Origin of the sequence: Caulobacter sp. Root1472 (genome assembly GCF_001426985.1) — a bacterium.
Taxonomy (GTDB): Bacteria; Pseudomonadota; Alphaproteobacteria; order Caulobacterales; family Caulobacteraceae; genus Caulobacter; species Caulobacter rhizosphaerae.
Genome location: NZ_LMFX01000002.1, coordinates 1 through 57,671, shown reverse-complemented (window position 1 = coordinate 57,671; position 57,671 = coordinate 1). Strand labels below are relative to the sequence as shown.

Here is a 57,671-nt window from a genome sequence, read left to right as displayed (position 1 = left end):
CGCGACCTTCTTCACCACCACGGTGCTGCCCGGCGCGCTGGAGCGCCACGGCGCCGGGTTCAAGGCGGCGGCCATGGTGCGGCTGATGCACTCGATGGTGCGGTTCAATGCGCTGCGGTCGGGTCGCTGGGACGCGTCGGTCTACGGCGTGCCGATCCCCCAGGTCGATCAGATGCCGGCCGGCCTGATCCCGATCTACCTGATGGCGTTCAAGATGCTGCGCCAGGGCCGCCGCCGGTTCACCGCCCAGGAGCGGGCCAAGGTCGAGCTGGCGCGCTACCGCTGCTTTCTGCTGGGCCTGCCGCGCGACCTGCTGGCCGACACGCCCGAGGGGATCGTGCGGACCATGACCGCCCGCGACTCCACCCTGCGCCAAGGCTTCGACGACCAAACCTGCGGCGCGCTGATCCGCGCCACCCTGGCGGCCTACCTGCCGCCCGACCGCTCCCTGCCCAACCGCCTGCACGACCGTGTCGAACGGCGTTTCGCCAAGGCCTTCTTTCTGCGCCACTTCATGCGGGGCGACCGGGCGGCGGCGGCGCGAATGGGCGTCGAGGTCGGGTTGGCCGACCGGCTGGTCTTCACGGTGGTGGCCGTGGGCGTGACGATGCGGATGGCAGCCTTCGACGTCGCGCTCCAGGTTCCGGGTCTGCGCCGGGCGGCCGACGCCGTTCTGAAACGCCGGGTGCGCCGGCTGCTGGTCCGTTACGGCCATGCCGAATACGTGACCGACGCCACGCGGTACCGGCCGGCGCAGGCGGCGGCCTAGATGGTCGGCCCCGACATCCGAGGCGGGGCGGCGAACGGGTGTCAGCCCTCCACCCGCTCCACGCGGGCCGCGAAGATGTAGCCCAGGTGGCGGATGGTGCGGATCAGCCCGGCGCCGCCGTCGATGCGGTCGAGCTTGCTCCTCAACCGACTGATGGCGACATTGACCTGCTGCGGCGCCGGTCGGGCATGGGCGTCGGGCGGGCCCTGGCGCAGGGCGTCACGGGTCAGGACCTGGTTGGGCTTGTCGACCAGCGCCCACAGCACCAGGAACTCGGCGGTCGACAGCGGCACGGGCCGGTCGCGCGGATCGAACAGGTCCTGGGTGGCGACATTCAGCCGCCAGCCGTCGAACCGATAGACGGACGGGGTCGCGCGGGCCGACTCGTCATGGCGCGTGTCGTCGTGGCGGCGCAGCACCGCCCTGACCCGGGCCAGCAGCTCGCGTGGGCGGTAAGGCTTGACCACATAGTCGTCGGCCCCGAACTCCAGGCCCACCACGACGTCGCATTCCTCGCCCGAGTCCGAGACCACCATGATCGCCGGCGGGGAGGGCAGGCTGAGCAGGCGCGAACAGACCGACAGCCCAGAGGCGTCGGGCAGCATCATGTCCAGCATCACCAGGTTGACCTGGGTTTCGCGCAGGATCTGCTCCATCTCGCGGGCGCTGCCAGCCCCCAGCGTGGTCAGGCCGTAGCCGGCGAGCAGGCCCGTCATGTCGTGGCGGGCGACGGGGTCGCCGTCGAGGATCAGGATGCGCTTGTCCATAGTCAGAACATCGCCCTTCCGCTCAGCCGCAGGGTGTACTTGGTCTGCTTGCGCGAGGCCTCGGCCCCGCCTTCCAAGGCCAGGTAGGACAGGTTCGAACCGGCGCGGAGGGCGAAGCCCAGGGTGACCGCGCCGGTCTCGTCGCCAGAGGCGGCCAGGGTGAACGGCGTCCCGCCCGCGAAGCTGGCGATGGTGTCGCCCATGGCCCCGGCCAGGGTCTGGCGATAGCCGACCCGCAGTTCGGGTCGCACCCAGACGTCCTTGCCGTACTGCCTCCCCAGCACCAGGCCCAGGTCGCCGCTGAGGTTGTCGGCCTGCCGCGAAGCCACGGTCAGGTCGAAGCCCGAACCGCCGCCGTGCTCCTTGCGCTCGCCCTCCCACAGCCAGACATAGTCCAGCCGAGCCTCGGGTCGCAGATAGACCTCGCCGAGCCGGGCCTCGTAGGCCAAGCCCGCGAAGGCGTTGGCGACCATGCCGTTCCACGCCGCAGTGTTGGTCAGCTTGACGTCCGCCGCGCCGTCGCCGTCGACATCCTCGCTGAGGAAGGTCCGGTCGCCGTTGAAGCGGCTGTAGCCGACCCCGCCGCCCAGGTTGAAACGCCAGCCGCCGACCGACCGGCGCCAGTAGAGGCCGGCCTGCAGCATCGAGGCGGTGGTCTTCTCGCCGGCCTTGGCGACGGTGTCGTGCTCTTCCAGGCTGACCGCGGCCAGGGTGACCCCCAGCGCCCCGCCGGCGTCGCCCATGGCCTCGTAGCCGGCCACCATGCCCAGGGCCTGGGTGTCGGAGCCCTGGGTGTCCCCATCCTCGCGGCGGACCAAGGCGTTGATCTCCTGCACCCAGACGCTGTCGGGGCCGTAGCGGTCGCCGAGGTCTGGCCGGTTGGCCGTGGCCGCCGAGATCTGCTGCTGCACGGTTTGCAGGGCCGAGAACAGCCCCTCGCCCTGGCTGGGCAGCATCTGGTCATAGAGGTTGAAGAAGCCGTCGCGGGTGCTCTGGTTCAGAAAGGCGCCGGCGACGTCGGTGTTGTTCGACAGGGCCGCGAACACCGCGTCATAGGCGCTGGTCTGGCTGCGCGACATCGAAGCTTCCGAGGCCGTGCGCCGCCGCACGTCGATGTCGATGTCGTTGCCCGAGGCATAGGCGTTGGCGACATACAGGTAGGAGGTGTGGCCCAGCAGGTCCTGGTTGATCGTCCCGGCCGTCAGGCTGCCGGCCTGGATCACCGTATAGGTGGTCGGGGTGGTCAGCAGGCTCTTGAAGTTCAGGCCCAGGGTGGCGCCGGTCTCGATCGTGGCGGTGTCGACCACCAGCTTGGTCTGGGTCCCGGCGGTGGGGTCGATCGAGAACACCAGCGTGCTGTCGGCGCCCAGGGTCAGGCTGGTGGCCTTGATGGTCTCGGTGTTGGTCAGGCCCAGCGAGCCGTCGCCGATCCGGATATCCAACAGGCCGTCGCTGTCGGTCAGGGCGCCGATCATGTAGCCCGTGCCGTCGATGGTCAGGCGGTCGGCGCCCGCGCCGAACGACACGTCGCCGATCAGGCCGCCGTTCAGGATCGACAGGCTGTCGGCGCCGGAGCCAAACAGCACCCTGCCACGGATCAGAGGCTCGTCGGCGTCGTCCACACCGTCGCCGTCCGCATCGGCGTCGGCTACCCCATCATCGCCGTCGTCGCCGTCATTGACCCCGCTCTGGACGATGGTCACGCCGGTGGTGTTCTTCGAGACGTCGATGGCCGTCGCCGTGCCGTGGATGACCTCGTTGCTGGCGTCGGTGTCGGTGTCGTCGGTGTCGTATTCATCGTCGGTGGCGACGACATAGGCGGTGATCCTGCCGGTGTTGGTGACGGTCTTCAGCCCGCCGCTGTCGTCGATGATGGCGTAGGACGACCCGCCCTCGCCGGCGACGGTGGCGCTGATCGTCCCGGCGTTGGTCACGCTGGTCATGCCGGCCCCGGCCGCGATGCTCAGGGCCTTGGCGGTGACGGCGGTGTCGCCGGTGACCGAGGCGGCGAGCGAGCCGGTGTTCCACAGGGTGTCGGCCGTGGCGCCGGCGTTCAGCTTCAGCCCGACCGCGTCGCCCTCGTAGGCGCTGGCCGAGATCGAGCCGGTCAGCCTCACCCCGCCGGTGACGATCGTCGACAGCCCCGTGTCGCCGCCCAGCTGGACGCCGGTGGCGCTGATCCCGTCATGGACGCCGGCAGCCGTCACCGAGCCCCTAATGATCAGGCCGTAGGCGTCGTCGCCGGTCCCGACCGCGCCCAGGGTCACCGCGCGGGTGTCCGAACCGACCCGCAGGGCCGGGGCCGAGCCGTAGGCGGTGACCGAGGCCGTGCCCTCGCTGCTGTCGGTGACGCCGTCGCCGTCCTCGTCGTCGGAGGTGTCATCGTTGGTGTCGGTGGGCGGCGCGTCCAGCAGAACGCCGCCGGCCACGTCGGCCGTGACCTTCACGCCGCCGCCGCCCTGCAGCAGGTCGTCGGCGTCCAGCAGGGCCTCGTCGTCCGGGTCGGAATAGTGCGAGGTGACCCGGTAGCCCGTCGAATAGACCGAGCCCTGGATGACGACCGCGCCGCCGACGTCGCCGTCGACCGCCAGGCCGACGCCGCCGCCGCCCAGCACGCTGATCGAGCCGTTGCTGGTCAGGCCGCCGCTGATCGTCCCGGTGGTATGAATCCCGTAGCTGCGGTCGCCGGTGACGCTGATCGAGCCGCTATGGACCAGCGAGCCGGTCAGGGGCGCTTCCAGACTGACACCCGCCGAGTCGTTGCCCTCGATGGTGATCGCGCCCGTCGAATCGTTGGTGATGGTCCCGACGAAGGGGGTGGTGCCGGTCAGGCGGATCCCGTAGCGACCCGAGCCCTTGGCGAAGGCGCCGTCATAGTCGCCGTCGCTGTCGTCGTCGGTATAGGTGTAGTCCTCGGTCAGGCTGATCGTGGCGCTGTTCAGCAGGGTCCCGGCGTGACCGCCCAAGACCAGCACGCCGATGGAGTCCGAGACGCCGACGCTGGACAGTGCGCCGGCGTTGGTCAGGGTGTTGTCGCTGTCGAGCGTGGCGATGGGGCCCGAGGCGCTGAGCGTGATCGCGCCGTCGCTGGTGATCTTGACGTCGTCGGCGGCCCCGGACGCGGCCGTCGACGTGGCGATCGGCGTGGTGCGTGAACTGCTGGTCACCTGGGTCTCGGCCGCCGCGCCCCCTGCGCTGAGCAGCAGGGGGGCCAGGGCGGCCGAGGCGAGAAGTTTGCGGGACATGGACGGCCTTGATGTGAGCCGTCTGCCTAGAGCGCCGCCGTGGCTGGCGGATGACCCCCAGGTATCGACGCCGATAAGCTGAGGTGTTCGTAGCCGACGCTATGTTTCGGCAGTGTGTCGACCCTCCCCTGTGGGAAGAGGCGCCAATCTAGCCCCCGCTTGTCGGCAACGCCTCCGGAACCAGCGCCAGGTTCATGATCGCCGCCAGGCCCCACTGGGCCGTGCCGTTGGTGGTGACCCCGGCCGCCTCGTCGATGGGATTGAGCACGTCAGAGCCGGCGAAGTGTTTGGTGGCGGTCGACAGGTTCAGGTCCTCGACCACGCCGCGTCCGAAGAACTCGGTCCAGGCCCGTTCGCCCAGGGCTTTGTCGCCCAGCCGCCAGGCCGCGTAAGCCGTCAGGCGCGAATGGCCCTGGCGCAGGCCGTTGGCGCCCAGCGGCCGGCCGAACTGGGCGATCTGGTCGGCGCGTGGGGCGTTGTACCAGCGGCAATAGTCCAGCCAAGCCTTGTCGTAGGCGGGCTCGCGGATCAGGGCCAGCATCTCGACGTGGATCTCGGGGGCGCCGAACGCGGCGTTCAGGTGGCCGACCGACATCTTGTCGCCCGCCCCGGAGAACGTGCCGGTCTTGACGTCGTAGGTGGCGGCGCCGGCGAACCACTGCTTCTGCAGGGCGGCGATCGACTTCATCCCGGCTAGGATCCGGTCGCGCCAGCGCGGGTCGCCCGTGCGCTCCCATTCGGTGAACCAGGCGCCGCACAGCGAGCTCCAGTCGGTGCCGAACGAGGCGCGGATCTCGCCCTTGGGCCAGGCGCCGTCCTCCAGCTTGCGGCCGATATTGACCCGGGTCAGCGCCTCGTCGCCGTCGACCAGGTCGCGCATCAGGTCGCCGACCCGCTCGTCGGCGGTCAGGTAGTAGTAGATGCGGCGGTAGATGGCGTTGCTGACCCGGGGCTGCTTGGAGCTGTCGCCCCAGTGCTGCACCCCGTGCCGGGTGCCAAGGCCTCGGTAGGGCCCGACATGGTAGACGTCGACCTCGCCGGTGTGGCGGGTCATGGCCTCGGCCATGCGGAACACGTCGGCCCGGCCGCCGCGCAGATAGCTCAGCCACAGCCACAGGTCTGTCGACAGTTCGGAATTGTCCCAGGCGAAGCCGCCGATGTCGTAGCGCCAGACGTGGCGGTCGACATCGTAGCTGTGCATGACGTCGCCATAGTCCCAGAAGCCGTACCAGCGCCGCTGGGCGATCTGGCCCAGATAGAAGTTCAGCAGTTGATCCTGGCGATCCTCGATCCGGGCCTTCTGCGGCGTGCTGCGGTCCGGCAGGCTCCAGGCCCCCAGGACGTTAGCGGCGTGGATCCGCTCAGGCGTCGCCATCAGTCGCGGCGGCTTGTCGTTGAGTTGCGCCATGGCGGGGAAGGCGTCGCGGGCCGGGGTCGTGTCCAGGGCCCAGAGCCGCAGCTCGGTGGTGCGGGCGATGCCGGTGGGCGTGCCCCAGTCCTTCTCGTAGTCCTCGTAGGTGATGTTGAGGCCTTCGGTCTCCTGGGCGTGGGTCTCCATGCCCAGGCCGTCGTGATAGAAGCGGGTGTCCATCACCGGGGCGTCGGGCGACCACAGCCAGGCGGTCAGCCGGGCGACCTCGCCGGCCGCGCCCTGGATCTCCAGAGCCGTCGGCGGCGCGCGCCAGAAATTGCCCAGGCCGATCGCCGCCCCGCCGCTGGCCCCGCCCACATAGGCCACGCCGCTGGCCCGTCCGCCGCCGTCCGAATGGATCCAGGCGTGGCCCGGGGCGGTGCGCTTGCGGATGGTGAAGCCGTCGGCCGTCGGCTGCGACAGCAGGAAGTCGCCCCAGGCCGGGATCAGGTGCAGGCCGGCGCGGACCGGCGCGGCCATCTGGTCGGCGGGCGGGACCTTGCGGCCGGCGATCTGGGCGTCCCGAAACGCCGCGCCCGGATCGCGGCGCAGGCCGGTCAGCGGCTTGACCGCCTCGGCCCAAAGGCCACTGTCCTGGCCGGTGAAGCGGACGTGGCGGTCGTAGAGCTCGTCCGCCATCGGCACGTCGACGGTGACGCCGAGGCCGCAGACGAAGTCCTTGGCCGCGTCGCCGTCGAAGATGAAGGTGTGCATCATTCGCAGCGAGTCCGCGCCGGCATAGGCGTAGAACCGGACGATGAACGGGGCCCAGGCGCGGTCGCCACCCTTGTGCCGACCCTCGAGGCGAATCACCGCGCGGACCGGCCCGTTTTGCTCGACCGCCACCTTGTCGACCACGCTCTCGAAGGTCTTGCGGCCCACCGGGGCGCTGTCGATCTCGGGCGCGTCCTGGGTCTGCAGCACCAGGCGGACGTTGCGCAGCACCTCGCGGCCGCCCCGGGTGGCCGAGGCGATCAAGGCCGAGCCGTCGCGGGGGAAGCGCCAGGTCGCCGGGCCGGCCGAGACCTCGACGGCCGCCGGGCTCTCAGTCACGCGGACGCCAGGGGCGCCGGTGACGGCCTTGCCAAGCTCGATCGTCAGGCTCGCGCCCAGCGGGCCGGCCCCGACCGCGTGGGCGGTCCATTTCAGCGAACCGTCCGGCCAGTAGGCGATCGGCCAGGTCTGCAGGGCCACGGGCGAGCCGTCCGCCGCCTTGGCGCGGAACGCCTGCTTGCGGGGATAGGCGCCTTGCGGCCAGGGCACGCCCCAGGTCTGGCCGGCGTTCAGGGGCGGCGGCGCGCCGTCGATCCACACCGCCTGGGTCGGCGGCAGGGGCTTGGCGGAGGCGGCCGGGGCAGGGCTGGCGGCCAGCGCTGGGCCCGCCAGGCCGGCCACAGCGCCGGCCAACGCGGTCTGGGCCAGCACCTCACGTCGGGTGGGAGAGTTCATGGCGCGCTTCCTCCTGCGCGCCGCCTTCGGCGCCGCCGGCCGGATCAGCGCGATCTTGCCAGCGACGCTAATTCCATATTCTGTGACGTCAAACCATTTTGTGAGATCTTTAGGAGGGTGCGATGCGGCGGATCGGAACGCGGCTTTTGGGGCTGGCGCTGTGCGTGGGGCTGGCCTGGCCGGCGACGGCCGCCACGTCGCCGCCGACCTGGACCGGCTCGTGGGCGACGGCCCTGGTTCCCACTGACGCGGCCAACCTGCCCGCGCCGCAGGGCGAGGTCACGATCCGCCAGGTGGTGAGACTGGGCGCCGGCGGGCCGCGCCTGAGGCTGCGGCTGGCCAATACCTTCGGAACCGCGCCGCTGCGGATCGACGGCGCGCGGGTGGCGCTGGCGGCCGCGCCCGGCGGGTCGGGGATCGTGGCGGAGACCGACCGGGGGGTGACGTTCGACGGCCAGACCGGCGTGACCATACCGCCCGGAGCGACCTGGCTGTCCGACCCGGTGAACCTGCCGGTCGAGGGCCTGGCGCGGCTGGCCGTCAGCCTGCGCCTGCCCGAAGTCCCGCGCCAGGCCAGCGTGCACCGCTCGGCCCGCACAACGGCCTTTGTCGTCGCCGGCGACCAGTCGGCCGCGCCGGAACTGGCAGGCGCCACGACCTTCACCCAGTGGGCCCAGCTGGCCGGCGTCGACGTCGAGCGGCCCTCCGGCAAGGGCATGGCGGTCGTGACCCTGGGCGACTCGATCACCGACGGCTCCGGCGCGGGCGTCGACGTCTACGAGCGCTGGCCCGACGTGCTGGCCGCGCGGCTGCAGGCCGACCCGCGGACCAAGGGCGTCTCGGTGCTGAACGTCGGCATCGGCGGCAACAAGCTGCTCAAGGACGGCAGCGGCCAGGCGGCCCTCGCCCGGCTGGATCGCGACGTGCTGACCCAGCCGGGGGTGAAGGCCCTGATCGTGCTGATCGGCATAAACGACATCGGCGGCCTGTCGCGCGAGGGCGAGGTGACGCCGGAAAAGCGGACCCAGGTCGTGACCGGCCTGATCGCCGCCTATCGCCAGATCGCGATCCGGGCGCACGAACGGGGCATCCGGGTGGTCGGGGCGACGATCCTCCCGTGCGGCGGGACCAAGGTCTACCGTTCCGACGCGGACGCCGACGCCGACCGCCAAGCGGTCAACGCCTGGATCCGCGGCTCGGGCGTGTTCGACGCGGTGGTCGACTTCGACAGGGTGACCCGCGACCCGGCCCACCCGGAACGCCTGCTGCCGGCCTATGATTCCGGCGACCAGCTGCATCCCTCGCCGGCGGGTTACAAGGCGATGGGCGAGGCGGTGGCGATCGGGGCGTTGGTCAAGCGCTAGGGGCTGTGGGTAGTTGACGAGCTTGGGCCGAATTCCTCGTCCTTTCGACAAGCTCAGGATGAGGAATTCTACTCAACCGCCTTACCCGTAGCCCTCATCCTGAGCTTGTCGAAGGAGAGGGCGGCCTCAGCCCACCGTCACACTGACCGTCGCCGCCTTCAGTCCGGGCGCCGAGGCCGTCACCCGCAGCGCGCCGGCCTGGCCGCGCCGGGTGCGGACGATCGCCTGGCACAGGCCGTTGAACGCCTTACGCTGGCTGGCCACGTCGGGCTCGTGGCTGGTGGGATTGCCGTTGCCGACCCCGATCACCTCGCCCGGGCCGCCGAGCGCGAACGTCACCAGGTCGTCGGCGCGCGGAACCGGGCGGCCCTTGGCGTCCAGCACCTCGACCTTGAGGACCGCCACGTCCTGGCCGTCGGCGCGCAGGCCAGTCTTCAGGAGGGTTGGGCGGTCGGCGGTGATCCGCAGGCCGGCGGCAGGGCCGGCGGTCTCCCGGCGCTCGCGCAGGATGACCTTGCCGCCCTTGTAGCCGTGGGCCTCGATCACGCCCGGCGTGTAGGGGACCGACCATTCGACGTGGTGGTTGGGGACGACGTCGCGGACGCCCTGGCTCTTGCCGTTCAGGAACAGCTCGACCCGATCGCAGTTGCTGTGCGCCCAGACGGCGATCGGCTGACCCTCGCGGCCTTCCCAGTTCCAGTGTGGCAGCAGGTGCAGCAGCGGCTCGGGCCGCCACCAGGCGCGGTAATAGTAATAGTTGTCCTTGGGGAAGCCGCAGGTGTCGAGCGCCCCGAAGTGCGAGCTGATGCTGGGCCAGCGGTTGAACGGCGTCGGTTCGCCGCGATAGTCGAAGCCGGTCCAGATGAAGCCGCCGGCCATCCACGGCCGGTCGGCCGCGTGGCTCCACCACTTCTCGGCCGTCGTCGCCCACCAGGGATGCTCGGTGTCGTAGGCGGGCACGTACAGTTTGGCGTCGTCGCGGGCATATTCGCCGCGGGTGGCCACGGTGCTGGCGCTCTCGGTGCCGATGATCGGCACGTGCGGGAAGCGCTGGTGGAAGTCGTCCATCTTCTCGTGGCGATAGTTGAAGCCCTGGACGTCGATGACCGCGCTGATGCCTTCGCCGAAGCCGTTGTCCATGGCGGCGATGACCAGGCGGGTGGGGTCCAGGCGGTTGACCAGCCGCTTCATGGTGGCCGCCACCTTGGCGCCGCGCGCCGTGCCCTGCTGCGGTTCCTCGTTGCCGATCGACCACAGGATCACCGACGGGTGGTTGCGGTCGCGGCGGACCAGGCGCTCCAACTCGTCCATCGACGTCGGGTCGCTGGACATCCGCCGGGTCTCGTCGATCACCACCATGCCCAAGCGGTCGCAGGCGTCGAGCAGCTCCGGCGTCGGCGGGTTGTGGGCGGCGCGATAGGCGTTGCAGCCCATCGACTTCAGTTGCTCCAGCCGCCAGACCTGCAGGGCGTCGGGAATGGCCGCGCCGACCCCGGCGTGGTCCTGGTGGTTGCAGGTTCCCTTCAGCTTCACGCTCTGGCCGTTCAGCAGGAAGCCCTTGTCGGCGTCGAACGCGATCGAGCGGACGCCGAAGGGCGTGACGTAGCGATCGACCACGGCGCCGTCGACCTTCACCTCGGTGACCAGGCTGTAGAGATGCGGGATCTCCAGCGACCACGGCACGGGATTGGGCAGCGTTACCGTCAGGGCCAGCGACTGGCGCTCCCAGGCCGGCAGCAAGCCGGTGGCCGGCGCGGGCGCCAGCACCGGCTTGCCGGTCGCGTCGAGCACGGTGTGGGCGACCTCATAGGCGGCGCGGCCGTCGCCCTCGTTGACCAGGTCGGTGTCGATCGACAGGGTCCCGTCGAGCTTGGCGCGGACGAACACGCCCCATTGCGGCACGTGGACCGGGGCGGTCTTGACCAGCCAGACGTGGCGATAGAGGCCCGCGCCCTCGTAGAACCAGCCCTCGCCCAGGCTGGCGTCGACCCGGACGACCAGGGTGTTTTCGGCGCCGAGGTTGGCGATGTCGGTGATGTCGACGCGGAAGGGGCTGTAGCCGCTGTCCTCGCGCTCGAGGATGTAGCCGTTGACGATGACCGTGGCGTCGCGGAACGCGCCGTCGAACTCGATCGACAGCCGCTTGCCGGCGTCGGCGGCGGCCAGGGCGAAGGTCTTGCGGTACCAGCCGACGCTGGTGTCGGGGAATTCGCGGCCCAGGGGCTTGTAGCCGTGGGCGGCGCGCAGATCCTCGTCGTCGGGCTTGCCGGACGGGACGAAGGCGGGGTTGTCGACGAATGACAATTCGACCGCCCAGTCGTGGGGCAGGGTGACGGGCGCCCAGGCGCCGGCGTCGAACTTGGGGTCGGAGAGCTGGCTGACCGCCCAGTTGGCGGCCGTGGCGCCGGCCTTGGCGAAGGTGCGCTGGTTGGCCCCGAACCCGAAGTCGCGGGCCGGGTCCTGGGCGTGGCCCAGCTTGAAGCGCCAGTCGAAGTCCAGCGACAGGCGCTCGCGCGGCGCCAGGTCGATGGCGGGCAGGGGAGCGAGCGGCGGCGTGGCGGGCGTCTTGCCCCCTGGCGTGGCGGCCCGGGCGGAAGCGGCGGCTCCCACGCCGACAAGGGCGGCGGCGCCGGCAGTGGCGGCCAGGGCTTGGCGGCGGCTGAAGTCGACCATGGGATCCTCACGCGGAAAGAAAAAATGGGGAGGAAGCGACGCGCTTCCTCCCCAGTCGCAGGAACATCGGGGAGGGGGATGGGGCCAAGTTCGTAGCATCCATCGCCCTGCCACAGTCATCCTTCGAACGAGCCGAGGGACGACGGATCTTGGTGGGGCCTAAAACTTCAAGGTGACGTCGACCAGGTAGCGGCGGCCGTAGCTGTCGTAGCGGCCGATCCGATTGGGATCGTTGTCGCGGTACATCCGCAGCGCCTCGTTGGTCAGGTTGTTGACCTGGAAGCGCACGGCGACGTGGTCGTTGAAGGTGTAGGACGAGCTGAAGTCGAGGGTCTTCTCGCTCTCCAGGGTCTGCAGGTCCGCGCCGTTCCAGCCGTAGATCACGGTCATCGGCGAGTGGTACTTCCAGCCCAGCCGCGCCTCGATCGGGCCGTTGGCGTACCACAGGTCGACCGTGGCCGTGTTCTTGGCCAAGCCCGTCATCGAGAGCGGGTTATTGGCCGGCGAGAACTCCTTCAGGTCGGAGTCGACATAGGCGTAGTTCGAATAGATCCCGAATTTGCTGAGCGGGCCGGGCAGGAAGAAGAACGGCGTCTGGAAGGTCAGTTCCAGGCCCTGGATGTAGCCGCCGCCGCCATTGGCCGGGCTGGCGACCGTATAGGTCTGACCGCCGAAGGCAGCCGGGCTCTGCTTCCAGCCGATGTAGGAGTCGACGTCCTTGTAGTAGTAGGACGCGGCGACCAGGGCTTCGGGACGGAAGTACCACTCGGCCGAGGCGTCCAGCTGCCAGGCTTCGAACGGCTTCAGCTTCGGATTGCCGGCGCTGCCGGTCCAGGGCGCCCAGTTGGCCAGGGTGCGGCTGGCGCGCAGCTCGTCCAGCGGCGGGCGGGCGATGACCTTGGCTAGGCCGAAGCGCAGCACCTTGCCGTCGCCGAAGTCGAGCTTGGCGTTCGCCGAGGGCAGGAAGTCGGTGTAGTCGTTGTCGACCGTCACCGCGCTGAAGGCGCTGGCGGTGTCCTGCTGCATGCCGTCGCTGCTGGTTTCGGTGTGCACCACCCGCGCCCCGACATTGCCGGTCAGCCAGGCGCCGCCGACGCTGTCGGCCGCGAAGTTCAGCTTGCCGTAGCCTTCGTAGACCTTCTCGTTGACGCTCCAGCGCTCGGCCAGTTCCTCGGTGGCGTTGGAGAGGGCGAAGGCGTTCGGGCCGTAGGCGACCGCCGCAATGGCGTCGATGTCGCCGGTCAGCAGGGCTGGGACGTCCGCGCCGTCGCCCAGCTTGTAGGCGCTCAGCAGGCTGGCCGGCACGGTCGCGCCGGTGGCGGTCGGCGCGAAGCTGAAGCTGGTGTGGTCCTTGGTGCGGTCGGAAGCCCGGACGCCGAACTGGAAGCTCTTGAAGGGCGAGCCCTGCAGGTCGCGGGTGACGTCCAGGGCCGCGGCCTTAAGTTCGTCGTTCAGGTGCTCGGGGCCGTCGTGCGAGCCGGCCAGGTCGGCCGTCTGGCTGAGGCTCAGGCTGTCCTGGCTCGTGGTGATGGTCGGTGTCTTGCCGGCGCGCCAGTCGAAGCTGGTCCAGCTCGGCCAGGCTTCGAAGCGGACGGCCTTCCAGGTGTTGGTGCGCTTGGCCTTGGAGTAGGAGACGTCGGCGGCGACGGTCCACTGGTCGCTGGTCCACTTGCCGTTCAGCCCGCCCGCGAACAGGTCCTTGTCCTCGCTGTACTTGGCCAGGACCGTCTGGACCGAGCTGAAGGGCAGGGTGGCGGCCACCACGGTATTGTCGATCAGCGTGAAGGACGAGCCGGCGGCGTGGTAGTCGGCGTCGTTCCAGCCGGTGTTGGTCCCGTCGCCCCGGTTCCAGTTACCCCAGTTGTTGGCGCCCCAGACCGTCTGGTCCTGGACCTCGGTGATCTTGATCTTCGAATAGAGCGCGTCGGCCTTCAGCTCGAAGTGATCGGTGGGCTTGTACTGCAGGCCGCCCGAAACGCCGGTGCGCTTCTGGTCGATGCGGCTGGCCGACATCTGCGCGCCCCAGGGCGTGTAGTCGACGACGCCGTCGCGGTTCAGGTCGCTGGAATAGTCGCTGGCGCCGGCCGGCGGGCGGGCGTTGGAGTCATTGTAGCCCCAGCCCGTGAACGAGCCGTAGCCGTTCTTCTGGCGCTGGCCGGTCACGCCCAGCACCACGGCCAGGTCGTCGTTGATCTTGTGCACCCAGGAGCCGGAGGCGCGATAGCCGGTGGTCTTGTAGTTCGGGATGTCCTTGCCGCCGTCGTAGAACACCGGGCCGGCGCGGAGCACGAATTCGGGGCCCTTGTAGTCGAGAGGGGCGATCGTATCGATGTTGATGGTCGCGGCCACGCCGCCGGCGATCAGGTCGGCCGACTGCGACTTGTAGACCTGGACGCCCGAGACGACTTCCGACGGATAGATCTCCCAGCGGACGTTGCGGTCGGGCTCGGACGAGGCGACCTCGCGGCCGTTGATCGTGCCCAGCACCAGGCGGGCGCCCAGGCCGCGCACCACGGCCTGGCTGTCGTTGCCGCGGTCGCGGGTGGCGTTGACGCCGGGCAGGCGGGCGATCGACTCGGCGATGGTGACGTCGGGCAGCACGCCGATGTCCTTGGCCGAGATGGCCTCGACCACCTTGTCGGAGCCGCGCTTGACGTCCAGCGCTTCGCGCAGGCTCTTGCGCACGCCGGTGACGACGACTTCATCGAGGGCGACGCTCTCCTGCGCCGCGGTCGACGCCGGCGCCTCGGCGGCCGACCCGGCCACGGACGACGCCGGCGGCGCGCCCTCGCGGATCAGGACCACGTTGGAGGCGGTGCGCTGGTAGTTGAGGTCGGACCCCTTGAGCAGCAGGTTCAGGGCCTCGGCGCTGGTGTAGCGGCCGCGCAGCGCCGGGCTCTTGCGCCCCTGGACCACCGCCTTGGTGAACAGCACCTGGGTGTTCGACCGATCGCCGAACGCCTTCAACGCCTGGTCGAGGTCCTTGGCCGGAATATTGAATTCGTAGGTCTGGGCGACGGCGGCCTGGCCCTGGGCCAGGGCGGGCGCGGCGGCGGCGAGACCCGTCAGCAGAATGGCGCTCGCGGCGCCGGCGCAAAGGCTGTGGCGGTGTCCGCGCGGACGATAGGCAGTCATCGTTTTCCCTCCCGGTCCGCGGCTCGCTCTGGTGGCCGTCTTGGCTCTCGAAACCCGCGGATATGGGTTACGACGCGGCTCCTCGCGGAGCCCTCAAAAAAAACTTCACAATGGCTGAGATCGGGGGCTGGGATCAGCCTCGGCGATCAGGTTCGCGAGCGGATCTCGACGGTCGACCCGTCGGCCGAGACGTCGACGGGGAAGTAGCTCTGCACCGCCTCGACGAAGGCGGGAGTGTCGCCGGCGTTGAAGATGCCGCTGATCTTCAGAGCCCGGGCGGGGGCGTCCTCGACGACGATCTTCACCCGCGAATAGTTGTTCACCCGGGCCACGGCGTCGGCCAGGCTTTCGTCGTCGAACACCAGCTTGCCCTCGCGCCAGGCCATGGCCCGTTCGACATCGACGGCTTCGTGCATGAGCGGCGGCGTGGCGTCGGCGGCGAAGACCAGCTGCTGCTGCGGAGCCAGTTCCTTGGGCGGCGGCGCGGCCCCGCGGACCGGGGCGGCCTCGGTCACCGCCACGCGGCCCTCGACCAGGGTGACGATGACGCGCGCCCCTTCGTGCTCGACGGTGAAGGCGGTGCCCAGGGCGGTCACGGTGCGCGTGCCGGCCCGCACCTTCATGGGCCGCGCCTTGTCCTTGGCCACCTCGAAATGGGCTCGGCCCTCGACCACCTCGGCCAGCCGCAGGGCGGGCGAATAGGCGATCTTGACCAGGGTGTTGGCGTCCAGGGAAACGCGGCTGCCGTCCGAGAGGGTGACCGTGCGCTGCTCGCCCACCGCCGTCCGCAGGGTCTGGCGGGCGTCGGGATGCAGCTGCCGCCAGCCATAGATCGCCAGGGGGCCCGCGGCGAGGGCGGCCAGGCCCGCCGCGACGCCTCGACGGTCGAGGCCGGGTCGTTTTCCGGCCCCGCCGGCCCGGCCCAGGGCGTCGCGGCGCAGGACCAGCAGTTCCGGCGCGGCGGCCTGGTCGCCGAACAGGGCCCAGCTTTCCTGGACGTCCTCGAACGCCTGCCGGTGTTCGGGCGAGGCGTCGCGCCAGTCCTCGAAGGCCTCGAAGATGGCCGCGTCGTCCGGGGCGTCGCCCAGGCGCAGGAGCCAGCGCGCGGCCTCTTCATGAGCGATGCTGTCGGACAAGGATCGGGCCACGGACCTGCTCTAGACCGCGCGAGCGCGCCTTGCCAGGTGCGCCAGCGCCTTGATCATGTACTTCTCGATCGAACTCGCCGAGACGCCGTACAGCGTCGCGATCTCGGCGTGTTTCAACCCTTCCAGTCGATGCAGGATGAACACGTCGCGCGTGCGGGCGTCCAGTTCCTCCAGGGCGGCCAGTGCGGATCGCAAGGACTGCCTGTCTTGTAAGACGCGCTCGGGCGACCGCACCTCAACAGTTTCATCGCGGTGCGCCGCCTCGGCCAGGTGTTCGGCGAAGGTCTTGGCCCGTCGCGCCCGGTCGCGCAGCAGGTTCACCGCCGTCCGGAACAGAAAGGCTTCGGGATTGTCGATCCGCTCGCCGCCCTCACGATCAGGGCGCTGCAGGCTGCGGACCATGCGCAGGAACACCTCCTGGGTCAGGTCCTCGGCCTCGTCGCGACGGTGAACACGGCGCAGGAAGAAGCTGGTCAGCGGCCCGCGATACCGCGCATTGAGGCGATTGATCTGCCCGTCGTCGGACGTCTCCACCTGTTGCTGCGCCGGGTTCTCCCGCGGCATCGCGACCTCCTCGACCGGCGCGCCCCCGCGCCCGACGTTCCCCTGGTCCGACAGCCATATCGCCGTTTTCAGGGAATCTCCATTCATATTATTAAACAGACAATCGGAGATCGAATCCGAAAGGTCAGGGTTGTTCCGGCAAGGGGACGGTGGCCGCGCGATCGCCGATCGAGGCGGTGACCGCCGGCGCCTCGGCCACCGCCGCGGCGGTCGCCGCCGCGGCCACGGTCACCGATGACCCGGGCGCCAGGCGCGTGCGGTAGATGAAGGCCTCGCCCTCGCGGGTCATGGGCCTGGGGCCGACGCCGCCCAAAAAGTCGCCGTCGATGAAGGCCGCTTCGGTGGTCGCTTTGGCCTTGAAGGTCACTTCGACCGGCCGGACGTAGGCGTGCTTCAGCCAGCCTTCCGCGCTGCCCAGGGTCTGGCCCTTGAAGTCGAACACCGCCGCGTTCTCCCAGTTGGAGCCCTTGCCCCAGCGGGTGCCGCAGGTCTTGGTCGAGACCCAGGCCGGTTCCCAGTAGAAGACCCCCGTGCCGCCGCTGGACAGCACCAGTTGGGTCAGGTCGACCAGGTAGCGCCTTTGGCCGTCGGCGGTGGCCGGATAGCCGGCGATCAGCGAGTCTTCGCCCAGCAGGTTTGGGGAGGCGTCGGCGTTTTCGGTCGTGAATGGATAGGCCGTCTCGACCACCAGCACGTCGGCCGCATAGGTGTGGCGCAGGCGGTTGATGGTCTGGCCCAGCTGGGCCATCGAGCGCTTGGACCACTTGCTGTAGTAGCTGAGGCCGATGACGTCGTAGTCGGTGATCCCGGCCTTGGTCGCCGCCTCGAACCACGGCTCGGCGTTCTCGGGCTGGGCGATGTGCAGCATGACCCGCGGCTTGGTCCCGGTCTCGCGGCCGGCGTCGCGCACGGCCTTGATGCCGGCGTTGAACAGCAGGGCGTTGCGGTCCCAGTGGATGGGCTCCTTGGCCTTGGTCAGGCTGGAGACAATCTCGCCGTTGGTCTCGTTGCCCACCTGCACCAGGTCGGGCATCAGGCCTTCGCGGTTCAGTTCGATCAGGGTGTCGTGCGTGAAGGCGTACAGCGCCTTGGCCTGGTCGGGCGTCGAGAGCTTGGCCCAGGCCTTGGGGGCGACCTGCTTGTCGCCGTCGGCCCAGTCGTCGGAATAGTGGAAGTCCAGCAACACCTGCAGGCCGGCCGCCTTGGCTCGGCGGAGGCTGCGCTTGACGTCGGCCAGGTTGGAATAGGTCGTCCAGTCCGGGTCGTTCCAGATGCGGATCCGGGCGGTGTTGGCGCCGGCCGCCCTGAAGAACTGGTATTGGTCCACCGCCTTGCCGCCGGCCTTGTAGACCGCGCCGCAGTCGTCCATCTCGTTGGCGTAGGAGATGTCGACGCCGAGATAGATCGGGGGCTTCGCCGACTCCGCCTGGGCCGCGCCAAGGCTGATCACGCTGGCGGCGACGGCCAGGGTGAAGCGGCGTTTGCCCCGCATGACGTTTCCTTCCGACAATGCGCCACGTCAAGGCGCCGGGCGGAACGTCGCCGCAATTATATTATAAATCAAGAGCGGAGTTTGAGGGCCACCCGGCGCGGGACGTTCGTCACCCTTGCACCGGTTCCGAGGGGCGAGCCTGTTTCCCGCGTTCCTTGTCCACCAAGCGTATGATGGCGGTTCCGATCAACAATGGGACAGCCCCAAGCGGAAACGAAAAGAACTGCACATAGATCAGATCGCCCTTCTTGATGAACAGCGTGTCCGAGTGGTTTCTGTACAGATAGACGTTCCCGGTCGCGACGTTAGCGACGTGCGGACTATGGCCTATGACGGCGTCCTGCCTGACGTAGCAGAGAACTACCCAGGCCATGGAGAGGGTCCAGCAAACGACCTCCAGCCCTCTGATGAAGGTTTCTTTGCGCATCCTGTCCGCCCGATCCCGTGGCCATCAGCCGTCGGCAAGTTGAGCACCGTTCGCGCGTTCGTGCGAGGGACGTCGCCGCTTCCGCCCTCTACGGCCCGACCCCGCCGAACGTCCGCTGCTCCTCAACGTCCAGTTCCGGGCGCTGCGTCACGCCATCGGTCCAGATGGGACGCATCGTCGGTCGAGCCTCCGCCGCCACCCGCATCGCCAAGCCGTCCTGGGCGAAGTCGTCGACCGCGATCACCGCGGCCACCGCCTTGTCGGCGGCCTCCAGCGTCGCGATCTCGTCGGCGGTCACCCAGCCCTGCTCGACCCCGTCCTTCCAGTGGCGGATCTTCTGGGCGCGCAGGCGATCGTGGATCGGCTGGGTGGCGACCACGCGCTCGAAGGCGTCGATCAGTTGGCCGACCGCCTCGTCCTTGCCGCCGACATAGACGTTCTCGATCAGCCGGTCGCGCGTGGCCGACGGGTGCAGCAGAAGCTCGGCGCAGGCGGTGGTCGTGCGGTCCGACGGGCCTCGGCGACGCGGGCCCAGCGGCAGGATCGCCGCCCGCAGCAGCCAGCCGGCCAGGACGTTGGGCAGGTTGGCGAACACCTCGTCGAACCGCTGCTCGATGGTGGCGAAACCCGTGTCCATGCACCATTGCAGCAGCGGGAAGTCGGCGTCCTGGCGGCCCTCGTCCTCCCAGCGCTTCAGGGCGCCCGACAGGAAATAGAGTTCGGCCAGGATGTCGCCCATCCGGCCCGACAGCATCTCCTTGCGCTTCAGCGCCCCGCCCAGGGTCAGCAGGGCGATGTCGGAGGTCAGGGCGAAGGCGGCGCTGTAGCGGCCCATCTGGCGGTAGAAGCGGGTGGCGCGGCCGGCCTCGGGCGTCGGCGCGAAGGCCCCTCCCGTCCAACTGCGGCCCCAGGCCCGCAAGCCGGTGCGGATCGCGTGCGCCACGTGCTTCCAGAACACCTCGTCGAAGTCGGCCAGACCCTTGGCCCGGTCATCCTCGCCGATCGCCAGGATCTCGCTCAGCAGGAACGGATGGGCCCGGATCGCGCCCTGGCCGAACACCATCAGGCTGCGGGTCAGGATGTTGGCCCCCTCGACGGTGATGCCGACCGGGATGGCCCGGTACTGCGAGCCCATGTAGTTGCGCGGGCCCTCGATCACCGCCTTGCCGCCGTGCACGTCCATGGCGTCGTTGACCACCACCCGCATGCGCTCAGTGGCGCCGGCCTTCAGCAGGGCCGAGATCACCGACGGATGGTGGCCCAGGTCCAGGCCGGTGCAGGTGAGGCGACGGCCGGCGTCCAGGAGGTAGGCGTTGCCGGCGATGCGGGCCAGGCGCTCCTGCACGCCCTCGAACTTGCCGATCGGCACGTTGAACTGGCTGCGCACGCGGGCGTAGGCCCCGGTGGTCAGGGCGCTGAAGCTGGCCGCCGCGCCCGACAACGCGGGCAGCGAGATTCCGCGCCCGGCCGCCAGGGCGGTCATCAGCATCTTCCAGCCCTGGCCGACCCGCTCGGCCCCGCCGATCACCAGGTCCATCGGGATGAAGACGTCCTTGCCCCAGTTGGGGCCGTTCTGGAACGTCTGGAAGGCGGGCAGGTGGCGGCGGCCGATCTCGACCCCGGCCGTGTCGGTGGGGACCAGGGCGCAGGTGATGCCGATGTCCTCCTGGTCGCCCAGCAGGCGGTCGGGATCGCGCAGCTTGAAGGCCAGACCCAGCACCGTGCAGACCGGTCCCAGGGTGATGTAGCGCTTGTGCCAGTTCAGGCGGATGCCCAGCACCTCCTGGCCCTTCCAGGTCCCGCGGCAGACCACGCCCTCGTCGACCATGGCCCCGGCGTCCGAGCCAGCCTCAGGGCTGGTCAGGCCGAAGGCGGGCACCTCGCGGCCGTCGGCCAGGCGCGGCAGCCAATGGTCGCGCTGGGCCTGGGTTCCGAACTTCATGATCAGCTCGCCCGGACCCAGCGAGTTGGGCACCATGGCCGTCACCGCGGCCGACACCGAGCGGGTGGCGATCTTGCGGACGATCTCGGCGTGGCCGAAGGCGGAAAAGCCCAGGCCGCCATACTCTTTCGGAATGATCATCCCGAAGAACTTCTGGCGCTTCAGATAGGCCCAGGCCTCGGGCGGCAGGTCGCGGGTCTCCCAGGTCATGCTCCAGTCGTCGAGCATGGCGCACAGGGTGTCGACCGGTCCATCGAGGAAGGCCTGCTCGTCGGGCCGCAGCCGGGGCGCGGGGAAGGCCAGCAGTTCGTTCCAGTCGGGATCGCCGGTGAAAAGCGCTGCGTCCCACCAGGTGTCGCCGGCGTCGATCGCCTCGCGCTCGGTCTGCGACAGGGCCGGCATCACGCCGCGCGCCCAGGCGAGGATCGGCCGGGTGATCAGGTCCCGGCGAAAGTTGAAGGTGCTGGTCATGACGCCGCCTCGGTTACCGATGGACGTCTAACGCGATGGGGCGGGGTGAGGATGCGGCGGTGGGGCCGGAAGCTCCCTCACACGGATAACGGACGATCGCGTTTCTGTTGGGCGTGGCCTTCAGACCCTCGGACGGCTCGAGAAAGCGGCCCTTGGACGTCTGGGCGGAAAGGCTGCTGGCGCCGCGTCAAGCCCGCCCCGGCGCGGCCCCGAGGCGACAGCCATGGCCAGCAACCTGAATGTCTGCGTGATCGTGACGCACCTGCGGCGTGGGAGAACGAAGTTTTCCAAAACTTAACTCGCAGAACCCCATCTTCGCCACTGTGATGTTTCGCTTGTTGGAGACAAGTAAGCGTTGCCTTCGGCGTCCTAGACAACCCTTCCTTTTAGAGGCCCACATGGCGGGATTTCAGTTCAGCCGCGCGGCGAGCGCGCCGGAGACCCTGACGGCTCTTGATCGTTCTCTGGCGATCATCGAGTTCGACCCCAGTGGGACGATCCTCACCGCCAACGACAATTTCTGCACGGCGCTGGGATATAGCCTGAGCGAGATCAAGGGCCGCCACCATAGCCTCTTCGTCGATCCGGCCTACGCCGCTTCCCCCGAATATCGCGCCTTCTGGGCCAAGCTCGGACGCGGCGAGTTCGACGCCCAGGAATATCTGCGCCTCGGCAAGGGCGGGGCCGAGGTCTGGATCCAGGCCTCGTACAATCCAGTCCGCAACAGCCGCGGCGCCGTGACCCGCGTGGTGAAGGTCGCCACGGTGATCACCGCCGAGAAGCGTCGGAACGTCGAGGTCGAAGGCAAGCTCAACGCCATCTCGCGCGTCCAGGCGGTCATCGAGTTCACGCCCGCCGGCGAGGTCCTGACCGCCAACCAGAATTTCCTCGAAACGCTGGGCTACAGCCTCTCGGAGATCCAGGGGCAGCACCACCGGATGTTCGTGGATCCGACCTACGCCGGGTCGCCCGATTACCAGGCGTTCTGGCGAAAGCTGAACGCCGGCGAATTCGTCTCGGCGGAATTCAAGCGGGTCGGCAAGGGCGGCAAGGAGGTCTGGATCCAGGCGTCCTACAATCCGATTTTCGACCATGCCGGTCGGGTCATCAAGATCGTCAAGTTCGCCACCGACGTCACCGGCCGGGTCAAGGCGGTCGACGAGATCGCCGTCGGCCTGGATCATTTGGCCCGCAACGACCTGACCTACCGCATCGATCGTCCCATCGAGGCGGCCTACGAGAAGGTGCGCAGCGACTTCAACGCCGCGGCCGACACGCTGGAGAGCACGATGTCGGCGATTTCGGTCTCGACCGGCAGCGTCAGCGGCGGCGCCCAGGAGATCGCCAAGGCCTCGAACGACCTGTCGCGTCGCACCGAGCAGCAGGCCGCCAGCCTGGAGGAAACCGCCGCGGCGCTGGACGAGATCACCGCGACCGTCAAGCGTAGCGCGGAGGGGGCCAAGCAGGCCTTCAGCGCGGCGTCTCAGGCGCGCGCCGACGCCCACCGGTCCGGCGAGATCGTCCGTGAGGCGGTGTCGGCCATGGGCGCCATCGAAGGGTCGTCCCGCCAGATCACCCAGATCATCGGGGTGATCGACGAGATCGCCTTCCAGACCAACCTCCTGGCCTTGAACGCCGGCGTGGAAGCGGCCCGCGCGGGCGATGCCGGCCGTGGCTTCGCCGTCGTCGCCTCCGAGGTCCGGGCCCTGGCCCAGCGCTCGGCGGAGGCGGCCAAGGAGATCAAGACGCTGATCGCCACCTCGAGCGCCCACGTCGGGCGTGGGGTGAAGCTGGTCGGCGACACCGGCGAGGCCCTGGACGGCATCGTCGCCAAGGTCGCCGAGATCGACGGCCTGATTTCCGAGATCGCCTCGTCGTCCCAGGAGCAGGCGACCGGCCTGGCCGAAGTCAATGTCGCCGTCAATCGCATGGACCAGGTGACCCAGCAGAACGCGGCGATGGTCGAGGAGGCCACCGCCGCCGCCGGCAGCCTGAGCAACGAGTCGCGAGAGCTTTCTCGTCTTGTCGGTCAGTTTCGCACCCACGGCGAGGCGCGCCAGTCATCAGCGCGGCGAGCCGCCTAGCGAAGTTCCGGGCGGCGACGCGAACGGGCCTGTCGCGGCCGTCTCCGATCCAGACGTCCCGACTATCGCCGCCTACCCCGCTTCCCCCGTCAGCTCGCGCCGCGCCTTGTCCAGTTCCTCGGCGTAGCGGCGGGTTGCGTAGGCCTCGGACAGGATGCCGATCACCTCGCGGTTGGCGTCGATCACCGCCAGTTCGTCGGCCTGGGTGTGGTCGAAGGCGCGCATCACCTCCTTGATCGACTGGTCGGCCGTCAGGGCGGTGTCAGTGTAGAGGGCCAGGCCGCCGACGGGTTTTTCGCTGTCGTCGGGCTGGGCGTAGGCCAGGGCCGTGCGGACGATGCCGGCATAGCGGCCCTGGGCGTCCAGCATCACCACGCGCTTGGTCGAGCCCAGCGGATAGCGGCGGCGGAATTCGGCCAGGCTGGCTTCGGCCGGCACGGTCTTGACGTCCTTGCGCATCATCCGCCCGGCGGTCAGGGGGCGCATCCAGCTGACATCGTGGGCGCTGCGGATGGTCTCGCCGCGCAGGTGCAGCCGCCAGGTCGAGAACGAGTAGCCGAAGGTCTCGCGCACCAGGGCGCTGGCGATCAGCGAAGCCACCAGGGCCGCGGCGGCCACGGTGAAGTCGCCGGTCGCCTCCAGCACTAGGAACGACATGGTAAAGGGGCCGCCGACCACGGCGACGCCGAACGCGCCCAGCCCGACCAGGGCCGCCACGGTCGGGTCCAGCGACGGCAGCCAGGGCACGAACACGGTCAGGGCCGCGAAGATCTGACCCACCAGCACGCCCAGGAACAGCGAGGCGAAGAACAGGCCGCCCCGGAAACCGAAGCTCAGCGACACCACGCTGGCCAGGGCCTTCATGGCTAGCAGGATCAGCAGCGTCTTGAGGCCCAGGTCGGCGGTCAGATTGACGTGCACCGCCCCGTGGCCGGCCGACAGGGTCTGGGGCGTGATCATCGCCAGGGCCGCCAGCGCCAGGCCGCCGACCATCGGGCGGACGGGCTTGGGCAGCCTGGACTTGCCGACCAGCCCCTCGGCCGAGGCCACTAGCCGCATCAGGGCGATCCCCGCGAACGCGCAGACCACGCCCAGCAGGGCGTAGAGGCCGTAGTCGAACCACGACTGCACGGCCGGGGTCGAGGTCTTCAGCAGATAGGGCAAGCCCCCCATCCGTCCGGCCACCAGCACCGCGGCCAGGGCGGCGGCGGCCACGGGGGCCAGGTTGGCGACAGTGTAGGCCCCGATGACGATCTCGAACGCGTAGAAGGCGCCGGTCAGGGGCGCGCCGAAGGCCGCGGCGATGGCGGCCCCGGCTCCGGCCCCGACCAGGGTGCGCATGTCGGCCCGGCGCAGGTTCAGCCGCTGGCCGGCGAACGAGGCGATGGCCGCCCCGGCCTGGGCGTAGGCGGCCTCCAGCCCGACCGAGGCCCCGACCCCGTTCGACAGCAGGGTCTGGCCGCAGATGAAGGCGCTGTCGCGGACCGACAGGTGGCCGCCGTGCAGGGCGTTGGCCTCGACCGGGTCGACCGCCGGCTTGGGGCGGTATTTCAGCCAGGCCCAGGAGGCGACGCCCAGCACCAGGCCGCCCAGGGGAATGGCCAGGGTCCGCCAGGGGGCGATCACGCTCTGGGCGCTGAGTCGCTCGTCGATGTTGATGGCGAACAGCAGCACCTGCAGGCCGTGGGCCAGCTTGGCCTGCAGCACCGCCAGCGCCCCGGCCCCCGCGCCGATCAGGGTGGCCACGGCGATCAGCCACAGCTCGCTGGACCGGATCCGCCGCCGCAGCCAGCTGAGCCAGCGCACGGAGGTGGTGGTCGGAAGGGACAGCTGCATGAGGGTTCCGGTCGCGAAGGGCGGCGCGGCCATCTTATGGGGCTTGCGGGGGGCTGGCAAAGCTGGGGACAGGTCCATGGACCTGTCGCCCCCTCAGAGTTCGCGGCCGCCTTCGTGCGCCAGCAGCCACCGCTTGCGCTCCACCCCGCCGCCATAGCCGGTCAGGGCGCCGCCGGTTCCGATCACCCGGTGGCAGGGCACGACGATGGCGATCGGGTTGCCGCCGTTGGCCGCGCCGACCGCGCGGACAGCGGCGGGACGCCCGACCTGGGAGGCCAGGCGGGCGTAGCTGGTGGTCTCGCCCAGCGGGATCTCGACCAGAGCTTGCCACACCTGATGCTGGAAGGCGGTGCCGCCGATCGTCCACGGGATGGTCCGCAACGCCGCCAGGTCGCCGGCGAAATAGGCCGCCAGCCCACCGCGGACGGCGGCCGGCGCCGCGCCGCTCTCCACCGCTTGGCCGCGATGGTGCAGGCGCAGGGCGCTGGTCAGGCGGTGGGGCTGGTCGTGGAATTCCAGCACCCTCAGCTGCCCGTCCGCGTCGGTGACCACATCGATCTCGCCGATCGGGGTGGCCAGCACCTCCAGCATCAGGACCTCAGGCCGCACGCTTCACCTTCCGCACCGGCGGCGCCCCCGCGTCGGCCAGCGAGGCCCACAGGTGCAAGGCCGCGTAGGCTCGCCAGGGCCGCCAGGCCTCGGCGCGGGCCAGCAGCTGGTCCGCCGTCGGGCGGACGCCGTCGGCGTCGGCCAGGGCGCGCATCAGGGCCACGTCGGCGGCCGGGAAGGCGTCGGGCTCGCGCAGCTGGCGCATGGCTATGTACTGGGCCGTCCATTCGCCGATGCCTGGCAAAGCGCGCAGGCGGGCGACCATCTCGGTCAGGCCGGCGGTTGGCGACAGCAGGTTCGGATCGGCGGCGATCGCTCCGGCCATGGCGGACAGGCAGCGGATACGGGCGCCGGGCATCTTCAGGCCGGACAGGTCGGCTCCGGCCAGGCGCTGGGCCGACGGGAAGGCGTGGGTCAGGCCCGGCTCGGCCCAGGGCTCGGGCAGCGGCTGGCCGTGCGCGGCGGTCAGGTCGCCGGCCAGCTTGCGGGCTTGAACGACGGTGATCTGTTGGCCCAGGATCGCCCGCACCGCCAGCTCGAACCCGTCCCAGGCGCCGGGCACCCGCAGGCCGGGGCGCAGGGCCACCATCCGCGCCAGGTCCGGGTCGCGCGACAGCACCTCGCCAATGCCGACCGGATCGGCCGACAGGTCGAACACCCCGCGCACCCGGGCCAGGATGCGGGGCAGGGCTGACGGCCGGGGAAACCGCACCGCCACGCTCAGCCGGTCGCCGCCGATCGGCGCCACGGCGATCGTCCCGGCCGCGCCGTCCAGGACGATGACCCGGCGGTAGACGTTGTTCTCGACCGCCTCGACGCCGGGGATCGCCCGCATCGCCAGGAAGGCCAGCATGCCGTCCCAATCGTAGGGCGGGCGGTAGCGCAGGGTCAGGGAGATGGCCTCGCCGGCCGGGGCTGGGAGGGCCTTCCTCCGGCGCAGGGCGGCGGGCGGCCGATCGTAGAGCTGCTGGAAGGTCTCGTTGAAGCGCCGCACGCTGCCGAAGCCGGCGGCCAGGGCCACCTCGCCCATCGGCAAATCGGTCTCGTGGATCAGCTGCTTGGCCAGCAGCACCCGCCGGGTCTGGGCCACGCCCACCGGCGTCGCGCCCAGGTGTTGCAGGAACAGTCGCCGCAACTGGCGTCCGCCAACCCCCACGCGCCCGGCCAGGGTCTCGACGTCGTCCTCGTCGAGCGCGCCGGCCTCGATCAGGGCCAGGGCGCGGCTGACGGTGTTGGACGCGCCGTTCCAGGCTCCCAGCTGCGGCGAGGTCTCGGGCCGGCAGCGCAGGCAGGCGCGGTAGCCGGCCTCCTGGGCCGAGGCGGCGGTGGCGTGAAAGGTGACGTTCTCGCGCTTGGGCGTGCGGGCGGGGCACACCGGCCGGCAGTAGATGCCTGTGGTCCTGACGGCCACGAACAGCCGGCCGTCGAAGCGGGCGTCGCGGGTCTGGATGGCGCGATAGCAGGCGTCGGGATCGAGGTCCATGAGGCCGATCATAGACCCGGACCAGGCGACGTCTCGCGGTTTTCGGACCTTGTCATCGGCGACCAGCTCACAGCGTCGGCCCTGGTCTGTACAATCCTTGGGTGAGGGGTATTCATCAACGGGTAAATGTCGATCTCTCGACACTTGCCATTATAAAGATACCAGGCCGACACTGCTATGCTATCCAAAGCTGTCGTGCGACAAAATGCGCAGCGAAAACAGTCCAATACACGGACGTTAATGTCCAATTTGGCATGAACATTAGAGACTGATCAACCGAGATGATCGCCCAATAGGCCGCAAGTTCGGTCTGGGGCCATCATCATGAAATATCCCGTTCTCTGGGCGACGAGCGCGCTGATCGCGGCTGTCGCTGTCTCCGGTTTCGCCGTCGCTCGCCAGGAGCGCGGCGCGCCCGGCGTCACCCTGGCCCGCGACGTGGTCGCCGCGGCTAGCGCCTTCGAAACCTACACGCGCGGCGCGGGGACCATTTCGGCGGCCTTCGAGAACGGCGGCGGCGTCGCCGAGGCCCTGGCCAAGGGCGCGGCCTACCAGCCTGAGCAGCTGGACGCCGGCATGATCGCCTACGGCGCCATCGCCGCCCTGCAGGAGGAAGCCTTCATCGACGGCGTGCGCCAGGCGGCGCGAGAAACCCCGCCGGAGGTGCTGGTCGAGCGCCTGGAAGCCAATCCCGAAAGCGTCGTCGAGATTGCCGGTGTCGGGGCGGCGGCCAGCCGGGCCCAGGCCGCCCTCCTGAAGCGGGGCGCGCCGCTGGGCGTCACCGGCCGAGCGGTCAAACAGGCCGCCTATGACGTCCAGCACCAGGGCTGGTCCAAGGGCCCCATCGCCGACAACGCTGGCCGATTGGCCAGGATCAAGGCTATGTCCGCCGCCTTCTTCACCCCCGGCGACGAGGACGCCGGGCGGCTGATCCAGGCCGCGACCGCGCCACGCGAAGCCGGCGGCTTCGGCGGCGAGGGCGGGGCGGCCTTCACCCCGGTGACCGTGCGGGCGGCGGCCCTGGCGGCCCTGGCGGTGCTGGGCGCGGCCGGCGACGAGGACGCCGCCAAGCTGGACGTGGTCATGCACGACAAGAAGAGCGGCTTCTGCATGAAGATGGCCAAGCTGAACCTCTACCAGTGCCTGGCCGTGGCCGGTCCGCACTACGAGGACGTGTTTTGCCTGGGCCAGCACGCCCTGATCGACACCGCCCAGTGCGTCAACGACGCGGCCGGCGGGGCGGCGGTCCCGACGGCGGCGCCCGCCCCGCCCCCGCGTCCGTTGCCGGGCTTCATGATCCCGGTGGCCGGCGCCAGCGTCGCGGCGATGTCGCCGGTCCCGACGGGGAACTGATCGTGGGTCCAGCGACGAACGCGCCAGAAGGTTTACATCCGCCGCGTTCGTCCCTAGAGAGCTGCGCCATGTCCGTCGTGATGACTAAAGCCATTATTCGCAAAACGACCCGCTTCGGCGGGGCGTCTGCGGGTGTGCGCGCGGTCTAGACGCGACAGCCGGACAGAAGCCCCGCCGACGCGCGGGGCCGTCCTTTCCAGACTGACGGACATCCCCGCGCCTCCGCATCCTCCAGGAGACGCATGACATGACCTCGGCCCTTTCCACCTCCAACCCGCCGCATGTCGGCATCGTCGGCGCCACCGGTCTGGTCGGCGAGATGATGCGGACCCTGCTGGCCGAGCGGGACTTCCCGCTGGCCTCGCTGCGCCTGTTCGCCTCAGCGCGGTCTGCCGGGACCACCCTGGCCTGGCGCGGCCGGGAGGTCGTGGTGGAGGACGCCGCGACCGCCGACTACGCCGGCCTGGACATCGTCTTCTTTTCGGCCGGCGGCGCTGCCTCGCGCGCGCTGGCGCCCAAGGTCGCGGCGGCCGGGGCGGTCGTCATCGACAACTCCTCGGCCTGGCGCGACGACCCGGCCGTGCCGCTGGTGGTGGCCGAGGTGAACCCCCACGCCCTGGCGGAGATCCCCAAGGGGATCGTCGCCAATCCCAACTGCACGACCATGGCGGCCATGCCGGTCCTCAAGCCCCTGCACGCGGCGGCCGGGCTGAAGCGGCTGGTGGTCAGCACCTACCAGGCGGTGTCGGGCGGCGGCGTGGCCGGTATCGACGAACTGCGGGACCAGGTGCTGGCGGCCGCCGACGGCGGCGCAGCCCTGGCCCGCGACGGCGCCGCCGTGGCCTTCCCCGCGCCGAAGAAGTGGGCCGCGCCCATCGCCTTCAACGTGGTGCCCCTGAACTACAAGCTCGGCGAGGACGGCTACACCGAGGAAGAGGCCAAGCTGCGCGAGGAGACCCGCAAGATCCTGGAGATCCCCGGCCTGCCGGTGTCCGGCACCTGCGTGCGGGTGCCGGTGTTCACCGGCCATTCGCTGTCGATCAACGCCGAGTTCGAGCGGCCGATCTCGGTGGCCGAGGCCCTGGACCTGCTGGGCCGCGCGCCGGGCGTGGTGCTGGCCGAGGTCCCCAACCCGCTGGCCGCCGCCGGCCAGGACCCGGTGTTCGTGGGGCGGGTGCGGTCCGACCCCACCGTCGCCCACGGCCTGGCGCTGTTCGTGACGGGCGACAACCTGCGCAAGGGCGCGGCGCTCAACGCCGTCCAGATCGCCGAGGTGCTGGTGGGCGCGGTCTAGGCGGACACATCCGGCGCCGGGCCCCGCAAACCTCGTCCTTCGACAAGCTCAGGATGAGGTTTTCCGCGGCTGGGTCTGTAAATGGTCCTCATCCTGAGCCTGTCGAAGGACGAGGACCGCGCACAGCATCGATGCCCATCCGTCCTAAACCGTCACCGCCTGGGCCTGGAACCCCTCCGCGCCGAAGACGCGGAGGTAGCGGGCGATCTCGGCGGGGTCGCCCACGGCCTTGTTGGGATTGTCCGACAGCTTGACGGCGGGGCGGCCGCCGGCCCGGGTGACCTTGCAGACCAGGGACACCGGGCCCAGGCTCCGGGCGTCCGGTGCGCAGCCGACGAAGTCGTTGGTCAGGTTGGTGCCCCAGCCGAAGCTGGTGCGCACCCGGCCGGCGAAGTGGCGGTGGGTCGTCTCGATACTCTCGACGTCCATGCCGTCTGAGAACACCAGCAGCTTGTCGCGCGGATCGCGGCCGCGGGCCCGCCACCAGGCGATGATCGCCTCGCCGCCCTCGATCGGCGGGGCGCTGTCGGGGCGAAAGCCAGTCCAGTCGGCTAGGTCGTCGGGAGCGTCGCGCAGCAGGGCCGCGGTGCCAAAGGCGTCGGGCAGCACCACCTTGAGATTGCCGCCATAGGCCTGCGACCACTCGTCCAGCACGGTGAACGGCGCCTGGCGCAGGGCGGCGTCGTCGCCGGCCAGGGCCGCCATGACCATCGGCAGCTCGTGGCCGTTGGTGCCGATGGCCTCCAGGTCGCTGTCCATGGCCAGCAGCACGTTGCTGGTGCCGATGAAGGCCTCGCCCAGGCCTTCCTTGAGCGCCTCGACGCACCAGCGCTGCCACAGGAAGCCGTGGCGCCGCCGTGTGCCGAAGTCTGACAGGACCAGGCCTTCCAGGCGCCGCAGCCGCTCGACCTTGTCCCACAGCTTGGCCTTGGCGCGGGCGTAGAGGACGTCCAGCGAGAAGCGGCCCAGGCCACGCATCGCCGCGCGGCTGCGCAGTTCGTTGATGATCGCCAGGGCCGGGATCTCCCACAGGGTGACCTCGGCCCAGGACCCTTCGAACTCCAGCACGAACTGGCCGTCCCGCCGGCCCAGCCGGTAGTCGGGGAGCCGGTAGTCGGCCAGCCAGGCCAGGAAGGCCGGTTCAAAGATCTGGGCCCGGCCGTAGAAGCTGTTGCCGGCCAGCCAGATGCGCTCCTTCTTGCTCAGGCGCACGGTGCGGGCGTGGTCCAGCTGTTCGCGCAGGGCTCCTTCGTCGATCTCCTCGGCGATCCGCACCGCGCGGGTGCGGTTGACCACCGAGAAGGTCACCGGCACGTCGCGATGCCGCTTCCAGATCAGCTGCAGCATCAGCAGCTTGTAGAAGTCGGTGTCCAGCAGGCTGCGGACGATCGGGTCCAGCCGCCAGCCGTGGTCGTGGACGCGGGTGGCGATGTCGGTGACGGGCATGGGCGGCTTTCGAAGGGCGCGAGGTGCAGTGCGGCGGCGGTGGAACGCGCGTCCTAAGGAAACAGCCCCGCGGTCCGGTAGGCCGCGATCGTGCGGTCGTAGATCGCCACATCGCCGCCGCCGCGCGCCAGCAGCTGGGCGCCGTTGACCGCCGAGAGCACCGCCAGGGCCTTTTGGTCGGCCTCGGGGCCGGTCAGGCCCAGCACCTGGGTCAGCCAGGCGACGTTGACGGCGATGAATCTTTCGACCTCGACCATCACCTCGGCGGGCATGTCGGCCTTTTCGGCGGCCATGATCCCGACCAGGCACATGCGGTTGTCGTTGACCAGGGCGGCGCGGAACACGCCGGTATAGAGGCCCATCCGCCCAGCGGCGTCGGGCGCGATGGTCAGGAAATGCTCGAAGGCTTTGGCCGCCCCGTCAGTATAGCGCTTGGCCAGGGCCGCCCCCAGGTCGCCCTTGGTCGGGAAGTGGTAGTGGATGCTGGCGCTCTTGATCCCGACCGTCTTGGCCAGTTCGCGAAAGCTCAGGGCGTTGTATCCGCGGGCCTGCACCACGGCCTGGCCGGCGTCCAGGATCACCTGGCGCGTGTCGAGCTTCGTCGTATCGGTCACCGCTGAGTCCTTGCCTATCTACCGATAGATAATGGTTGACGGCGAAGTGTGAAAGGCCTTTACGAGTTTTGCCTATCTACTGGTAGATAGAATCGCAATGGAGGCACCCGCCATGAAAATCCACGACTTCGCCATCGGGCCCAATCCAGCCCGCGTCCGCATCGCCCTGGCCGAGAAGGGCCTGGCGTCCGACGTCACCTTCGTGCCGGTCGACCTGCCCGGGGCAGAGCACAAGCAGCCGGCCTTCCTGGAGAAGAACCCGACCGGCACGGTGCCGGTGCTGGAGCTGGACGACGGCCTGTTCATCTCCGAATGCACGGCGATCACCGAGTACCTGGACAATCTCGACGGCAACCCGGTGCTGACCGGCCGCACGCCGCGCGAGAAGGCGGTGATCCACATGATGCAGAAGCGGGCGGAGTCCGAGCTGATCGACGCGGTGGGGATCTATTTCCACCACGCCACCCCGGGCCTGGGCGACAAGATGCTGGCCTACAAGAGCCCCGACTGGGACGGTCGCCAGGCCTGGGGCGAGCGCTCGCGCGACAGGGCGGTGGCTGGCATGCGCTATTTCGACAAGGTGCTGCGCGACCAGCCCTATGTGGCCGGCCAGGCGTTCTCGATGGCCGACATCACGGTGTGGGGCGGCCTGGCCTTCGCCGACTTCGCCCGGATCGCGATCCCGGAGGACTGCGCGGCGCTGGCGGCCTGGCGGGCGAGGGTGGCCGAACGGCCGAGCGTGCGTTCGCCGGCGGGGTAGGGCGTCATCCTAAGAAAAGGGCCTCCCGGATCGCTCCGGGAGGCCCTTTCGCTATCGTTCTGGACGCAGACCCTACCGGATCCCCGCCACTTCCCGCGCGGCCTCGCGTTCGACCTTCTGCTGGTAGGCCAGGTCGCCGTACTTGCCGTATTCCATGCGGGCGATCGTGCGCTCGTGCACCTCGTCCGGGCCGTCGGCCAGGCGCAGGGTGCGGATGCCGGCATAGGCCTTGGCCAGGCCGAAATCGGTGGTGACGCCGCCGCCGCCGTGGGCCTGGATGGCGTCGTCGATGATCTTCAGAGCCAGGCGTGGGGCCGCGACCTTGATCATGGCGATCTCCAGCCGGGCCGACTTGTTGCCGGCCTTGTCCATCATGTCGGCGGCCTTCAGGCACAGCAGGCGGCACATCTCGATATTGATGCGGGCCTCGGCGACGCGCTCCTCCCAGACCGAGTGGTCGGAGATGTACTTGCCGAACGCCCTCCGGCTCATCAGCCGCTTGACCATCTTCTCCAGCGCCACCTCGGCCGTGCCGATGGTGCGCATGCAGTGGTGGATGCGGCCGGGGCCCAGGCGGCCCTGGGCGATCTCGAAACCGCGGCCCTCGCCCAGCAGCAGGGCGTCCTCGACGGGCACACGCACGTCCTTGAGGATCACCTCGGCGTGGCCGTGCGGCGCGTCGTCATAGCCGAACACCGGCAACATGCGGACGATCTCGATGCCGGGGCTGTCCATCGGCACCAGCACTTGGCTCTGCTGGGCATGGCGGCTGGCGTTGTTGGGATCGGTCTTGCCCATGACGATGGCCACCTTGCAGCGCGGGTCGCCCACGCCCGAGCTCCACCACTTGCGGCCGTTGATCACATAGTGGTCGCCGTCGCGCTCGATCCGGGTTTCGATGTTGGTGGCGTCCGAGCTGGCCACAGCCGGCTCGGTCATCAGGAAGGCGCTGCGGATCTCGCCGTTCATCAGCGGGCGCAGCCAGCGCTCCTTCTGCTCCAGCGTGCCGTAGCGCATCAGCACTTCCATGTTGCCGGTGTCGGGCGCCGAGCAATTGAAGACCTCGGACGCGAAGCCGATCTTGCCCAGCTGCTCGGCGATCAGGCTGTATTCGAGGTTGGTCAGCTGCACGCCCTCGAACTGGAACGTGTCGTCGACATGGGTCTGGCCGCTGTGCGGCGGCATGAAGAAGTTCCACAGGCCGGCGGCCTTGGCCTTGGCCTTCAGTTCCTCGACGACCTGGACGACCTTCCAGCGCTCGGCCCCGAGCACGTTCATCTCGGCCTCGTAGACCGGGACGGCCGGCTTGACGTGCTCTTCCATGAACGCGGTGACCCGGTCGAGGAAGCTGCGCTGGGTGGCGGAGATTTCGAAATCCATGGCGTTCCCGGTCCCGTTGTTTGTGCTGTCAAACGCTTGTTTGAAATAGTTCTAGCACCGAAGGGCGTCGGGCGGCAAGCGGCCTCGAAAAACCCTATCGCCCGTTGATAACCTTGGCGCCCTTGGCGTCGAACCAGACGACGCCGTCGCCGACCATGGCCATGCCTTGCCGGACGAACATCTCGTGCGGAACAGCGTCCCGCAGCGCGACGAGCAGGGCTGGCGTGAAGATACTGTTCCACTGCGTCAGCAGTTCGGTCTTGTTGCGGATAGTTTTGGGACGGTCGCCGTTGACGCGCAGCGGATACGACACCGCATCGGCAGCCGCCGCTCGATCGCCGCGCACCGCGGCCTTCAGGAACTTGGCGGCCCGGGCCTCGACGACGGCGTCGGGCTCGTCGGTCATTTCTTCGTAGCGCCGGGCGCGGGGCGGCCCGTCGTACGAGGTCGAGAAGCCGATCTCGACCGGCAGGGTCCGGACGCCCTGGGTCCAGGTTCCGGCCAGACCGGTCGAGTTATAGAAGGTCAGGGTCTGGCCGCGCGTCGAGGCGTTCGAGACCAGATGCAGCCGAAACGCGCCGCCGCTGGGCTCCCGCAGAGTGAGGATGTCGCCGTCCATCCGCCCGGTCAACGGGATGTCGGTCAGCGTCTTGACGTAGAAATAGTGGCCGGACACGAAGTCGCGGTGGTCGCGCACGGTCAGCTGCATGCCGACCGGATAGGTCCCGATCTTGCCGCTTATGCCGAACGTGCTGAGGCCCTTGGGCGGATCCTCGGCGCGGGCGTTCGGGGCCAGGGCTAGGGCGAGGGTCGCGGCCACGCCGACCGCGGCTGCCTTGATTGCGAACGCCATTCGAAACTCCTCAGCGTTCGTCGAGCCTAGCCAGCTTCGTCGGGCGTCACCACCTTTCGGCGCGGCGGGGCCTACAGCACGTAGTTCACCGCGATCACGGGCGTCACCGAGGCGGTGGTGTTGCGGCCGGCCGGGATAATACGGGCGCCGGCGACCACGCCCAGGACGGGGCTGAAATTGTACTCCACGGCCGGGGCCAGAATCAGCGCCTGGCCGACGGGCGAGCGGCGTTCGTAGGCCGCGCCCGCGGCGTCGACGCCGGACACCGTGGTCGCCGCGTCGCGCTGGTAGGCCAGGTCGATCGCGGCCACCCAGCGCCGGGTCAGGCTGTACTCGAAGGCCAGGTCGACAATGAACGAGTCGCCCGGCCTGGCTCGGCCCGCGAAGCCGGTGGGCGTGCCGTAGACGCTGGCGCCCTCGACGTCGGCATGGCCCGAGCGGGTGTAGGCCAGGTTCAGGCGGGTGCGCAGGATCCGGCCGTTGGGCGTCCAGAAATAAGTCTGGGAGTTGAGGCCGACCGTGGTGGCGTAGGCCCCGCTGCCGAAGCCGTCGTTGGGACGGGTGTCGAGCCGGTCGTGGCGGCCGGTGGGCAGGGTTTCCTGCAGCATCAGCGAGACCGTCGGCGTGCGGCCGCCCGGCTTGTACTGGGTCAGACGGTACTGGCCCTGGACGGTCAGGTCGCCCAGTTGCACGCCCGAGCTCGACCGGCCGCCGGCCCGGCGATAGCCGAAGCGGGGGATCAGGCCGGCGGTGAAGGTGTCGGTGACGCCGTACAGCAGGTAGGTCTGGGAGCCGTAGGTGTCGGCGTCCGGCGCGGGGCGCCGCTTGCCCTTGCCGTCGATTATGCCGTACGGCTTGGCGTCATAGAGGTAGGGCTCGATCAGGGCCCGGCCCTTGGGCAGGGTCGAGGCGCCGGAGGCGAGGATCGGCCCGGTCCACCAGGCGTCGTCCAGCGCCTGCCGGGGCGGAGCGGCGTCCTTGGCGAACGCCGGGGCGAAAGCGGTAGCGGCCACGGCCAGCCAGGCCAGAAGCGACGCCATGCCCAGGCGGGCCCCTAGCGCGTGCGAAATCATCGATCGTCTCCCCCGTCGGCGTCGCGGCCTTGGGCGGCCGGCGATCTCGTTAGACGGTCGTGCGCGCGACCGCCGCCCGGAACTTGCGACAACATCGTGTCAGGATATGTCAGCAGGGTGAGCGGGATGAACGACCGAGGCGCCGGATCGCCGCGCGATCTTGCGCGAGGCCGGCGGGCGAGGGCATCCTGCCGCCCATGAACATCCAGATTCGCCCCCTCGAAGGCCGCCACGTGCGGCTGGAACCGATCACGCCAGAGCTGCGCGCCGAGTTGAAGGGCGCGATCGACTGCGATCCCGAGAGCTGGGAGATCATGTCGACCAACGGCTGCGGCGAGGGCTTCGCCGACTGGTGGGGCGCGCTGAAGGGCGAAACCGAGCGCGGCGAGCGGATCGGCTTCGCCATCCGCCGGCTGAAGGATGGCAAGGTGGTCGGCACGTCCAGCTACCTGAACATCCGCAAGCTGCATCGCGGCCTGGAGGTCGGCTCGACCTTCCTGCATCCCGACGCTCGTTCGGGCCCGGTCAATCCGGAGTCCAAGCTGCTGCTGCTCAAGCACGCCTTCGACTCCGGGGCGATCCGGGTGGAGTTCATGGTCGACGTCCGCAACGCCCGCAGCCAGGCCGCCGTCGAGAAGCTGGGCGCCGACAAGGACGGCGTGCTGCGCAACCACAAGATCACCTGGACCGGCCACGTGCGCGACACCGCCGTGTTCTCGATCACCGACGCCGACTGGCCGGGCGTGCGCCAGCGGCTGGACTTCCGGCTGCAGGAAACCTTCGCCTAGAGCGCGTTGGGCGAAAGTGTGCGCGGTTCGCCGGCTAACGCGCCCTAGGTCCGTGAACAGGGAGGCGTCCCAAAGGAGCAAGAATGCCGCTCCTGGGTCGCCGCCAATTGTCACAGTTTTGCGAAGAATGCCGATCTTCGAGGTAAAGATCGCGTTAGCTATGTCTTCGTAAAGCTTTCGCCAAGCTTTCGCACGTAGTTTCCGACCCCATGACGGCTATTGCGTGCTTGAGAATTCTGTTCGCCGGGACCGCCGAGGCGGGACGGAGCCTCCCGGCCGCCCAGGTGCAAGCCGCCGCGGACCTGTATCTCAAGCATCGCTGGAAGGCCCCGCGCCGCTACGGCGCCGTCGCGTCCCTGGCCTTCGTCCTGGCCGACACCAAGGCCGAACGCCTCGATCCCGTCGAGATGCAGACCCTGGCGGTCGAGTTGGAAGCGGGCCTGTTCCCGGGACGTGAGGCCGGCCAGGTCTGCCTGCTGACCTTCGAGGGCGACGAGACCGCGGTCCTGCAGTTCGCCAGCCTGTCCCAGGCGTCGCTGGCCAGCCTGATCGCCGGCCGCGGCTATGCCGGTCCGCCCGGCCATGTGCAGGTGATTACCGCCGCGGCAATCCGGGCCGTGCCCAGCGCGCCCAGCGAGGCCGTGGTCGACGAAGTGCTGCGCAACGCCCTGAGCCAGACGGCGCCCGCCGAGCCGGCGCCAGAGCCCGCCGCCCAGGCCCAGGCCAAGGCTCCGGGCCTGGCCGCCCGTCCAACCGTCTCGGCCGCGGCGAGCCGGCCCGCCGCCCCTCGGCCCGCGCCGGTCGCCGACAAGCCCAAGCCGCCGCCTCCGCCCGCCACCGGCTGGTGGGGCCTCTACCATCCGCCGTCGGAATCCTTCGTCGGCGCGGCGATCGGCCTGCGGGCCGACCTGGCCGCCCCGCGTCCCAGCGAGGACGCCGCCCTGCTGACCCGCGACCTGACCTGCCTGAACGACGCCCAGGCGGCGTTCGCCCATCCCGCCTTCCAGAAGGGGGCGGGCGACGTGGGCATGCTGTTCGTGCCGTTCAGCTTCTGGAACCTGACCAACCCGGCCTCGCAGGAAGCCTACAAGCGCCGCCTGTCGCGCTATCCGCTGGACATGCAGACCCGACTGGGGGCCACGGTCTACGATACGCCGCGGGAGCCTTCGCTGGGCCTGCTGGGTCAGATCCGGACATTCCTGCAGCCGCACTTCGCCTTCATCGACCTGAACATCACCGAGCCGAACTTCCCGGTCGCCACCTTGCCGGGCGATCTGGCCACCAGCATCACCCTGTCCTTGCCCGAGGACGACCTGCGGGCCCGGGTCGAGGCGATCGGCCAGTTTGCGGCCGCCCAAGGGGCCTATCGCGCCAAGGGGGTCCGGCAGGGCGTGGCCGGTCTGCGCGACCTCCGGGAGCTGGAAGCCTGCCGCGCCGCCGGCCTGCGCTTCGTCTGCGGCCCGGCGATCAGCGACCTGATGGCCAGCCCGATCGGCGCAGCTCCGGCCCTGGGCCTGCCGCTGAAAGTCGCCTGACGCCGACGGCGCCGCGACAGTGGGTCGCGGAAAATTTCTCGCGTTTGAGTCGATTCCGCTAACCTTCCGCGCGTAGGGTAGCGGCATGACTGCAATCGCGTGCTTGAAGGTCTTCGTGGGCGACGAACTGCGGTTCGCCGACAACGACACCATGGCCGGCTTGGTCGGCAAGGTGGCGGGCGCCTATCTGGAGACGACCTGGCTGTGGCCACGCCGTTACGGCCTGGTCGCGCCGTTCTCGTTTGTCCTGGCCGACCCGCGCGCCACCGCGCTGGACGCCCGCGAGTTGCAGGCCCTGGCCCGCGACCTACAGTTCAAGCTGTTCGGCGACAAGGGCGACGGCGACATCGCCCTGCTGATGTTCGAGGGGGACCAGACCGACGTCATGCGCTTCGCCGGCATCAACGGCGCGCAGTTGAAGGCCTTGCTGGACGGCGAGGGCGAAAGTCCGTTCGCCGGACGCGTCTGCCGGATCACCCCGACCGAAGTCAGCTCGGTGGTGCCCAAGGGCGGGCCGGTCTGCGGCGCGCCGACCATGGAGGAACTGGCGGCGCTGGCGGCGGAGGACGACGCCGAACTCGCCGGTCCCCCGGCCCGCGTCGGCTATCGCGGCGTCTATCACGGCCCCCGCCAGACCTTCATCGGCAGCGTCGCGGTCTGGCGCCAGGCCCAGGTGGCCTCCGCCTTTGGCCTCACGCCGCCGCATGTCGAGATCAACCGCCCCGAGGAGGACATCCTGATCCTGGGCGGCGCCGCCGCGGCCCTGGCCGCGGTGCCTGTGGGGGTGATGTTCTTCCCGATCAGCTTCTCGACCCTGGTCAAGCCGCGGGCCCGCGCCGAGCTGCTGCCGCACCTTGAAGCGCTGCCGCGCGGATCGCGGCTGCGCCTGGCGGTCGGCGTCTACGATACGCCCCGCGCCCCCTCCTTCTCGGCCCTGTCGCAGATCAAGCGGTTCCTGGAGCCGTTCTTTGGCCGGGTCGACCTGCGGGTCACCGATCCGGCCTTCCAGATCGACGAGTTGCCGCCGGGCCTGGCCAGCAGCGTCACCCTGACCCTGCCGCCGGGCGACGAGCCCACCCGGCTGGCGGCGGTCAGCCGGTTCGTGCGGGAGGGACCCGCCTATCGCCGCAAGCAGGTCTGGCAGGGCGTCGCCGACGTTCGCACCCGTCGCGAGCTGAACCATTGCATCGAGTTGGGCCTGCCGTTCATGACCGGCGAGGCGGTGACCGACCTGCTGGAGCAGCCGATCGGCGCCAGCCCGCTGCCGTGGCTGAACCTGCCGCTGCACGACTGGTCGGTGACGCCCGAGGCCGGATCCGTCTCGTCCGTGGCCTGATCGACGGCGCTGTGCGAGGGGCCATGGTCATTCTTTCGCCGCGATAACCGTCAAGCTTCCCGCCTCGAGGTTGGCGGGCGATCTCGTGACGCTCCGGGCTGTTCGGAGCAGTGGTCGGCGGCGGCGCCGTGGGCCCGACGGGATCACGCGTTGCACCGCCCTTCCATCACTTCCAGGCGACCGACCCGCCGCCGGACAGGGTGGATCCTGGCCTCGATGATGCTGCTGGCGGCCGGACCGCCGGCGGAGAACGCCAGGGCCGACACCCTGAAGCAGCGCCTGGAGGCCCGGGTCGGCCTGCGGGCCCGGCCCGTGTTCGCGCCCAGCGGACGCTTCCGTACCGAAAGCGGCGACATCTTCGTCCTGGACCGCACCGGTCCCAAGGCCCTGCTGAAGTTCCAGAACCGCGACGAGGTCTGGGCGCTGGAGGGCCATCCCGCGCCGCGGGGCGACACGGTGTTCAAGAACGACGTCGGCGAAACCGTGCTGCGCGCCAGCAAGCTGGGCGGCCTGACCCTGTTCACGCGGCGGACGCCGAACGGCCAGGCCGTGACGCTGGTCGGCCCCGGCGAGCCGTTGTCGACCCGCCGCCCGCTGTCGTTGGTGGCGCTGCTGCGGGCCGTGGTGGCCTCGGGCCACCGGGCCACCCGCGCCGCCCAGCACCCACTGGCCGTCACCTCGGAGGACGAGATCACGGCCGAGACGGCGGCGCCGATCGCCGACGCGGCCGCCGTCGTCGCCGAGGCCTTCGAGGACCTCGACCGTTCGGGCCGGCGCGACCTGCTGGCCCGTTGGCGGCGGGTGGTCCTGGTCCTGGGCGACAGGGCCGAGGTCAAGGCCGACGGCGACGTCCTGGTGATCGGGCTGAATCCGAAGACCGGACCCGCCGGCCGGCCGTCATCGGCCAGGATCGTCCGGGCCTTGAAGCGGGGGCGCTGAACAGGCGGAAACCCTCCGTACCGGGAGCGTCGTTTGGGGGCTGGATTTGCCGGGCGACGCAACGCACCTTGGATCCGCGGGAAGCAGGGGCGGGGGAGACGATGATCGGCGCGAAACGATTGGCGGGCGCGGCCTTGGGCGCCCTGCTGCTGGCGGGCTCGGCTCAGGCGGCCCAAGCCGCCCAGAAGGCCGCCCAGAAGGCCGCCGGGTCGCCGGAGGCCCGCACGGCCGCCCGCTTCGAGGCCGTCGCCAGGAACCGCGCCCAGTTGCGGCTGTTCCTGCGGGCCATGCCCAAGGGCGGCGACCTGCACAACCACCTGGTGGGCGCGGCCTATGCCGAGGACTTCCTGGCCTGGGCCGACGCCGACGGCCTTTGCGTGACCACCGGCCCCCTGCCGGCCATCGCCGCAGGCCCGTGCGACGCGCCGGGCAAGGTCTCGGCCAAGGACCTGGGCAAGACCAATCCGGCGCTCTACAGCCGGGCGATCAACGCCTTGTCGATGAGAAGCTACCACCCCGGCGCCGACGGGGCCCTGCCGTCCGGCCACGACCAGTTCTTCTCGACCTTCGCCCGCTTCGGAACCGTGACCGACGGCAACCTGTCGGGTCTGCTGGCGGTGGCGCGCGACTACGCGGCCGGCGACCATGTGGCCTATGTCGAGACCTCGGTGAACCCCTCGGCCATGTACGACCTGGTCGCCCCGGTCCGCAACGCGCCCTGGGACGGCGACATGGCCAAGGCCCTGGCGGCCCTGGAGCCGGGCATCCCGGCCATGACCGCCAAGGCCCGCCAGCAGTTCGACGCCGCCGAAGCGGAGGCCGACCGCCGTCAGGGCTGCCTGGCCCAGAAGCCGCGCACCGGCCCCTGCGCCGTGACGCTGGGCTACCAGGCCTTCGCCGTGCGTATCCTGCCGCCCAGCGTGGTCTTCGCCCAGCTGACGGCGGCCTTCGCCCTGGCCCAGGCCGACCCGCGCTTCGTCGGGGTCAACATCGTCGCCCCCGAGGACGACCCCACCGCCCTGGCCGACTACGCCCTGCACATGCGGATGCTGCAGTTCCTGCACGCCCGCTATCCGGACGTGAAGCTGTCGCTGCACGCCGGCGAGCTGACCCTGGGCCTGGTCCCGCCGCGCGACCTGCGCTTCCACATCCGCCAGGCGGTCGAGACAGCCGGGGCCCGCCGCATCGGCCATGGGGTCGACATCGCCTACGAGGACGACGCCCCGGCCCTGCTGGCCCGCATGGCTCGCGACAAGGTCGCCGTCGAGGTCAACCTGACCAGCAACGACGTCATCCTGGGCGTCAAGGGCGGCGACCACCCTCTGGCCCTCTACCGTCAGGCCGGGGTGCCGTTCGTGCTGTCCACCGACGACGAGGGCGTCTCGCGCATAGACCTGACCAACGAGTATCTGCGGGCCGTGACCGAGCAGGGCCTGGGCTATGCCGACCTGAAGGCCGCGGCCCGGGCCAGCCTGGAATACGCCTTCCTGCCCGGCCCCAGCCTGTGGGCCGCGCCGCGCACGCCGGTCGCCGCCTGCGCCAGGCCGGGCCCGGCCTGCGACGCCTTCCTGGCCGGCAGCCGCAAGGCCGCGGCCCAATGGCGGCTGGAGCGCGAGTTCGAGGCGTTCGAGGCGGGGCCTCGCTAGCCCCGCTCTCCACAACCGTCATCCCGGGCCTTGTGCCCGGGACCCCTCTATCCGCCGCCCGTGCAGTGGGGGCGGTTCGCCAGCGAACCGCTTGTTCCGCACCGTCGGCTGAACCAGGGGTCCCGGGCACAAGGCCCGGGATGACGGTGAGAAGGGGGGCAGCGATCGATCCCCGCCCTCACCCCCGCCGCACCAGTTCGCCGATGTACTGCTCCAGGGTCACGGTCCCCCGGCGCGGGGCCTCGGGCTTGAACGCCGTGTCGGCGGTGAGCTCGGTCATGCGGGTGTAGGACGCGGCGGCGGGTTCGGAGAAGCCCAGGGCGCGGTAGGCCGCCTCCCACTGGTCGCGCGGCGTGACCTTCGGCTCGACCGGCCGTCCCAGCGCCTGGGCGAAGGCGGCGGCCACGTCGGCCGGGGAATAGCGCGCGGGGCCTTCCACATAGCGGGTCCCCTCCTGGCCGACCGGCTCGCGCAGGAAGTCGGCGGCGGCGCGGCCCAGGTCGACCGGGGCCACCATCGGCAGCTTCAGCTCGGCCGGCAGCATGGTCGGCAGCGCGCCCTGCCGGGCCTGGTCCAGCGCGGCGTCCCAGTTGCTCATGTAGTAGGCCGCCCGCTGCACGGTGACCGGGATCGGCTGGGCGGCCAGGGCCTGCTCGAAGTCGTACAGGATGTTGAGGTCGCCGCACCGCTCGCCCGGCTGGGCGCCGTAGGTCGACTCGGCCACCACCTTCTCCAGGCCCGAGCCCTCCAGCGCCGCGACGATGCCGGCGAAGGTGCGGTGCTCCTCGACCTCGGTGTCGGTCGACGGGGCGGCGGACGGGTTCAGCAGGAAGGCGCGTCGGCCGCGCCGCAGCACCGCCCGCAGCCCGTCCGGATCCAGCACGTCGGCCACCGCCGTTTCCGCGCCCTTGGCCCGCCAGGCGGCGGCCTTGTCCTCATGGTGGAGCACGACGGTGACCGGCTCGCCGGCCGCCAGCAGGGTCTCGGCCACGGCCGGGCCGACATGGCCGGTGGCGCCCAGCACGATGAACATGGCGCTAGCCCTCCTTCGGCGCTTCGAAGGTGATCACCACGCTGTCGGCCGAGCGGTCCGCCGGGCCGTGATAGACCGCCTCGATGTTGTTGCCGTCCGGGTCATAGGCGAAGGCGGCGTAGTAGCCAGGGTGGTAGGGCCGCTCGCCGGGCCCGCCGTTGTCGCGCCCGCCATTGGCCAGGGCGGCGGCGTGGAAGCGCTGGACGGTCGCCTGGTCCGGGGCCTGGAAGGCCAGGTGCACGTGGCTGGCCGGCTCGCCGACGTCGATCCACAGCTCGTCGGCGTAGAAATGGTCGCCGGCCCCGGGGATCTCGCCCTCGACGATCGGCACGCCCACCGCCTCGAGCACGGCCTTGTAGAACCGCTTCATGGCCGGCAGGTCCTGGGTGCGCAGGTGGACGTGGTCGATCAGGCGGCCGCGATGGAGTTGCATGGGGAGGCCTCCGGTTGGGGGGTGTTCCGGCATCAACGTGGAGGTGTGCGGCGCAGTTTCCGGCGGCGGCCAAGCGTGACTGTTCCGGGGGGTAACGCTGCTATCCCACGGGCAGGGGCGCGGCGTCGCTCTCTCACGCGGCTGGCCGCTGAGCTATCGGAAAGGGTCGCGGAGCGCCGGACATCGTCCGGAGTTTGAAAATGAATACCGTTTTCGACGAAGCCCGATCGCTCCGCGCGGTCGTTATCCGGAAGCCCGCGGCGCTGTCCCGGACCGCGAGCGCGTCACCGCCCGCCTGTTGCTCCGCCAGCCCTCGCGCCACGTCGTTTTTGTGTTCCAGGCCCGACCGGCTCCAGAGACGCGAGGTTTGATGCTGTCCATACGCACGCGGACAACACCGCCGACAGAGCTTCCCGCTCGATCGCCCCCCGCCGCCGCATCGGTCGCTGGCCATGCGCCCTTTCCCTGCGACGAGGTGAGGTCAGGATACGGCCGGTCTGGAGGGGTGGGGATCAATTTGGGTCGAAAAAGTTCAGGGCGTTGAAATCGCTGGGCCTTCGTCGCTATCCGCCGAGCATAAGTCTCCAAAGCCTTCTTTCCTCCGGGAGAGCGTGAAGACGGCGCTGCGTCCCCATACCCCGTCATCCTCGGACTTGTTCCGAGGACCCCTCGTTCAGCCGAACTGTCGGCGCCACGAGGCCGCGAGCTCGCCGCTTCACGGATCGTCCTTCTTGGCGGCGGAGGCAGGGGTCCTCGGAACAAGTCCGAGGATGACGGCCTTTGGGGGGCGTCGGTGTGAAGCCGGACGGGGTGAAACCTCTCACCCTCCCACCGCTTCGCGGCGGGCCCCTCCCTCTCCCATGAGAGAGGGTTCAGGAAGGGCGGCCCCTCCCGACCCCCGCCCGCAGCGGCGAGGCCGCGCCTTGAAACCTTGGCTGCCAGCATGCTCTGGGGACTGACCGAGTCAAGGACGGCGCGCCGCGCCGCCGCGACGCGGCCGCCGGAGGCGGTCCTTGACTCGGTCAGTCCCCAGAGCTCCCATCCACCAAGGCTTTAAGGCGTGGCTGCATCCGGCGGGGCGGATGGACGGTCTGACAAGCTGAGAATCTGAATCTTTTCCGACGAGGCGACGGCCAGCCGCCTTTCTCTCGGATCCCATGCGATCGGCGGTTCACTCTCGGCGGGTTGGGAGATGCAACCCGTCCAGTTTCCGCTCGAGATCTGGGGCCATCGCTCCACGATCCGCCCGGTCGGTAGGTGGACCAACTTGGGGTGCGTGAAAAGGGACAAGACATGCTGGGCGTCCACCGCCAGAAGTCGACCCATTGGTTCAGTGATGGCGGCGAGAGTCTCCCAATCTTCGAGGCTCGGCCTGTAGACGCCGATCATGCCGGGACGCAGCCGAGCATCTGGGTAGTCGGGATCGACGAGGTCCTCAGCGTCGGGATCGGAAGCCACGGCCACGCGATCGGCGTCCAGAAAGACGGCGGAAGCGATTTCCGCGACGTTGGTTATGGCCCCGCTGTCCTGGTCGAGGCTTGCGGGTTCACGAAGGGCGTCCTCAAGCGAATAGAAGGTCACCTCATAACATGGGTGCCAAATCCAGCCCGCGCTCATAAGCCACGCGCCAGCGCCAGCGCCGGCGCCAGCGCCACCGACCGCGAGACCCGAGTGGAAGACATCCACCGGCTTGACCTGGCCCTCTGTGCGAGCGGTCAGCCGTTGTCCAGTTTCCAGAAGATCGATTTCCAGTTGATTGTAACGGGCGGGGCAGTGCACCACGGCTGCGCGTCCGTCCGGCAAATCAAAGAGTGCGATCGGATAGTCGTAGAGATCGGCCTGATAATAGCTGCGGTCGATTTCCCTGAGGACCTCCTGGCCGCGAAGCACGACACCCTTCGTGCCGCGCCGCTCATAGAGCACCGTGTAATCACCGGATGGAGATTGGACTACACTGTCGAACCTGTAGCCGTAATGAATCCCCCCTGAAGTGGTGTTACCGTTCAGCTCGTAGATGCTCGTGCAATTCAGCCAGTCGACAAGCACGTCGCCCTGCCAAGCCAGGGACCGCGCTCCGACAACGGGCAGTTCCAGATAGTCGAAGGATGGCATCTGGCTTCCCTACCGCCGCCCAAACAACCGCTCAATATCCGCCAGCTTCAGCTCCACATAGGTCGGCCGCCCGTGGTTGCACTGGCCCGAGTGCGGCGTCGCCTCCATCTCGCGCAGCAGGGCGTTCATCTCCGCGCCATTGAGCCGCCGCCCCGCCCGGACGCTGCCGTGGCAGGCCATGGTGGAGCAGACCTCCTCCAGGCGCTCCTTCAGGGCCAGGGCCGCGCCGTTCTCGGCCAGGTCGTCGGCGATGTCGCGGACCAGGCCGGCGGCGTCGGTCTTGCCCAGCAGGGCCGGGGTCTCGCGGACCAGCACCGCGCCGGGGCCGAAGCTCTCGACGACCAGGCCCAGGGCCGCCAGTTCTTCCGAGCGGGCGACGACGCGTTCGGCCTCGGCGGGGTCCAGCTCGACCACCTCGGGCAGCAGCAGGGCCTGGCGGGCGACGCCGCCGGCCGCCATCTCGCCCTTCATCCGCTCGTAGACCAGGCGCTCGTGGGCGGCGTGCTGGTCGACGATGACCACGCCGTCGCGGGTCTGGGCGACGATATAGGTCTCGTGCACCTGGGCCCGGGCCGCGCCCAGCGGGAAGTCGACCGGGTCGAACGCCGGGCCGGGGCCTTCGCCCAGGCCGCCGCCGCCCGGGTAGGCGACATTGGGCGGGGCGTCGTAGTCGCCGAACGCCGCCTCGCGCACCGCCTCGGCCACGCCGCCGCCGCCCCCGCCGAACGCCTCGGCGCGGGTGGCGTAGGCCTCCTCCGGCGCCGCCTCGTAGCGGGCCGAGACGTCCGACAGGCCCGGCAGCACCTGGGGCGCCGGCCGCGTCCAGCCGCCCGCCTGCCAGGCCGAGAAGCCGGCGGGGGAGGGGCCCGGTTGATAGTTGGAATAGCCGCCCGACGCGGCCAGGCTCTGCGCCCGGATGGCGTCCAGGGCGCTGGCCGCCGTGGTGGTCGAGGCCCGGTGGCCGGCCGCCGCCAGGGCGTGGCGCAGGGCCCCGACGATCAGGCCGCGCACCAGGGCCGGGTCTCTGAACCGCACCTCGGCCTTGGCCGGGTGGACGTTGACGTCGACCTCGGCGGTGTCGAGGCTGATATAGAGGGCCGCCGTCGGGTGGCGGTCCCGCGCCAGAAAGTCGGCATAGGCCGCGCGCAGGGCCCCCTGCAGCAGCCGGTCGCGCACCGGGCGGCCGTTGACGAACAGGTACTGGTGGGCGGCGTTGCCGCGGTTGTAGGTGGGCAGGCCGGCGAAGCCCGTCAGCCGCACGCCGTCGCGGGTCTGGTCGATCTCGATGGCGTTGTCCTGGAAGTCGCGGCCCAGCACGGCCGACAGCCGGGCCAGGCGGCCTTGCGGGCCCGGATGCTCGGGCGGCAGACGGATGATCCGGCGGCCGTCGATGTCCAGGGAAAAGCCGACGCCCTCGTTGGCCATGGCCTGGCGCTTGATCTCCTCGGTGATCGCCAGGGCCTCGGCGCGTTCCGACTTCATGAACTTCAGCCGGGCGGGGGTGGCGTAGAACAGGTCGCGCACCTCGATCCGCGCCCCGTGGTCGCCGGCGAAGGCGGCGGGGGCCACCTCGCCGACCGCGCCGCCCTCGACCAGGATCGAGAAGGCGTCCTTGCTGCCCCTGGCCCGCGAGCTGATCGACAGCCGGGCCACCGAGCCGATCGAGGGCAGGGCCTCGCCGCGGAAGCCCATGGTGTGGATGCGCAGCAGGTCCCACAGGCCGTCGGCGTCGGGGGCCAGCTTGGAGGTGGCGTGGCGCTCGATGGCGACAGGCAGCTCCTCGGCGGACAGGCCGCAGCCGTCGTCGGCCACCAGGATGCGGGTCAGGCCGCCGCCATGGGCCTCGACCTCGATCCGCGTCGCGCCGGCGTCGATGGCGTTGTCGACCAGTTCCTTGATGGCGCTGGCCGGGCGCTCGACCACCTCGCCGGCGGCGATGCGGTTGACGGTCTCGGGCGGCAGGCGGCGGATCGGCATCGGGAACTCTCGTCAGGCGCCAGGGCGTTCGGCGCCGCATTGCGCCTTCGTAATTTGACCAGTCCAGCTTGGCCCGGTCCAACTGGCGAAGACCGATCATCCTAGATCGATTCCGCCCGCCTTCGAGGACCGTACATAGTGATCAAACACCGCCTTGCCGCCTGCGTCGCCCTGCTTGGCCTGCTGGCCGCCTCATCGGCCCTGGCCCAGCAGGCGGTCGACGCCTCCGGTCCGATCGACCTGCACAAGGTCGACCCCGAGGCCAACCTGGTCGAGGAGTTGGTGGTCAACGCCCCGATGCCCGGCCCGGCCTGGTGGCGGGTCAGCGACGCCGACACCACCGTCTATGTGCTGGGCGTGCCGGGCATGACGCCCAGCGACCTGACGTTCGACGACACGGTGCTGCGCCGCCGGCTGGACGGCGCCAACGTGCTGATCATGGGCCAGGAGGCCGAGGTCAGCGTCATCCGGCTGCTCAGCCTGGTGCTCGGCGGCCGCAAGCTGTTCCTGATGGACCGGCCCATGCGCGAGACCCTGCCGCCGGACCTGCGCGCCCGGCTGGAGGCGCGGCTGAAGGCCTCCAAGAAGAAGCCCGACGAGATGGACGACATCAAGCCCGCCTTCGCCGGCTTCGTGATCGGCAACTCGCAGGATGGCAACCTCTCGATCCACCTAGGCAGCCTCACCGACCAGATCAAGGCGCTGGCCAAGGACAAGGACCTGGCCAAGCGGCCGCGTATCCAGACCTTGGACGGCTACAGCCTGGTGGGGGCGATCAAGAGCCTGGCCTCGGCTCCCCAGCCGCTGCAGGAGCTGTGCCTGGACGCGGGCCTGCGCCAGGCCGACAGCGGCGACGGCGGGATCAAGGCCGTGGCGGACCGCTGGGCCAAGGGCCAGGTGCGGGCCCTGGTCTCGGCCGACCGCGGCTTCTCGCGCTGCCTGGCCTCGACCCCGTCGATCAGCCGCGAGCTGCGCGACGGCCAGAAGGACGCGGTCAAGGCCATCTCGTCGGCGCTGAAGACCCCCGGCAAGGCGGTGGCCGTGATCGAGCTGCGCTCCCTGCTGGCCGAGGGCGGGGTGCTGGAACAGCTGAAGGCCAAGGGCTTCACGGTGGAGACGCCGGGGGCGTGAACAGGAGATGCTTCCCTCCCCCTTGCGGGGAGGGTGGCCTCGCGAAGCGAGGTCGGGTGGGGGATCGGTGCAGGGCGCCCACGCGGCGGCGACGCCCCACCCACCAGCTTCGCTGGTCCCCCCTCCCCATGAAGGGGAGGGACAGCCGCTGAGAAGAAGTGCGAGAAGTTTGCCTTGTCCCGGAGACCTGACATGCGGCGATCATGGACCTGGGTGCTGGCGGCCCTCGCCCTCACCGCCGCCGCGCCGGCCCACGCCCAGACCGCGCCGCCGGCCCTGGACGACCCCGAGGCCAATGTCGTCGAGGCCCTGGTCGTGGCGGCCAGGCTGCCCGGCCCGGCCTGGTGGAAAATCGCTGACGGCGACACCACGCTCTACATGCTGGGCGTGCTGCAGGCCCTGCCGCGCGGCCAGGGCTGGGACACCAGCGTGCTGGACCATCGGCTGGACGGGGCCTTCGCGGTGATCCTGCCGCCGGAGGGCAAGGCCGGGCTGGGCGACGTTCCGGCCGCCCTGGCGCTGCGCAAGCGGCTCAGGTCCGACGCGCCGCTGGACGCCGCCGTCGGCGACCTGGCGCCCAAGCTGGCGCGGGCCCGGGCGACCCTGCGCAAACCCGTCGACGCCTATGACGGCTGGAACCCGCTGGGGGCGGGGATCATGATGGCCGGCGACTATCGCAAGACGGTCCGGCTGGAGCCGGACGAACCGGAGCGGACGATCCAGCGCCTGGCCCGCAAGCATCGGGTCAAGGTCCGGCCGGCCGCCACCTACAAGGTCATGCCGCTGATCAAGACGGCGGTGCGCGGCCATTCGCGCGAGGCCGGTCTGCTGTGCCTGGAAGGCGTGCTCGACGAGGTCAACGCCGGACCCGAGGCCGCGCGCGAGGCCGCCCGGGCCTGGGCGCGGGGCGACGTGCGCGGCGCGATCGCCGGTCCGCGCAACTTCCAGCGCTGCCTGCTGGCCCTGCCGGGCATGGCCGACCTGGAGCGCCAGGGGACCCGCGACGAGGTCGAGGCCCTGAGCGCGGCGATGCGCACGCCCGGCCATGCGGTGGCGGTCTATGGGATCCGGAGTCTGGTGGCCCGCGGCGGCGTGCTGGACCAGATGCGGGCGCGGGGATTTTTGGTGACGGCGCCGGAGTAGGGGGCAAAGACCCCCTCAGTCGCTTCGCGACAGCTCCCCCAAAGGGGGGGCATCTGGGCGCCGACAGATCCTCCCCCTTTGGGCGAGGTGGCCCGGAGGGCCGGAGGGGGTCTGCGGCCAAAGAAAGAGGCCCGGAAGTTTCCTTGCGAGCCTCTTTCCAGAGTTCAGCGCCCCAGGCCCTACAGGCCCGGCAGCTTGATCTTGCCCTGCTTTTCGCGGGTGATGATGATCGTGCCGTTGCCGGTCAGGGCCTTCAGGCGGGCCTCCTCGGCGGCCGCGTCGACGGTGACGGATTCGGTGGCGCCGGTCTCGGCGGCGGTCGGGGCGGCGGTCTTGTCGCCCTTCTTCCAGAACATCACCTTGCTGGCGAAGCTCTCGTCCTTGTGGGCCAGGTCGCCGTTCTCGTCGTCGACGACGAAGCGGATCAGCGGGTCGGCCTTGTCGACGCCGGCCTTGGAGACCAGCAGCTTCTCGCCGTCCGAGCGGCCGGCGGCGTTGCTTTGGCCGATCAGGGCCTGGCGCGCGGCGCTTTCAGGCTGCAGTTCCTGCGGGCGCGGCTCGCCGGGAGCCGGCGGGCGCAGGCTGTAGTCGGGCGGCACCACCAGCGGGGCCTTGGTGACGACGCGGAACTCGTCCGGAACGACCTTGCTCATGCCCAGCGCCTTCGACGCGGACTGGCAGCCGGCCAGGCCCGTGGCGGCCACGACGGCCAAAGCGCCCAGGGTCGCGACCCGATAGAAACTCATGAACCTGCTCCAGCGGCCCCCCGGGCCGTAAATTCGGACGCTCTCGATACGACATCCGAGGCCGGGCGCCAATCTTCCTTGAGATCGTGGCTACGTTAGGGCGCTTGTGTCGCCTCAGAGCCAGATCGGCGTTCGAGGCCGGTGCGTGGTCCTCATCCTTCGACAAGCTCAGGATGAGGACCGTTCTTGAGGCCGGACGCCGGAAAAACCTCATCCTGAGCCTGTCGAAGGACGAGGTTTTCGCCTCCGCCCGCTGGTCCTACAGCCCGTGGCCGTCGGGATTGGCCAGCTTTTTCTCTTCCGACAGGAAGCTGTCCAGCAGCAGCAGGCAGACCCCGACCGTGATGCCCGAGTCGGCGACGTTGAACACCCAGGGGAAGTGGATCCGCGACACGTCGATGAAATCGACGACATAGCCGTAGCGGATGCGGTCGATCAGGTTGTTGCCGAACGCCCCGCCGATGATCAGGCCGATGCCGGCCGCCATCAGCGGCTTGGTCGCTTTGCGGGCCCAGATCGCCAGGCCGATCACCACGACGGCCGAGAAGATCGTCAGCAGCCAGCGGCTGAGCTCCGAGCCGCGGAACAGGCCGAAGCTCATGCCGAAATTGTGCACCAGGGTCAGGTAGAACGGCCCGGCCACCTGCTGGCTGGCGCCGGGCGCGGTTCCCAGCGTCGACAGGATCCAGGCCTTGCTGACCTGGTCCAGCACGACGGTGATCACGGCGATCAGATAGGCGGTCCAGCCGAGGCGGGTGATCTTGAGCATTCTTCACTTTTCCTTAGATCCTCTCCCAGAGGGAGAGGAAGGGGCCCGCCGCGCAGCGGTGGGAAGGTGAGGGGTTACGCCGTTGGCCGGGCGCCATCTGGCGCCTTAACCCCTCACCCTCCCACGCCTGGCGGCGCGGGTCCCTCCCTCTCCCTCTGGGAGAGGGTGATCTTAAACCGCGTGCACGCTATCCCACCACGCCACCGCTTCGGCGTCGCGCAGGCTGAGTTCCGGATAGCGCGGGTCGGTGCCCACCTCCGGCAGGATGCGCCACGAGCGGGCGCACTTCCTGCCCTCGGCCAGCTTCGGCTCTACGGCCACGCCCTTGACCTCGTCCACGGCGAAGGCCCCGGAGGCCTGGCCGGCGACCAGGGTCGCCTGGCTGGTGCGGAACACCTCGGCCGCGTCGATGCCGTCGAAGGCCGCCAGCAGGTCGGGGGCGGCGATGTGCACCAGCGGCGCGGCCTCAAGCGCCGAGCCGATCCGCTTCTCGCGGCGCTCGACCTCCAGGGCGGCGGTCACCACCGAGGTCACGGTCTCGACCTTGGCCCAGCGCGCGGCTTCGGCGTCGTTGCGCCACGTCGCCGGGGTCTCCGGCATCACCCGCAGCACGTTGCTGCCCGCGTCGGGGAAGCGCGTGGTCCAGGCCTCTTCCATCGTGAAGCTGGTTAGCGGCGACAGCCACACGGTCAGGCGCTCGAACACGTAGTCCAGCACCGTGCGGTAGGCCCGGCGGCGCAGGGCGGTGGGCGCGTCGCAATAGAGGCTGTCCTTGCGGATGTCGAAGAACAGGGCCGACAGGTCGCCCTGGCAGAAGTCGATCAGCGGCCGGATCACGTCGCTGAAGCGATAGGCCTCGTAGGCGGCCTTCACCTGGGCGTCGAGCTCCCACAGCCGGTGCAGGATGTACTTTTCCAGCGGCGGAAAGTCGGCGTAGTCGGTGACCCGCTCGGCCTCGTCGAAGCCGGCCAGGGCGCCCAGCAGGTAGCGGGTGGTGTTGCGCAGCTTGCGATAGGCGTCGGTGGTGGTGGCCAGGATGGTCTTGCCGATCCGCTGGTCCTCCGAATAGTCGACCATCGCCGCCCACAGCCGCAGGATCTCGGCGCCGCTCTCCTTGGTGATGGTCTGGGGCTCGACGGTGTTGCCCTTGGACTTGGACATCTTCTCGCCGTTCTCGTCCTGGGTGAACCCGTGGGTCAGGACGCCCTTGTACGGCGCGCGGCCGCGCGTGCCGCAGCTCTCCAGAAGCGACGACTGGAACCAGCCGCGGTGCTGGTCGGAGCCTTCGAGGTAGAGGTCGGCCGGGCTGCGGCTGTCGTTGCGACCTTCCAGCGTGAAGGCGTGGGTCGAGCCGCTGTCGAACCAGACGTCGAGGATGTCGACGACCTTCTCGTACTGGGCTGGGTCGCGGTCGCCGAGGAAGTGGCTGTCCGGCAGTTCGAACCAGGCGTCGCTGCCGCCATCCTGGATGGCGTCGAGGATACGGCGGTTGACCGCCTCGTCCATCAGCGGGACGCCCGTCTCCTTGTCGACGAACATGGCGAGCGGCGTGCCCCAGGCGCGCTGGCGGCTGATCAGCCAGTCGGGCCGCGTCTCGACCATCGAGCCGATGCGGTTGCGGCCGGCGTCGGGGTGGAAGGCGGTGTCAGCGATGGCCTGGACGGCCGTCTCGCGCAGGGTCTTGCCGCCCAGCGACGGCACGGCCTGGTCCATGCGGATGAACCACTGCGGGGTGTTGCGGAAGATCACCGGGGCCTTGGAGCGCCAGCTGTGCGGGTAGCTGTGCTCGACGCGGCCGCGGGCCAGCAGGTTCCCGGCCTCGATCAGCTTGTCCATCACCGCGCCGTTGGCCGGGCCGAACTTGCCGGCCTTCTTGCCCTCGGTCTCGATGACCTTCAGGCCGGCGAACAGCGGCACGTGCGGGAAATAGGTGCCGTCGGGATCGACGGTGTCGGGGATGGAGTCATCGATCCTTTGCTGGATCGACGCCGGGAGTTTGCTGTTGAGAGCAGCGAAGCCGAGTCGCTTTTCGACCCATACAGCGTAGTCGTCTTGACCATGACCGGGCGCGGTATGGACGAAGCCGGTACCGGCATCGTCTGTCACGTGATCGCCGGCCAGCAGAGGGATTGGGATCTTGTAGCCGTCGTCCAGATCCCACAGCGGATGTTTGGCCGTGACGATGCTTGGGTCGGCTGCTTCCACCCGCTCCCAAGTGCCGATTTTGGCGGCTACACGAACTTGCTCGGCCAGCTTGTCGGCGACGATCAACTTTTCGCCGACATGAGCCCATGGCTCGAACTCGAGACCCTCTTCCAACGACCGCACGACGTAGGTCCCGTAGGAGATCGCGGGATTGAAGGAGATCGCTCGGCTCGCGGGGATTGTCCAAGGCGTCGTAGTCCAGATGACGATCTTGGCGTCCAGTGGATAGCTACGTTGATCATGCGGAGCGATGTGCAGAGTGGGATACTTCACCCACACCGTCGGGCTCGTGTGGTCGTGGTACTCGATCTCCGCGTCGGCCAGGGCCGTGCGCTCGACCGGGCTCCACATCACCGGTTTGGAGCCCCGATAGAGCTGGCCGCTGGTGGCGAACTTGTGGAACTCGGCGACGATGGTGGCTTCGCTGGCGTAGTCCATGGTGGCGTAGCGGTTCCACCAGTCGCCCAGCACGCCCAGGCGCTGGAACTCGACCTTTTGGGCCTCGATCCAGCCGGCGGCGTATTCGCGGCAGCGCTTGCGGAACTCGGCGGCCGGCACCTCGTCCTTGCGGCGGCCCTTGGCGCGGAACTCCTCCTCGATCTTCCACTCGATCGGCAGGCCGTGACAGTCCCAGCCGGGCACGTAGTCGACGTCGTAGCCCAGGGCGAAACGGCTGCGGACCACGAAGTCCTTCAGCGTCTTGTTCAGGGCGTGGCCGATGTGGATGGCGCCGTTGGCGTAGGGCGGGCCGTCGTGCAGCACGAACAGCGGGGCGTTCGCGGCCTGGCGGGCGGCGCGCACGGCGCCGTACAGGCCCTTGTCCGACAGGGCCGCCCAGCCCTCCAGGATCTCGGGCTCCTTCTTGGGCAGGCCGCCGCGCATCGGGAACGGGGTGTCGGGAAGGAAGACGGTTTCGCGGTAGTCGCGGGCGGTCGTCGTGGCGTCGTCGGCCATGGGAGAGCTATCCAGCGTAGGGGGTTCGGAAAAGGGTTGCGGGGTCGTCGTCCCGGCGCGCGCTGGAGCAGTCGTCCGGCGGCGTCACGCCGGGCGGTTAATTCGCGGGGTTTTCCGAACGAAAGGCATGGGCGGGGGATAGCAGAGGCGGAGGGGAGGGGCAAACGGGGATGGTCGACCGTTGTTTCCCACGGTTTGTACGGGCTGGCGCCGTTAACCTTTTCCGCGCGTTCACGAAGAGCTGATTTGTGGTTAAGGCGCGGCGTAATGGCTCAGAGTCGTTAATCTGTTCGACTCACGGCCAGCGCGACTCGCATACTGAGCTTGACGATTCGTAGGGAACTCGAATGCGAAGGCTGATGCTGGCGCTGCTGACCGGCGCCTATCTCTGTCTGGCCTTGGTGGTCTCCCTCGCCCTGTGGCGGATGGGAGCCGCGCCGGCCGTCGGCCTGGCCGCCTTCATCGGCGCCATGGGCCTGTGCTTCGCCATCCACGGCGTGATCGCCAATGTCCTGCAGGGCGCGGCCCTGCGCGTCGATATCGAGACCATCCGCGAGGCCCACGGCATCCTGCTGGAGCAGGTCGAGAAGGTCGACGCCCGCATCAGCGGCCTGCTGGAGACCGTCGCCGACGACGCCCAGCGCCGCTCGGCCGAGCTGACCAGCGAGGTCCATCAGCTGGAAGACCTGGTCGTGCGCATGAGCCAGCGCCTGGAGCACCAGCTGAGCTACCAGGTCGAGGTGGCCCGCGCCGAGCCGCGCGGCCGCTCGCCCCAGTCCAACGCCCTGATCGAGGTGGTGCAGGACGCCCTGGCCGAGAACCGGGTCGACCTCTATCTGCAGCCGGTGGTCAGCCTGCCCCAGCGCCGGACCGTGTTCTACGAGAGCTTCTCGCGCCTGCGCGACGACACCGGCCGGATCATGATGCCGGCCGAGTACCTGGCCGTGGCCGAGCCCGAGGGGCTGACCGCCGCGATCGACAACCTGCTGCTGTTCCGCTGCGTGCAGATCGTCCGCCGCCTGGCCAAGCAGGACCGCAAGGTCGGGATCTTCTGCAACATCTCGCTGGCCAGCCTGTCGGACGAGGCGTTCTTCGCCCAGTTCCTGGAGTTCCTGCAGGTCAACAAGGACCTGCACGGGGCCCTGATCTTCGAGCTGGGCCAGGCCGCCTTCAACGACCGCGGTCCGGTCGAGGCCCGCCACATGGCGCGGCTGGCCAGCCTGGGCTTCCGCTTCAGCCTGGACAAGGTCACCGACCTGGACCTCGACTTCCAGGACCTGGCCCGGGCCGACGTCAAGTTCCTGAAGGTCGGCGCCCAGATGATGCTGGACCAGCTGGAAGAGCAGGACGGCAAGCTGGTCATCGCCTCGCTGCCCGACCTGAACGCCGAGGACTTCGCTGGCCTGACCCGCCGCTACGGCATCGAGGTGATCGCCGAGAAGGTCGAGCACGAGCGCCAGGTGGTCGACGTGCTGGAGCTCGACATCGGCTACGCCCAGGGGCACCTGTTCGGCGAACCCCGCGCCATCCGCGACTCGATCATCGCCGAGGCCGATCCCCCCCAGGACTTCATGCGCGGCGCTCTGCGACGCGGGATGGGGCGGTAAGCTTCGCCCATTTGACCGCCGCCGCCACGCCGCCCTAAGGTTGTTCACGACCAAGGGGGACATCGTCATGCAAGCCGGACCGCCGCCCGCCTCGACGCCGCCCATGTCTTCGCCCCACGTGGCGCCCGCCCCCAGCACCGTCAAGGGCGCCAGCGCCACCATGACGGTCGTCGCCAGCGACCTGCGGCTGGTCCTGACCAAGGCCCGGCGGGCGGAAAGCGCCATGGTCCGCCACCAGGTGTTCCTGCGCTACGACGTCGACCGCAAGGTTCCCGACGGCGAGGACCAGCGGGCGGCGCAGTGCGGCTGGCGGCTGCGGGCCTATCTGCAGCGGTCGATCTGCTTTTCGTCGATGACCGGCCTGCTCGGCTGCACCGATCCGGTGTCGGAGGAGCTGCCCACGGGCGAGACCGGCGCGGCCGACCAGGGCCAGGACCCGGCCGCCAGCGCCTGCGACCTCAACTTCCCACCCGCCCGCGAGGCGCGCGACCGGGTGATCGCCGCCGTCAAGGCCGACGCCCAGGCCCGGTTCGACGAGGACTACGCCCTGAACATCAAGCCGCAGCTGCTGGCCTCGGGCGTCAAGATCGCCAAGCCGAGGTCCTAGACCCCGCTCGACGCGGGTTTGGGCGCGGGGCCGGGCGCGGGGGTGGTCTTCATCGAGGCGTCGGCCGATGCGCCGCCCCATTTGGCGCCGCTGGAGAACTCGAAAGCCACCCCGGCCTTGGCGGCGGCCTTGCCCAGGCCGACCAGTTCGCCGGCCGGCAGGCCCCCCGGCTTGGTGAAGGCGGCGCGCTCGCGGCCGTCGGCCAGCTTCTCGAGGTGCGCCTGAACCGGCGAGTCATGCAGCCTGTACTGGGCGATCAGCGCCTCGACCTTGTCGGGCGGGCCGGTCAGGACGACGCTGGTCGAGCTGGAGCCCGGCCCGCAGGCGGCCAGGAGGCCCGCCCCGGCGATCGCCAGAACGGCGGGGCCGGAGTGGAACATACGCCTGATGTCGAACCTGGCCATGTGGACCTCATGTGGAGCGGCGTCAGCCTGGACCGAAGCTGCCCCGCGAGCAACCCGGCGTTGCGGCCCGACGCTCCGGCCTCTAGAAACCCGCCCATGCTGATCGAAGCCACTGACGCCCATTTCGCCGCCCTGCTGGCTGGAGAGTCCCCTGAGGGTCTGGCCGTCGCCGAGGGCGGGGTCGAGGCGCCGGAGGTGCTGGCCATGCTGCGTGGCCTGTCCGCCCAGGTCGGCGAGAGCTTCCACCCCAACGCCTGGATGATCGTCGAGGACGGCGAGGTGGTGGGCCTGACCTCGCTGGTCCGCACGCCCTATGTCGGCGATACGGTGATGATCGGCTACGGCGTCGCCGCCTCGCGCCGCCAGCGCGGGATCGCCCGGCGGGCGGTGGCCGACCTGCTGGCCTGGGCGCGGGGCGACCACCGCGTCAAGACCGTCACCGCCGAGACCTCGATCCACAACGGCCCCTCGCAGCGGGTGCTGGAGGCCAACGGCTTCGAACGCACCGGCGAGCGAACGGACGAGGAGGATGGCGAGCTGTTCTGCTGGTCGGTGGGGGTTTAGCTGTCGTTTCCAAGAAGGTTGTTCACACGCTGCCAGGGTGTGAGACCTTTGATGCCGGCGTGTGGGCGGGCAAGGTTGTAGGCGTCGGTCCACGGCTTGA

The 57,671-nt window shown here is 69.9% G+C and carries 42 protein-coding genes and 2 pseudogenes (1 of these 44 running past the window's edge); 16 read left to right on the top strand and 28 right to left on the bottom strand.

Annotated elements, in window-relative coordinates; genetic code table 11:
• Positions 1–769, top strand: partial view of an oxygenase MpaB family protein gene (locus tag ASD47_RS03405; protein WP_056751698.1) — the 3' portion only. 548 nt of this gene lie to the left of the window's left edge; 769 of the gene's 1,317 nt are visible here — the last part of the coding sequence; its start codon lies beyond the left edge, outside the window; the stop codon is at positions 767–769.
• A 41-nt stretch (positions 770–810) separates the two neighbouring features.
• Here ASD47_RS03405 and ASD47_RS03400 read toward each other — a convergent pair whose 3' ends face one another.
• From ASD47_RS03400 to ASD47_RS03390, 3 genes are all read right to left on the bottom strand, one after another.
• Positions 811–1,536, bottom strand: a complete 726-nt coding sequence (locus tag ASD47_RS03400; protein WP_056751696.1) for a response regulator transcription factor — start codon at positions 1,534–1,536, stop codon at positions 811–813.
• 2 nt (positions 1,537–1,538) lie between these two features.
• Positions 1,539–4,781, bottom strand: a complete 3,243-nt coding sequence (locus ASD47_RS03395) for an autotransporter outer membrane beta-barrel domain-containing protein (RefSeq protein WP_056751693.1) — start codon at positions 4,779–4,781, stop codon at positions 1,539–1,541.
• A 148-nt stretch (positions 4,782–4,929) separates the two neighbouring features.
• Positions 4,930–7,641: a hypothetical protein gene (locus ASD47_RS03390; protein ID WP_056751692.1), complete on the bottom strand. Its 2,712-nt coding sequence runs from the start codon at positions 7,639–7,641 to the stop codon at positions 4,930–4,932.
• A 122-nt stretch (positions 7,642–7,763) separates the two neighbouring features.
• On the opposite strand from ASD47_RS03390, the gene ASD47_RS03385 reads away from it, so the two are divergent.
• Positions 7,764–9,005 (top strand): SGNH/GDSL hydrolase family protein, encoded by a 1,242-nt coding sequence (locus ASD47_RS03385; protein WP_056751689.1) that lies wholly within the window; start codon positions 7,764–7,766, stop codon positions 9,003–9,005.
• A 126-nt stretch (positions 9,006–9,131) separates the two neighbouring features.
• Here the strand turns inward: ASD47_RS03385 and galA are convergent, their stop codons facing one another.
• From galA to ASD47_RS03350, 7 genes are all read right to left on the bottom strand, one after another.
• Entirely contained in the window at positions 9,132–11,678 is a 2,547-nt protein-coding gene (gene galA, locus ASD47_RS03380; RefSeq protein WP_056751687.1) for a beta-galactosidase GalA, read from the bottom strand.
• Between the two features lie 159 nt (positions 11,679–11,837).
• Positions 11,838–14,813 carry a TonB-dependent receptor gene (locus ASD47_RS03375; protein ID WP_156402095.1) on the bottom strand — a complete coding sequence of 992 codons (2,976 nt, stop codon included), beginning with the start codon at positions 14,811–14,813 and terminating at the stop codon, positions 11,838–11,840.
• A gap of 146 nt (positions 14,814–14,959) precedes the next feature.
• Positions 14,960–15,961 carry a FecR domain-containing protein gene (locus ASD47_RS03370; RefSeq protein WP_082564435.1) on the bottom strand — a complete coding sequence of 334 codons (1,002 nt, stop codon included), beginning with the start codon at positions 15,959–15,961 and terminating at the stop codon, positions 14,960–14,962.
• 9 nt (positions 15,962–15,970) lie between these two features.
• A complete protein-coding gene (locus ASD47_RS03365; protein ID WP_162251613.1) occupies positions 15,971–16,525 on the bottom strand; it encodes an RNA polymerase sigma factor in 555 nt (184 codons plus the stop codon).
• A gap of 124 nt (positions 16,526–16,649) precedes the next feature.
• Positions 16,650–18,017 (bottom strand): arabinogalactan endo-1,4-beta-galactosidase, encoded by a 1,368-nt coding sequence (locus ASD47_RS03360; RefSeq protein WP_056751679.1) that lies wholly within the window; start codon positions 18,015–18,017, stop codon positions 16,650–16,652.
• Positions 18,018–18,126: 109 nt separating this feature from the next.
• Entirely contained in the window at positions 18,127–18,444 is a 318-nt protein-coding gene (locus tag ASD47_RS03355) for a hypothetical protein (RefSeq protein ID WP_056751677.1), read from the bottom strand.
• Between the two features lie 88 nt (positions 18,445–18,532).
• The gene (locus ASD47_RS03350) at positions 18,533–20,857 is read right to left on the bottom strand and encodes an acyl-CoA dehydrogenase (protein WP_056751674.1); all 2,325 of its coding nucleotides are present in this window, start codon (positions 20,855–20,857) and stop codon (positions 18,533–18,535) included.
• A 398-nt stretch (positions 20,858–21,255) separates the two neighbouring features.
• Here ASD47_RS03350 and ASD47_RS03345 point away from each other — a divergent pair, with 398 nt between their 5' ends.
• Positions 21,256–22,941, top strand: a complete 1,686-nt coding sequence (locus ASD47_RS03345) for a PAS domain-containing methyl-accepting chemotaxis protein (protein WP_056751671.1) — start codon at positions 21,256–21,258, stop codon at positions 22,939–22,941.
• A gap of 72 nt (positions 22,942–23,013) precedes the next feature.
• Here ASD47_RS03345 and ASD47_RS03340 read toward each other — a convergent pair whose 3' ends face one another.
• The 3 genes from ASD47_RS03340 to ASD47_RS03330 all read right to left on the bottom strand — a co-directional run bounded on the left by ASD47_RS03340 (position 23,014) and on the right by ASD47_RS03330 (position 26,869).
• A complete protein-coding gene (locus ASD47_RS03340; RefSeq protein ID WP_056751883.1) occupies positions 23,014–24,777 on the bottom strand; it encodes a chloride channel protein in 1,764 nt (587 codons plus the stop codon).
• A gap of 93 nt (positions 24,778–24,870) precedes the next feature.
• Positions 24,871–25,386 carry a methylated-DNA--[protein]-cysteine S-methyltransferase gene (locus ASD47_RS03335; RefSeq protein ID WP_082564433.1) on the bottom strand — a complete coding sequence of 172 codons (516 nt, stop codon included), beginning with the start codon at positions 25,384–25,386 and terminating at the stop codon, positions 24,871–24,873.
• The gene (locus tag ASD47_RS03330) at positions 25,376–26,869 is read right to left on the bottom strand and encodes a DNA-3-methyladenine glycosylase 2 family protein (protein WP_056751877.1); all 1,494 of its coding nucleotides are present in this window, start codon (positions 26,867–26,869) and stop codon (positions 25,376–25,378) included. The genes ASD47_RS03335 and ASD47_RS03330 overlap by 11 nt, the downstream gene beginning before the upstream one ends.
• Before the next feature lie 324 nt (positions 26,870–27,193).
• Between ASD47_RS03330 and ASD47_RS03325 the strand changes: the two genes are divergently transcribed.
• Positions 27,194–28,222, top strand: coding sequence for a hypothetical protein (locus tag ASD47_RS03325; RefSeq protein ID WP_056751668.1), 1,029 nt, complete (start codon positions 27,194–27,196; stop codon positions 28,220–28,222).
• A 247-nt stretch (positions 28,223–28,469) separates the two neighbouring features.
• Positions 28,470–29,516 (top strand): aspartate-semialdehyde dehydrogenase, encoded by a 1,047-nt coding sequence (locus ASD47_RS03320; RefSeq protein ID WP_056751667.1) that lies wholly within the window; start codon positions 28,470–28,472, stop codon positions 29,514–29,516.
• Between the two features lie 20 nt (positions 29,517–29,536).
• On the opposite strand, the pseudogene ASD47_RS28080 reads toward ASD47_RS03320, so the two are convergent.
• The 3 genes and pseudogenes from ASD47_RS28080 to ASD47_RS03310 form a co-directional block, all read right to left on the bottom strand.
• A pseudogene (locus ASD47_RS28080) lies at positions 29,537–29,645 on the bottom strand (hypothetical protein); the annotation flags it as partial.
• A gap of 15 nt (positions 29,646–29,660) precedes the next feature.
• Complete coding sequence (gene pncB, locus ASD47_RS03315) at positions 29,661–30,962, bottom strand: nicotinate phosphoribosyltransferase (RefSeq protein ID WP_056751664.1); 1,302 nt, start codon at positions 30,960–30,962, stop codon at positions 29,661–29,663.
• Positions 30,963–31,015: 53 nt separating this feature from the next.
• On the bottom strand, positions 31,016–31,576 hold the full coding sequence (locus tag ASD47_RS03310) for a TetR/AcrR family transcriptional regulator (protein WP_056751661.1): 561 nt from the start codon (positions 31,574–31,576) through the stop codon (positions 31,016–31,018).
• A gap of 112 nt (positions 31,577–31,688) precedes the next feature.
• Here ASD47_RS03310 and ASD47_RS03305 point away from each other — a divergent pair, with 112 nt between their 5' ends.
• Entirely contained in the window at positions 31,689–32,336 is a 648-nt protein-coding gene (locus ASD47_RS03305; RefSeq protein ID WP_056751655.1) for a glutathione S-transferase family protein, read from the top strand.
• Positions 32,337–32,408: 72 nt separating this feature from the next.
• On the opposite strand, the gene ASD47_RS03300 is transcribed toward ASD47_RS03305, so the two are convergent.
• From ASD47_RS03300 to ASD47_RS03290, 3 genes are all read right to left on the bottom strand, one after another.
• The gene (locus tag ASD47_RS03300; protein ID WP_056751652.1) at positions 32,409–33,716 is read right to left on the bottom strand and encodes an acyl-CoA dehydrogenase family protein; all 1,308 of its coding nucleotides are present in this window, start codon (positions 33,714–33,716) and stop codon (positions 32,409–32,411) included.
• 94 nt (positions 33,717–33,810) lie between these two features.
• Entirely contained in the window at positions 33,811–34,569 is a 759-nt protein-coding gene (locus ASD47_RS03295) for a hypothetical protein (protein WP_056751649.1), read from the bottom strand.
• 71 nt (positions 34,570–34,640) lie between these two features.
• Positions 34,641–35,642 (bottom strand): transporter, encoded by a 1,002-nt coding sequence (locus ASD47_RS03290; protein WP_056751648.1) that lies wholly within the window; start codon positions 35,640–35,642, stop codon positions 34,641–34,643.
• Positions 35,643–35,839: 197 nt separating this feature from the next.
• Here ASD47_RS03290 and ASD47_RS03285 point away from each other — a divergent pair, with 197 nt between their 5' ends.
• The 5 genes from ASD47_RS03285 to ASD47_RS03265 all read left to right on the top strand — a co-directional run bounded on the left by ASD47_RS03285 (position 35,840) and on the right by ASD47_RS03265 (position 41,886).
• On the top strand, positions 35,840–36,430 hold the full coding sequence (locus ASD47_RS03285; protein WP_028038474.1) for a GNAT family N-acetyltransferase: 591 nt from the start codon (positions 35,840–35,842) through the stop codon (positions 36,428–36,430).
• 227 nt (positions 36,431–36,657) lie between these two features.
• Positions 36,658–37,965, top strand: coding sequence for a hypothetical protein (locus tag ASD47_RS03280; RefSeq protein WP_235525744.1), 1,308 nt, complete (start codon positions 36,658–36,660; stop codon positions 37,963–37,965).
• Between the two features lie 85 nt (positions 37,966–38,050).
• Complete coding sequence (locus ASD47_RS03275; RefSeq protein WP_056751644.1) at positions 38,051–39,301, top strand: hypothetical protein; 1,251 nt, start codon at positions 38,051–38,053, stop codon at positions 39,299–39,301.
• A 216-nt stretch (positions 39,302–39,517) separates the two neighbouring features.
• A complete protein-coding gene (locus tag ASD47_RS03270; protein ID WP_056751640.1) occupies positions 39,518–40,240 on the top strand; it encodes a DUF4908 domain-containing protein in 723 nt (240 codons plus the stop codon).
• A gap of 101 nt (positions 40,241–40,341) precedes the next feature.
• On the top strand, positions 40,342–41,886 hold the full coding sequence (locus ASD47_RS03265) for an adenosine deaminase (protein ID WP_056751637.1): 1,545 nt from the start codon (positions 40,342–40,344) through the stop codon (positions 41,884–41,886).
• A gap of 178 nt (positions 41,887–42,064) precedes the next feature.
• Here the strand turns inward: ASD47_RS03265 and ASD47_RS03260 are convergent, their stop codons facing one another.
• From ASD47_RS03260 to mutL, 5 genes and pseudogenes are all read right to left on the bottom strand, one after another.
• Positions 42,065–42,919: an NmrA family NAD(P)-binding protein gene (locus tag ASD47_RS03260; protein WP_056751634.1), complete on the bottom strand. Its 855-nt coding sequence runs from the start codon at positions 42,917–42,919 to the stop codon at positions 42,065–42,067.
• A gap of 4 nt (positions 42,920–42,923) precedes the next feature.
• Complete coding sequence (locus ASD47_RS03255; protein WP_056751632.1) at positions 42,924–43,352, bottom strand: VOC family protein; 429 nt, start codon at positions 43,350–43,352, stop codon at positions 42,924–42,926.
• A 785-nt stretch (positions 43,353–44,137) separates the two neighbouring features.
• A pseudogene (locus tag ASD47_RS28075) lies at positions 44,138–44,218 on the bottom strand (hypothetical protein); the annotation flags it as partial.
• A gap of 187 nt (positions 44,219–44,405) precedes the next feature.
• Positions 44,406–45,464 (bottom strand): hypothetical protein, encoded by a 1,059-nt coding sequence (locus tag ASD47_RS03250; protein ID WP_056751629.1) that lies wholly within the window; start codon positions 45,462–45,464, stop codon positions 44,406–44,408.
• Positions 45,465–45,473: 9 nt separating this feature from the next.
• A complete protein-coding gene (gene mutL / locus ASD47_RS03245) occupies positions 45,474–47,441 on the bottom strand; it encodes a DNA mismatch repair endonuclease MutL (protein WP_056751625.1) in 1,968 nt (655 codons plus the stop codon).
• A 138-nt stretch (positions 47,442–47,579) separates the two neighbouring features.
• On the opposite strand from mutL, the gene ASD47_RS03240 reads away from it, so the two are divergent.
• Complete coding sequence (locus tag ASD47_RS03240) at positions 47,580–48,572, top strand: TraB/GumN family protein (protein WP_235525743.1); 993 nt, start codon at positions 47,580–47,582, stop codon at positions 48,570–48,572.
• Between the two features lie 192 nt (positions 48,573–48,764).
• Positions 48,765–49,715 carry a TraB/GumN family protein gene (locus ASD47_RS03235; RefSeq protein WP_056751620.1) on the top strand — a complete coding sequence of 317 codons (951 nt, stop codon included), beginning with the start codon at positions 48,765–48,767 and terminating at the stop codon, positions 49,713–49,715.
• Between the two features lie 179 nt (positions 49,716–49,894).
• Here ASD47_RS03235 and ASD47_RS03230 read toward each other — a convergent pair whose 3' ends face one another.
• The 3 genes from ASD47_RS03230 to ileS all read right to left on the bottom strand — a co-directional run bounded on the left by ASD47_RS03230 (position 49,895) and on the right by ileS (position 54,389).
• On the bottom strand, positions 49,895–50,461 hold the full coding sequence (locus tag ASD47_RS03230; protein WP_056751618.1) for a DUF3035 domain-containing protein: 567 nt from the start codon (positions 50,459–50,461) through the stop codon (positions 49,895–49,897).
• A gap of 259 nt (positions 50,462–50,720) precedes the next feature.
• Complete coding sequence (gene lspA, locus ASD47_RS03225) at positions 50,721–51,230, bottom strand: signal peptidase II (RefSeq protein ID WP_056751615.1); 510 nt, start codon at positions 51,228–51,230, stop codon at positions 50,721–50,723.
• A gap of 171 nt (positions 51,231–51,401) precedes the next feature.
• A complete protein-coding gene (ileS, locus tag ASD47_RS03220) occupies positions 51,402–54,389 on the bottom strand; it encodes an isoleucine--tRNA ligase (protein WP_056751612.1) in 2,988 nt (995 codons plus the stop codon).
• 347 nt (positions 54,390–54,736) lie between these two features.
• Between ileS and ASD47_RS03215 the strand changes: the two genes are divergently transcribed.
• Both ASD47_RS03215 and ASD47_RS03210 read left to right on the top strand, forming a co-directional pair.
• On the top strand, positions 54,737–55,996 hold the full coding sequence (locus ASD47_RS03215) for an EAL domain-containing protein (RefSeq protein WP_056751609.1): 1,260 nt from the start codon (positions 54,737–54,739) through the stop codon (positions 55,994–55,996).
• A gap of 67 nt (positions 55,997–56,063) precedes the next feature.
• Positions 56,064–56,603: a hypothetical protein gene (locus tag ASD47_RS03210; protein ID WP_235525742.1), complete on the top strand. Its 540-nt coding sequence runs from the start codon at positions 56,064–56,066 to the stop codon at positions 56,601–56,603.
• Here the strand turns inward: ASD47_RS03210 and ASD47_RS03205 are convergent.
• Positions 56,600–57,007 (bottom strand): hypothetical protein, encoded by a 408-nt coding sequence (locus tag ASD47_RS03205; protein ID WP_056751603.1) that lies wholly within the window; start codon positions 57,005–57,007, stop codon positions 56,600–56,602. The genes ASD47_RS03210 and ASD47_RS03205 overlap by 4 nt on opposite strands.
• Positions 57,008–57,103: 96 nt before the next feature.
• Here ASD47_RS03205 and ASD47_RS03200 point away from each other — a divergent pair, with 96 nt between their 5' ends.
• Entirely contained in the window at positions 57,104–57,571 is a 468-nt protein-coding gene (locus tag ASD47_RS03200) for a GNAT family N-acetyltransferase (protein WP_056751602.1), read from the top strand.
• Positions 57,572–57,671 lie beyond the last annotated feature (100 nt).

Bases quoted from the DNA above. Each gene is read 5' to 3' on its own strand.
- ASD47_RS03400 (WP_056751696.1), bottom strand. From the start codon at position 1,536: ATGGACAAGCGCATCCTGATCCTCGACGGCGACCCCGTCGCCCGCCAC.
- ASD47_RS03395 (WP_056751693.1), bottom strand. From the start codon at position 4,781: ATGTCCCGCAAACTTCTCGCCTCGGCCGCCCTGGCCCCCCTGCTGCTC.
- ASD47_RS03390 (WP_056751692.1), bottom strand. From the start codon at position 7,641: ATGAACTCTCCCACCCGACGTGAGGTGCTGGCCCAGACCGCGTTGGCC.
- ASD47_RS03385 (WP_056751689.1), top strand. From the start codon at position 7,764: ATGCGGCGGATCGGAACGCGGCTTTTGGGGCTGGCGCTGTGCGTGGGG.
- galA (WP_056751687.1), bottom strand. From the start codon at position 11,678: ATGGTCGACTTCAGCCGCCGCCAAGCCCTGGCCGCCACTGCCGGCGCC.
- ASD47_RS03375 (WP_156402095.1), bottom strand. From the start codon at position 14,813: ATGACTGCCTATCGTCCGCGCGGACACCGCCACAGCCTTTGCGCCGGC.
- ASD47_RS03365 (WP_162251613.1), bottom strand. From the start codon at position 16,525: ATGCCGCGGGAGAACCCGGCGCAGCAACAGGTGGAGACGTCCGACGAC.
- ASD47_RS03360 (WP_056751679.1), bottom strand. From the start codon at position 18,017: ATGCGGGGCAAACGCCGCTTCACCCTGGCCGTCGCCGCCAGCGTGATC.
- ASD47_RS03355 (WP_056751677.1), bottom strand. From the start codon at position 18,444: ATGCGCAAAGAAACCTTCATCAGAGGGCTGGAGGTCGTTTGCTGGACC.
- ASD47_RS03350 (WP_056751674.1), bottom strand. From the start codon at position 20,857: ATGACCAGCACCTTCAACTTTCGCCGGGACCTGATCACCCGGCCGATC.
- ASD47_RS03345 (WP_056751671.1), top strand. From the start codon at position 21,256: ATGGCGGGATTTCAGTTCAGCCGCGCGGCGAGCGCGCCGGAGACCCTG.
- ASD47_RS03340 (WP_056751883.1), bottom strand. From the start codon at position 24,777: ATGCAGCTGTCCCTTCCGACCACCACCTCCGTGCGCTGGCTCAGCTGG.
- ASD47_RS03330 (WP_056751877.1), bottom strand. From the start codon at position 26,869: ATGGACCTCGATCCCGACGCCTGCTATCGCGCCATCCAGACCCGCGAC.
- ASD47_RS03325 (WP_056751668.1), top strand. From the start codon at position 27,194: ATGAAATATCCCGTTCTCTGGGCGACGAGCGCGCTGATCGCGGCTGTC.
- ASD47_RS03320 (WP_056751667.1), top strand. From the start codon at position 28,470: ATGACCTCGGCCCTTTCCACCTCCAACCCGCCGCATGTCGGCATCGTC.
- pncB (WP_056751664.1), bottom strand. From the start codon at position 30,962: ATGCCCGTCACCGACATCGCCACCCGCGTCCACGACCACGGCTGGCGG.
- ASD47_RS03305 (WP_056751655.1), top strand. From the start codon at position 31,689: ATGAAAATCCACGACTTCGCCATCGGGCCCAATCCAGCCCGCGTCCGC.
- ASD47_RS03300 (WP_056751652.1), bottom strand. From the start codon at position 33,716: ATGGATTTCGAAATCTCCGCCACCCAGCGCAGCTTCCTCGACCGGGTC.
- ASD47_RS03295 (WP_056751649.1), bottom strand. From the start codon at position 34,569: ATGGCGTTCGCAATCAAGGCAGCCGCGGTCGGCGTGGCCGCGACCCTC.
- ASD47_RS03290 (WP_056751648.1), bottom strand. From the start codon at position 35,642: ATGATTTCGCACGCGCTAGGGGCCCGCCTGGGCATGGCGTCGCTTCTG.
- ASD47_RS03285 (WP_028038474.1), top strand. From the start codon at position 35,840: ATGAACATCCAGATTCGCCCCCTCGAAGGCCGCCACGTGCGGCTGGAA.
- ASD47_RS03275 (WP_056751644.1), top strand. From the start codon at position 38,051: ATGACTGCAATCGCGTGCTTGAAGGTCTTCGTGGGCGACGAACTGCGG.
- ASD47_RS03270 (WP_056751640.1), top strand. From the start codon at position 39,518: ATGATGCTGCTGGCGGCCGGACCGCCGGCGGAGAACGCCAGGGCCGAC.
- ASD47_RS03265 (WP_056751637.1), top strand. From the start codon at position 40,342: ATGATCGGCGCGAAACGATTGGCGGGCGCGGCCTTGGGCGCCCTGCTG.
- ASD47_RS03260 (WP_056751634.1), bottom strand. From the start codon at position 42,919: ATGTTCATCGTGCTGGGCGCCACCGGCCATGTCGGCCCGGCCGTGGCC.
- ASD47_RS03255 (WP_056751632.1), bottom strand. From the start codon at position 43,352: ATGCAACTCCATCGCGGCCGCCTGATCGACCACGTCCACCTGCGCACC.
- ASD47_RS03250 (WP_056751629.1), bottom strand. From the start codon at position 45,464: ATGCCATCCTTCGACTATCTGGAACTGCCCGTTGTCGGAGCGCGGTCC.
- mutL (WP_056751625.1), bottom strand. From the start codon at position 47,441: ATGCCGATCCGCCGCCTGCCGCCCGAGACCGTCAACCGCATCGCCGCC.
- ASD47_RS03235 (WP_056751620.1), top strand. From the start codon at position 48,765: ATGCGGCGATCATGGACCTGGGTGCTGGCGGCCCTCGCCCTCACCGCC.
- ASD47_RS03230 (WP_056751618.1), bottom strand. From the start codon at position 50,461: ATGAGTTTCTATCGGGTCGCGACCCTGGGCGCTTTGGCCGTCGTGGCC.
- lspA (WP_056751615.1), bottom strand. From the start codon at position 51,230: ATGCTCAAGATCACCCGCCTCGGCTGGACCGCCTATCTGATCGCCGTG.
- ileS (WP_056751612.1), bottom strand. From the start codon at position 54,389: ATGGCCGACGACGCCACGACGACCGCCCGCGACTACCGCGAAACCGTC.
- ASD47_RS03215 (WP_056751609.1), top strand. From the start codon at position 54,737: ATGCGAAGGCTGATGCTGGCGCTGCTGACCGGCGCCTATCTCTGTCTG.
- ASD47_RS03210 (WP_235525742.1), top strand. From the start codon at position 56,064: ATGCAAGCCGGACCGCCGCCCGCCTCGACGCCGCCCATGTCTTCGCCC.
- ASD47_RS03205 (WP_056751603.1), bottom strand. From the start codon at position 57,007: ATGGCCAGGTTCGACATCAGGCGTATGTTCCACTCCGGCCCCGCCGTT.
- ASD47_RS03200 (WP_056751602.1), top strand. From the start codon at position 57,104: ATGCTGATCGAAGCCACTGACGCCCATTTCGCCGCCCTGCTGGCTGGA.